The organism is Algibacter miyuki (assembly GCF_030409805.1).
Lineage (GTDB): Bacteria > Bacteroidota > Bacteroidia > Flavobacteriales > Flavobacteriaceae > Algibacter > Algibacter miyuki.
Window position 1 is genome coordinate 403700 of sequence record NZ_JAUFQP010000001.1, and the last position, 57671, is coordinate 461370.

The 57671-nt window shown below is 32.8% G+C and carries 42 protein-coding genes and 1 CRISPR repeat array (2 of these 43 running past the window's edge); of the genes, 40 read left to right on the forward strand and 2 right to left on the reverse strand.

What is annotated here, in order from left to right; translation table 11 throughout:
• The 30 genes from QWY92_RS01165 to QWY92_RS01305 form a co-directional block, all read left to right on the forward strand.
• On the forward strand, nucleotides 1-665 hold the end of the coding sequence (locus tag QWY92_RS01165; RefSeq protein ID WP_290267954.1) for an alpha-L-rhamnosidase. It extends 2092 nt beyond the left edge of the window; only the last 665 of its 2757 coding nucleotides appear in the window; its start codon lies off the left edge, out of view; its stop codon occupies nucleotides 663-665.
• A gap of 117 nt (nucleotides 666-782) precedes the next feature.
• On the forward strand, nucleotides 783-3524 hold the full coding sequence (locus QWY92_RS01170) for an alpha-L-rhamnosidase (protein WP_290267956.1): 2742 nt from the start codon (nucleotides 783-785) through the stop codon (nucleotides 3522-3524).
• A 17-nt stretch (nucleotides 3525-3541) separates the two neighbouring features.
• Nucleotides 3542-5212 carry a ribulokinase gene (locus tag QWY92_RS01175; protein WP_290267958.1) on the forward strand — a complete coding sequence of 557 codons (1671 nt, stop codon included), beginning with the start codon at nucleotides 3542-3544 and terminating at the stop codon, nucleotides 5210-5212.
• Entirely contained in the window at nucleotides 5212-5913 is a 702-nt protein-coding gene (locus QWY92_RS01180) for an L-ribulose-5-phosphate 4-epimerase (RefSeq protein WP_290268226.1), read from the forward strand. Before QWY92_RS01175 ends, QWY92_RS01180 begins: the two co-directional genes overlap by 1 nt.
• A 20-nt stretch (nucleotides 5914-5933) precedes the next feature.
• Complete coding sequence (araA, locus tag QWY92_RS01185) at nucleotides 5934-7433, forward strand: L-arabinose isomerase (RefSeq protein WP_290267960.1); 1500 nt, start codon at nucleotides 5934-5936, stop codon at nucleotides 7431-7433.
• A gap of 12 nt (nucleotides 7434-7445) precedes the next feature.
• On the forward strand, nucleotides 7446-8630 hold the full coding sequence (locus tag QWY92_RS01190; RefSeq protein ID WP_290267962.1) for an aldose epimerase family protein: 1185 nt from the start codon (nucleotides 7446-7448) through the stop codon (nucleotides 8628-8630).
• 42 nt (nucleotides 8631-8672) lie between these two features.
• Nucleotides 8673-8882 carry a hypothetical protein gene (locus QWY92_RS20380; RefSeq protein WP_336622079.1) on the forward strand — a complete coding sequence of 70 codons (210 nt, stop codon included), beginning with the start codon at nucleotides 8673-8675 and terminating at the stop codon, nucleotides 8880-8882.
• Nucleotides 8883-8888: 6 nt separating this feature from the next.
• Nucleotides 8889-9029: a hypothetical protein gene (locus tag QWY92_RS20385; protein WP_336622080.1), complete on the forward strand. Its 141-nt coding sequence runs from the start codon at nucleotides 8889-8891 to the stop codon at nucleotides 9027-9029.
• Nucleotides 9030-9165: 136 nt separating this feature from the next.
• Complete coding sequence (locus tag QWY92_RS01200) at nucleotides 9166-10896, forward strand: glycoside hydrolase family 43 protein (RefSeq protein WP_290267964.1); 1731 nt, start codon at nucleotides 9166-9168, stop codon at nucleotides 10894-10896.
• Between the two features lie 17 nt (nucleotides 10897-10913).
• Nucleotides 10914-12485, forward strand: coding sequence for a sulfatase (locus QWY92_RS01205; protein WP_290267966.1), 1572 nt, complete (start codon nucleotides 10914-10916; stop codon nucleotides 12483-12485).
• Between the two features lie 20 nt (nucleotides 12486-12505).
• Nucleotides 12506-14215 (forward strand): T9SS type A sorting domain-containing protein, encoded by a 1710-nt coding sequence (locus QWY92_RS01210; RefSeq protein WP_290267968.1) that lies wholly within the window; start codon nucleotides 12506-12508, stop codon nucleotides 14213-14215.
• Between the two features lie 449 nt (nucleotides 14216-14664).
• Nucleotides 14665-15051, forward strand: coding sequence for a hypothetical protein (locus tag QWY92_RS01215; RefSeq protein ID WP_290267970.1), 387 nt, complete (start codon nucleotides 14665-14667; stop codon nucleotides 15049-15051).
• A gap of 547 nt (nucleotides 15052-15598) precedes the next feature.
• A complete protein-coding gene (locus QWY92_RS01220) occupies nucleotides 15599-18652 on the forward strand; it encodes a SusC/RagA family TonB-linked outer membrane protein (protein ID WP_290267972.1) in 3054 nt (1017 codons plus the stop codon).
• A gap of 20 nt (nucleotides 18653-18672) precedes the next feature.
• A complete protein-coding gene (locus QWY92_RS01225; RefSeq protein ID WP_290267975.1) occupies nucleotides 18673-20415 on the forward strand; it encodes a RagB/SusD family nutrient uptake outer membrane protein in 1743 nt (580 codons plus the stop codon).
• 1045 nt (nucleotides 20416-21460) lie between these two features.
• Entirely contained in the window at nucleotides 21461-21817 is a 357-nt protein-coding gene (locus tag QWY92_RS01230) for a single-stranded DNA-binding protein (RefSeq protein ID WP_290267977.1), read from the forward strand.
• A 76-nt stretch (nucleotides 21818-21893) separates the two neighbouring features.
• Nucleotides 21894-22274: a DUF6876 family protein gene (locus QWY92_RS01235; protein ID WP_290267979.1), complete on the forward strand. Its 381-nt coding sequence runs from the start codon at nucleotides 21894-21896 to the stop codon at nucleotides 22272-22274.
• A gap of 466 nt (nucleotides 22275-22740) precedes the next feature.
• Nucleotides 22741-23133 (forward strand): BfmA/BtgA family mobilization protein, encoded by a 393-nt coding sequence (locus QWY92_RS01240; RefSeq protein WP_290267981.1) that lies wholly within the window; start codon nucleotides 22741-22743, stop codon nucleotides 23131-23133.
• A gap of 74 nt (nucleotides 23134-23207) precedes the next feature.
• Nucleotides 23208-23915 (forward strand): pyridoxal-phosphate dependent enzyme, encoded by a 708-nt coding sequence (locus QWY92_RS01245; RefSeq protein WP_290267983.1) that lies wholly within the window; start codon nucleotides 23208-23210, stop codon nucleotides 23913-23915.
• Nucleotides 23916-24260: 345 nt separating this feature from the next.
• Entirely contained in the window at nucleotides 24261-25463 is a 1203-nt protein-coding gene (locus tag QWY92_RS01250) for a site-specific integrase (RefSeq protein ID WP_290267985.1), read from the forward strand.
• A gap of 314 nt (nucleotides 25464-25777) precedes the next feature.
• Nucleotides 25778-26452, forward strand: coding sequence for a response regulator transcription factor (locus QWY92_RS01255; RefSeq protein WP_290267987.1), 675 nt, complete (start codon nucleotides 25778-25780; stop codon nucleotides 26450-26452).
• Nucleotides 26453-26455: 3 nt separating this feature from the next.
• The gene (locus QWY92_RS01260) at nucleotides 26456-27706 is read left to right on the forward strand and encodes a sensor histidine kinase (protein WP_290267988.1); all 1251 of its coding nucleotides are present in this window, start codon (nucleotides 26456-26458) and stop codon (nucleotides 27704-27706) included.
• Between the two features lie 104 nt (nucleotides 27707-27810).
• The gene (locus tag QWY92_RS01265) at nucleotides 27811-28224 is read left to right on the forward strand and encodes a Fur family transcriptional regulator (RefSeq protein WP_290267991.1); all 414 of its coding nucleotides are present in this window, start codon (nucleotides 27811-27813) and stop codon (nucleotides 28222-28224) included.
• A 182-nt stretch (nucleotides 28225-28406) separates the two neighbouring features.
• The gene (locus tag QWY92_RS01270) at nucleotides 28407-28778 is read left to right on the forward strand and encodes an ArsR/SmtB family transcription factor (RefSeq protein ID WP_290267993.1); all 372 of its coding nucleotides are present in this window, start codon (nucleotides 28407-28409) and stop codon (nucleotides 28776-28778) included.
• Nucleotides 28779-28877: 99 nt separating this feature from the next.
• On the forward strand, nucleotides 28878-29489 hold the full coding sequence (merTP, locus tag QWY92_RS01275) for a mercuric transport protein MerTP (protein ID WP_290267995.1): 612 nt from the start codon (nucleotides 28878-28880) through the stop codon (nucleotides 29487-29489).
• Complete coding sequence (gene merA / locus QWY92_RS01280; RefSeq protein ID WP_290267997.1) at nucleotides 29482-31161, forward strand: mercury(II) reductase; 1680 nt, start codon at nucleotides 29482-29484, stop codon at nucleotides 31159-31161. The genes merTP and merA overlap by 8 nt, the downstream gene beginning before the upstream one ends.
• Nucleotides 31162-31270: 109 nt before the next feature.
• A complete protein-coding gene (locus QWY92_RS01285; protein ID WP_290267999.1) occupies nucleotides 31271-33217 on the forward strand; it encodes a heavy metal translocating P-type ATPase in 1947 nt (648 codons plus the stop codon).
• A 77-nt stretch (nucleotides 33218-33294) separates the two neighbouring features.
• Nucleotides 33295-35712, forward strand: coding sequence for a TonB-dependent receptor (locus QWY92_RS01290; protein ID WP_290268001.1), 2418 nt, complete (start codon nucleotides 33295-33297; stop codon nucleotides 35710-35712).
• A 135-nt stretch (nucleotides 35713-35847) separates the two neighbouring features.
• On the forward strand, nucleotides 35848-36609 hold the full coding sequence (locus tag QWY92_RS01295; protein ID WP_290268004.1) for a COG4705 family protein: 762 nt from the start codon (nucleotides 35848-35850) through the stop codon (nucleotides 36607-36609).
• 65 nt (nucleotides 36610-36674) lie between these two features.
• Nucleotides 36675-37127 carry a PepSY-like domain-containing protein gene (locus QWY92_RS01300; RefSeq protein ID WP_290268006.1) on the forward strand — a complete coding sequence of 151 codons (453 nt, stop codon included), beginning with the start codon at nucleotides 36675-36677 and terminating at the stop codon, nucleotides 37125-37127.
• Between the two features lie 476 nt (nucleotides 37128-37603).
• Nucleotides 37604-39271: an LTA synthase family protein gene (locus QWY92_RS01305; protein WP_290268008.1), complete on the forward strand. Its 1668-nt coding sequence runs from the start codon at nucleotides 37604-37606 to the stop codon at nucleotides 39269-39271.
• A gap of 261 nt (nucleotides 39272-39532) precedes the next feature.
• On the opposite strand, the gene QWY92_RS01310 is transcribed toward QWY92_RS01305, so the two are convergent.
• Nucleotides 39533-40210, reverse strand: a complete 678-nt coding sequence (locus QWY92_RS01310) for a phosphatase PAP2 family protein (RefSeq protein WP_290268011.1) — start codon at nucleotides 40208-40210, stop codon at nucleotides 39533-39535.
• Between the two features lie 217 nt (nucleotides 40211-40427).
• Here QWY92_RS01310 and QWY92_RS01315 point away from each other — a divergent pair, with 217 nt between their 5' ends.
• The 10 genes from QWY92_RS01315 (at nucleotide 40428) to cas2 (ending at nucleotide 52781) form a co-directional block, all read left to right on the forward strand.
• Complete coding sequence (locus QWY92_RS01315; protein ID WP_290268012.1) at nucleotides 40428-42410, forward strand: LTA synthase family protein; 1983 nt, start codon at nucleotides 40428-40430, stop codon at nucleotides 42408-42410.
• Complete coding sequence (locus QWY92_RS01320; protein ID WP_290268014.1) at nucleotides 42407-43288, forward strand: diacylglycerol/lipid kinase family protein; 882 nt, start codon at nucleotides 42407-42409, stop codon at nucleotides 43286-43288. The genes QWY92_RS01315 and QWY92_RS01320 overlap by 4 nt, the downstream gene beginning before the upstream one ends.
• Before the next feature lie 132 nt (nucleotides 43289-43420).
• Nucleotides 43421-43975: a phosphatase PAP2 family protein gene (locus tag QWY92_RS01325; protein ID WP_290268016.1), complete on the forward strand. Its 555-nt coding sequence runs from the start codon at nucleotides 43421-43423 to the stop codon at nucleotides 43973-43975.
• A gap of 18 nt (nucleotides 43976-43993) precedes the next feature.
• Nucleotides 43994-44569, forward strand: coding sequence for a phosphatase PAP2 family protein (locus QWY92_RS01330; protein ID WP_290268018.1), 576 nt, complete (start codon nucleotides 43994-43996; stop codon nucleotides 44567-44569).
• A gap of 10 nt (nucleotides 44570-44579) precedes the next feature.
• Nucleotides 44580-45182: an HD domain-containing protein gene (locus QWY92_RS01335; RefSeq protein ID WP_290268020.1), complete on the forward strand. Its 603-nt coding sequence runs from the start codon at nucleotides 44580-44582 to the stop codon at nucleotides 45180-45182.
• A gap of 65 nt (nucleotides 45183-45247) precedes the next feature.
• Nucleotides 45248-48067, forward strand: a complete 2820-nt coding sequence (locus QWY92_RS01340) for a metalloprotease (protein WP_290268022.1) — start codon at nucleotides 45248-45250, stop codon at nucleotides 48065-48067.
• Between the two features lie 13 nt (nucleotides 48068-48080).
• Nucleotides 48081-49061: a phosphatase PAP2 family protein gene (locus QWY92_RS01345; RefSeq protein WP_290268024.1), complete on the forward strand. Its 981-nt coding sequence runs from the start codon at nucleotides 48081-48083 to the stop codon at nucleotides 49059-49061.
• 401 nt (nucleotides 49062-49462) lie between these two features.
• On the forward strand, nucleotides 49463-51259 hold the full coding sequence (locus QWY92_RS01350; RefSeq protein WP_290268025.1) for a ParB/RepB/Spo0J family partition protein: 1797 nt from the start codon (nucleotides 49463-49465) through the stop codon (nucleotides 51257-51259).
• Between the two features lie 317 nt (nucleotides 51260-51576).
• Entirely contained in the window at nucleotides 51577-52461 is an 885-nt protein-coding gene (gene cas1, locus QWY92_RS01355; protein ID WP_290268027.1) for a type II CRISPR-associated endonuclease Cas1, read from the forward strand.
• Nucleotides 52452-52781, forward strand: a complete 330-nt coding sequence (gene cas2 / locus QWY92_RS01360) for a CRISPR-associated endonuclease Cas2 (RefSeq protein WP_290268029.1) — start codon at nucleotides 52452-52454, stop codon at nucleotides 52779-52781. Before cas1 ends, cas2 begins: the two co-directional genes overlap by 10 nt.
• A 105-nt stretch (nucleotides 52782-52886) precedes the next feature.
• Nucleotides 52887-56478: a CRISPR direct-repeat array (repeat unit 36 nt; unit sequence AATATCGTGTTTTCTAATCTTTAATCAAACCACAAC).
• A gap of 65 nt (nucleotides 56479-56543) precedes the next feature.
• Here the strand turns inward: cas2 and cas9 are convergent.
• Nucleotides 56544-57671, reverse strand: the final stretch of a protein-coding gene (gene cas9, locus QWY92_RS01365) for a type II CRISPR RNA-guided endonuclease Cas9 (protein WP_290268031.1). 3204 nt of this gene lie beyond the right edge of the window; 1128 of the gene's 4332 nt are visible here — the last part of the coding sequence; its start codon lies beyond the right edge, outside the window; it ends in the stop codon at nucleotides 56544-56546.

A 57671-nucleotide genomic window follows, 5' to 3' on the forward strand; every position in this document is an offset into this window, starting at 1 on the left:
TATTCCCGGAAGAGCTAGCTCAAAAAGGAGCTGATAGACTTGCTGAGAAAATAAAGAAAAATGGATTTAAGTTTTCTACAGGTTTCTTGGGGACAAAACATGTGATGCTTGTTTTGTCACAATATGGTTACGATGATCTGGCTTACAAATTATTTAAACAAACCGAATATCCTAGTTGGGGGTATTCCGTAGAAAATGGCAGTACATCCATATGGGAACGCTGGAATAGTTATACTAAAGACGAAGCTGGGAATTCAGATTTGAATGGAAAAATGAATTCTTTTAGTCATTATGCTTTTGGCTCGGTAGCAGAGTGGATGTTTTTACATGCTGCTGGTATCGATACAGAAGATTCTGGTTATAGAAACATCATTATAAAACCAGCAATAAGCAAAGAGATGGATTTTATAAATGGAAGTTATAAAAGTATAAATGGCCATATATCATCAGCTTGGAACTGGAAAGGAAATAAGTTAATAATGAATATTGAAATTCCTGTAAATACTAGAGCTAAAGTCTACATTTCAACTTCAAATGTGTCCAATATTAAAGAAGGAAATAAAGCAATTTCAAAGTTGTCTGAAATTAAAATATTAAAATCTAATAGTAAAGAAACAGTTCTTGAAATTGGATCTGGGAATTATGTTTTCAGTACTAAAATGTAGTAATAGGTATAACTTGGCAACTACTATATATTAGTTAAGGTTGCCAAGGATAATACAGGATACATGTTTAAAAAATAATAATAACCTTTATCAGATAATATTAAAATTGCTAGAATAATGATGAGACACGCTTTTGTTTTATTTATGTTTTCAATTCTTTTTAGCTGTCAAAAAACGGTTGAATATAGAATTGCTCATAATTCAGAATTAAACACACTTGCTAATAATGCTCTGACTTTTAGTTGGAAAATTGAAACTGAAGAAATCAAGGAGCAAACAGCCTATCAAATTAAGGTTTACGCGGGTAATAAAAATGATAGTACTAATAGTAATATTATTTGGGATTCAGGTAAAGTAGAGAGTAAATTACAATCTTTTAGTCCTTACTTAGGCGAAGCATTAAAAGGAGGACAGGTTTATTATTCTAAGGTTAAGGTATGGGACGAAAACAATAATGAATCAAAATGGAGTACCCCCAAAAAACTAATAGCGCCATTAAAATATCCAGAAGATTGGTCGGGTAAATGGATTACTTATAGTTATAAACCTGAAGACCCTTTGCCTTTATTTAGAAAAAACTTCAGTATTAAGGACACTGAAAAAATCGATTTTGTAAGCTTTTATATCGCGGCACCTAGTTTTTATGAAGCTTATATTAATGGAAAAAGAATAGGTGAAAATGTATTAGATCCCGCTCAAACAAATTTTAACGATTATATGTTTTATACAGCTTACGATATTCCTATGGAACAATTAAAAGCTGAAAACGTATTAGGTGTTATGCTTGGTAATGGTTGGTATAATCAAAATGTGGTTTGGGGCAAATCCATGATTTATGGTCAACCTATTGTTATGGGGCAGTTACAAATAACTTATAAAGATGGACGCAAGAAAACTATAAGTACCGATACGTCTTGGCAATGGACGGCAGGGCCAATTACATATACCAATATTTATACAGGCGAGTATTATGATGCCCGAAAGGAAGTTGCCAATTGGTCATCAAGTCTTGAAAATAATGCCCAATGGCAAAATGCAACGCTAGCAGAAAAACACCCTAATAAAGTATTAGAGCAGTTTGCAGAACCCATACAAGTTATGGATAGTATCATGCCAGTAAAAATAGCGTCAGCTAAGTATGGAAATTATATTTATGATTTTGGACAAAATATTACAGGATGGGTCAAACTGCAAGTTGAAGGTGAAAAAGGACAGGAAATCACAATTCGTTTTTCTGAAGAAATGGGGAAGGATGGCGAATTAGATTTTAGGTCAACGGGGATTAAGGCTACTAAAAATATACAAACCGAAAAGTATATTTGTAAGGGAGAAGGGGTTGAAATCTGGGAGCCACGCTTTACTTATCATGGTTTTAGATATGCAGAAGTGTCAGGATTAACTAGTAAACCATCTAAGGATTTATTAACAGGGATGATCGTGTATTCTGCTATGGAAAAAACAGGAAGTTTTAATTCATCAGAACCTCATATTAATAAATTACATCAATTAACACTTTGGACTCTAAAAGGCAATATGCAGGGCATTCCAACAGATTGTCCGCATCGTGAAAAATGTGGATGGACAGGAGATTCACATGCTGTTGCCAAAACGTTAATTCATAATTTAGACGCGCATCAGTTTTTGACTAAATACGTTTACGATATGCGGTCTTCTGGGAGAAATGAAAAAAAAGAACTTTATTTTGGAAGAAACTTTCACGACCGCAGTATTATTACAAAGCCCAAAGGCATAACAACTATGATTGCTCCAGGAAGACGTACTAGTGGTACAGCTTCTCCAGACTGGGGAACTGCTGTAGTGCAGTTGCCATGGTATATTTATACGTATTACGGCGATAAAAGTATTTTAGAAGCGTTTTATAAGGATATGACTACTTGGGTTGATTATGTAGGTTCTAAAAAAGAAAACGGTGTAATAGTGCATGGTTTAGGAGATTGGTGCCCGCCAGATGGAAACGCTAGTATTGAGTGTCCGGTACCAGTGAGTTCTACGGCTTATCACATTTTAGATGTTTCTATTTTAAGAAAAACAGCAAAAGTACTTGGTTATAAAGACGATGAAAAAAAGTATGAGCTATTAGAAAATCAACTAAAAGCTAGTTTTAATAATGCTTTTTTAGATAAACAAAAAGGAACTTATGGCAGCCAAACCGCTAATAGTATGGCGTTAGAAATAGGAATTACACCCGAAGCGTATAAAACCAAAGTAGCAAAAGCTATAGTGGAAGATAGTAACGCAAATCACAATGGGTTTTTAAGTACAGGAATTTTCGGTGTTTCTAGAGTTTTTCAAGCATTAAGTGAAAATGGTTACGAGGATAAGGCTTACCAACTACTTACTAAAAAAGGGAATCATAGTTTTGAAGCGATGTGGGCGTATTATGATGCTACTACATTATGGGAAATTTTACCCGTTAACACGAATCCTGAAGAATATGATAAATTGATGTTAAGGAGTCATAGTCATCCTATGCAAGGTGGATTTGACTCATGGTTTTATTCGGGTATAGCAGGAATTAATCCAGATGAAAATGAGCCTGGATTTAAAAAGGTGATTTTCAAACCTTATTTAACACAACAAATGGAACACGCTCAAGCATCGTATGAGTCTAGGTACGGTGTTATTAAAAGTGCTTGGAAAAATAAAGCAGGAATCTTTTCATGGGAAATTCAGATTCCGAAGAATTCTACAGGGGATGTATATGTTCCTAACTATGGAAAAGAAGTTTCTATTACTATTAATGGGGAAGCATTAAACAATCTAGATTTGTCCTCTCAATTTACAAATATAGGTTCGTTTAGTTCAGGAAATTATATTATTGAAATGAAGTATTTATAATTAATTAAAAGTAGTTGATGAAATATACTATAGGAATGGATTTTGGTTCTGATTCAGTTCGTGCATTGTTAGTAAATACGAGTACTGGCGAAGATTTAGCAACAGCCGTTCATTATTATGCACGATGGAAAGAAGGTAAATATTGTGATGCGTCTAAGAATAAATTCAGACAGCACCCTTTGGATTATATTGAAGGGATTGAGAATACTATTAATTCGATTGTTTCTCAAGTGGATGAAAATATTATAAAAAACATTGTCGGAATAGGTATTGATACAACAGGTTCTACGCCTGTAGCTGTTGATAAAACGGGGAGACCTTTAGCTTTATTGAATGGATTTGAAGAAAATCCAAATGCCATGTTTGTGCTTTGGAAAGACCATACAGGAATTAAAGAAGCTGATGAAATAAATGAATTGTGCAGTAAATGGGCTATTGACTACTCAAAATATGAAGGTGGTATTTATTCATCAGAATGGTTTTGGTCTAAAATATTACATGTTTCTAGAACAGATAAAAAGGTGTTAGAAGCAGCCTATTCTTGGGTTGAGCATTGCGATTGGATTCCTTTTTTATTAACTGGAGGAACAGATGTTTCTAAAATGAAACGCAGCCGCTGTGCCGCGGGCCACAAAGCTTTATGGCACGAATCCTTTGATGGATTACCTCCAAACGACTTTTTTGTTGAACTAGATCCTATTTTAGATGGCTTAACAAATAGATTATATAAAGAGACTTACACTTCAGATGTTTCAGTAGTAACTATTTCTAAAGCATGGAGCCAAAGATTAGGTTTGCCAATTACGGTTGAGGTTGCCGTCGGAGCCTTTGATTGTCATATGGGAGCTGTAGGCGCTAAAATTGAACCCTATTATTTAACCAAAGTCATGGGGACTTCTACTTGTGATATTTTGGTTACACCAAAAAGAAAAGAGGAGCATTTAGTTAAGGGCATTTGTGGGCAGGTAAACGGTTCTGTAATTCCGGGAATGTTAGGCTTGGAAGCTGGTCAATCCGCTTTTGGGGATATTTATGCTTGGTATAAGAACTTACTAGGATGGCCAATAAATGAATTGATTGGCACTTCTTCTATTTTAGATACAGTAACCAAAGAAAAATTAATAGAAGAAGCTTTAGAAAATTTGATTCCGAAATTAAGCGAAGCGGCATCTAAAGAAGTAATAGGTGCTTCAGGAGAACTAGCTTTAGATTGGATGAATGGTAGAAGAACACCAGATGCTAATCAAAATTTAAAGGGTGTGATTTCTGGAATAAACCTAGGAAGTACATCTCCCAAAGTTTTTAGAGCTTTAGTAGAGGCTTCTTGTTTTGGGGCAAAGAAAATTGCGGACCGGTTTATAAATGAAGGCATTCCCATTAAAGGTGTTATTGCTATAGGCGGAATAGCCCAAAAATCACCATTCATTATGCAAATGATGTCTGATGTTTTAAATATGCCAATAAAAGTGGCTAAGTCTCAACAAGCATGCGCTTTAGGAGCGGCTATTTTTGGAGCTGTAGCGTCAAAAACATATCAAGATACTTTTGAGGCTATGGAGGCCATGGGAAGTACTTACGAAAACGTATATGAGCCAATACCTGCAAATGTTGTTCAATTCCAAGCAGTTTATAAAACCTATAGTGAGTTGGCTATTTCAATAGAGAATCACATTATAAAATCTATATAATTATGAGTATTTATAAAGAATTGAAACAAGAATGTTATGAGGCTAATATGCAATTAAATGCATTAAATTTGGTTGTTTATACGTTCGGAAATGTAAGTGCTGTAGATAGAAAAAATAGTGTTTTTGCTATCAAACCAAGCGGCGTTGCTTATGAGGTTTTAAAACCTCAAGATATCGTTATTGTCGATTTTGATAATAATATTATAGAAGGGAGTATGCGTCCTTCGTCAGACACAAAAACACATGCTTATCTGTATAAAAAATGGAAGGATATAGGTGGTATAGCTCATACACACGCTACTTATTCAGTCGCTTGGGCACAATCTCAATTAGATATCCCCATTTTTGGAACCACGCATGCCGATCATTTAACGGCGGATATTCCGTGTGCACCACCAATGGATGATGCACTTATTGAAGGTAATTATGAGCATAATACGGGTATTCAAATAATAGACTGTTTTAAAGAAAAACAACTTTCTCATAGTGAAGTAGAAATGGTATTAATAGGTAATCACGGTCCTTTTACTTGGGGTAAAGATGGAGCTAAGGCGGTTTATAATAGTAAGGTTTTAGAGGTTGTTGCAAAAATGGCTTATTTGACTAAACAAATAAATCCTGAAGCCAAAAGATTAAAAGATTCATTAATAAAAAAACATTATGATCGTAAGCATGGTTCAAGTGCTTATTACGGTCAATAATTAATTAAGTACAAAGTAAAATGATAGATATTTCTAAAAAGGAAGTTTGGTTTATAACAGGAAGTCAAGATTTATACGGGCCAGAAACTTTAAAACAAGTTGCTCAAAATTCAACTAAAATAGCTCAGGAATTAAATGAATCTAAATTAATTCCGGTTAACGTCATATTCAAGCCAACTGTGAAGTCCTCAGATGAAATTTATGAAACGTTAATGGCCGCTAACCATGAGAAAAACTGTATTGGTGTCATCACATGGATGCATACGTTTTCTCCTGCTAAAATGTGGATAAGAGGGCTATCAGCACTTCAAAAACCATTATTGCATTTGCATACACAGTTTAATAGAGACATTCCTTGGGGTACTATTGATATGGATTTTATGAATCTAAATCAAGCAGCGCATGGGGATCGGGAATTTGGATTCATGGTAAGTCGTCTGCGTAAAAACAGAAAAGTTGTAGTAGGGCATTGGTCAACAGATTCTGTTCAAAAGCAAATTGGAGATTGGACGCGTGTAGCTGCAGGTTGGGATGATTGGCAAGGCGCTAAATTTGCTCGTTTTGGAGATAACATGCGTTTTGTAGCTGTAACAGATGGAGATAAAGTAGAGGCCGAAACTAAGTTTGGTTTTTCGGTAAACACCTATGCAGTGGGAGATTTAGTTGAGGTTATTAATACTATTTCAGATGAAGCTATAAATCATCTTATCAAAGAATATGAGGCATCTTATACCATGACTGAATCTTTACTTGAAAACGGGAAAAATAGACAGTCGTTAATTGAAGCTGCTCGCATAGAATTAGGTCTTGAAAAATTTCTTATAGATGGAAATTTCAAAGGGTTTACGGATACGTTTGAGGACTTACACGGCATAAAACAATTACCAGGAATAGCAGTACAGCGTTTAATGCAAAAAGGTTATGGGTTTGCAGGAGAAGGGGACTGGAAAACAGCGGCTTTAGTGCGTGCTATGAAAGTTATGGGGTCTGGTTTAGAAGGGGGTAATGCTTTTATGGAAGATTATACCTATCATTTAGATCCAGATGCTCCTCGTGTGCTTGGCTCGCATATGTTAGAGATTGACCCTGTTCTTGCCGCTAATAAGCCATCTTGCGAAATACACCCATTAGGGATTGGAGGTAAAGAAGATCCTGTGCGTTTAGTCTTTAATGGGAAAGCGGGAGACTCACTTGTTGCAAGTTTAATGGATTTTGGAAACCGTTTTAGATTGTTAATTAATAAAACAGTAGGAGAAGAGATCGTAGAAGATTTGCCACAATTACCAGTTGCAAGAATCATGTATAAACCCTTACCAGATTTTGAGACCGCTTGTACGGCATGGATTTTAGGAGGAGGTTCACATCATACCTGTTATAGCGAAAATATTACTATGGAGCAATTGGAAGATTTTGCTGAAATGGCGAATATGGAAGCATTGGTAATTGATGAAGATACTACCATCAGAAACTTTAAAACCACTATTAAAACTAATGAAGCATATCACATGCTTAAACACTAAAAAACAATGGATATGAAAATTTTTAAATGTCTTTTTTATGGTGTTATACTTATCGTTTTAGTCGGGTTAAATATTCAGTGTAAAAATAATCAACAAGAGAATTCTACTAGGGCTCAAGAGGTTTTGCCTAAAGAAAACCTAAGGATTATAAAATCAGAATTTGGAAAAATGCCAGACGGAACCACCATAGAAAAGTATCATCTAAAAAACACTAATGGTGTGGAGTTGGATGTGATTACCTATGGCGGAAGAATAACATCATTAAAAGTACCTAACAAACATAGAGATTTTGAAAATGTGGTTTTAGGTTTTGATAATTTAGATGATTATTTAAATGATAATCCCTTTTTTGGTGCGTTAATAGGACGTTTTGGAAACCGCATTGCGAAAGGGAAGTTCTCATTAAATGATAAAACCTTTACGTTAGCAACGAACGATGGTTCTAATCATTTACATGGGGGCATTCATGGTTTTGATCGTGTAGTTTGGACTGCGGAAGCTATTGAAGGCGTAGACGATCCGTCATTAAGGCTAAAGTATTTTAGTAAAGATGGAGAAGAAGGGTATCCGGGTAACTTAAGTGTTACTGTGGTTTATACCTTAACAAAAGAGAATACCTTAGAAGTGTTATACAAAGCCACAACAGATAAAACAACAGTAGTTAACCTAACACAGCACGCGTATTTTAATCTTACTGGAGATTTTACTAAGACTGTTTTAAAACATGACCTTGTAATAAATGCCGATACGTATTTACCAGTTGATGAGACTTTAATTCCAACCGGAGAAATTAGAAAAGTAGCAGGCACACCGTTTGATTTTAGAACCACAAAAGGAATAGGTAAAGACATTGAAGTTGACAACAAGCAGTTGATTTTAGGAAAGGGGTATGACCATTGCTGGATCGTAAATGGTGAAAAAAACACAATGAGACAGGTTGCTTCTCTTTATGAACAGAGCAGTGGGCGTTTTATGGAAGTTTTTTCAGAAGAACCAGGCATACAACTTTATACAGGTAATTTTTTGGATAGCACCTTACCAATGCCAAACGGTGGTGAATATGGACATAGAACAGGTTTGTGTTTAGAAACGCAACACTATCCAGATACGCCTAACCAAAAGGGGTTCCCTTCAGTGGTATTACATCCTAACGATACTTACACAACAAAAACAGTATTTAGATTTTCTGTAAAATGAGAACATCAAGTGTATTTATAAGCTAATTAAACATTTTAAACTATGGGAATAATCTCTTTTGCTGCATTTACTTTTTTAGTAGTTGTCATAGCTTGGTGGTCAACTCGAAAGACTGATAAAAGCTCTTCTGATGGCTGTTTTTTGGCAGGAAGAAGTTTAACAGGTCCTGTTATAGCGGGTTTATTATTGTTTACCAATTTATCAACCGAACAAATTATTGGAATGACTGGGACATCTTTAAGAGATGGTTAGCTTATTATGGCCTATGGGGTTGTGGCTGCAATCGCCATGGTGCTTACAGCGTTCGTACTATTACCAAAATATTTAAAAAGTGGTATTGAAACCATACCACAGTTTGTAGAAAATAGATATGGTAAATCAACTAAAACCAAGTACTAAGCAAGTAGATATTATCATATGGAACTTTTAAAACCAGTTGGTTATGTTGTGGTGGCTATTGGAATTTATATTTATTTGTCATAAACAGAACAAGTTTTAATTTAAAAATAATAGTAATAATGTAAATAGAATAGATATGAAAAAAATAGTAATGACATCTTTTATCTTTATAATAACATTATTTGTTAGCAAAGCCCAACAAATCGGTAGCTGGGGAGATCAAGGTGATGGTACTTATAAAAACCCCATCTTAAATGCAGATTATCCAGATGTCGATGTGGAGAAGGTGGGAGATACCTATTATATGATTTCTTCAAAGCAGCACATGTCACCAGGTATGGTTATTTTAGAATCGAAAGATATGGTTAACTGGACTACCGTTGGTCATGTTTGGGAGAGTCTTTCTTGGGTTAAAAAATACGATTGGAATCAAATGAATGGATATGCTCTTGGGGTTTGGGCCGGAGATTTGGCCTATCATGATGGTACTTGGTATTGTTACGTTATCGATAGAAACTATGGCTTATTTATGAGTAGTGCCAAAGATATACGAGGTCCGTGGACAGAACCACACTTAATGTTACCACCTAATGAGGTGCTTGACGATCCCGCGGTATATTGGGATGAAGAGAACCATCAGGCCTATATGATATGTAATACAGGGAAATTTAAAAAATCAAAAGAAAATACAGCAGAAGGCAACGAGAACCAATTGTACAAAATGAGTTGGGATGGAAAAGAAATTCTTGATTCTGGAGAGGTAATTTATACAGGCCCTGGTGCTGAAGCAGCCAAAATTTATAACATAAATGACACGTGGTATATTTTAATGAGTGAGTGGTATGTTAAAAAACCTAGAAGGAGTAAAAAGATAGATAGTCCAGAAAACGATAGAAAGCAGATAGTATTGAGGTCTACTACAAACAGTATTTATGGCCCCTATGAAAAGAAAATTGTTTTTGAGCGCGGTAATGGTATCGAGAGAAGTTGCAGTCAGGGAGCATTAATGCAAGCGCCAGATAATACTTGGTGGTATACACATCAATTAATACAAAATATAGCTACGCCATTTCAAGGTCGCCCACAATTATTACAACCTGTAAATTGGGTAGATGGTTGGCCAATAATTGGTGAGGATATAGATAACGATGGTATTGGTGAACCTGTACTTCAACATAAAAAGTCCATTCAAGGTTTTCCAATAGATGCGCCTTCTACAGATGATGATTTTTCAAACACAACATTGGGACGTCAATGGGAATGGAATCACAATCCTAGAAATTCACATTGGTCGCTCACTGAGAGACCTGGTTGGTTGCGGTTAAAGGCCAGTATGCCTTTACCAGAAGAAACTACCAATGGCCCCGGAAATAATAATTGGTCAGAAAGTACAGGGACTACTTTTCCTTTCTGGCGGGCATCTAATACAATTAGCCAACGCATTATGGGAAATACAACTGGTGCAGCAGTTGCTAAATTTGATATTTCGCAGATGGCAATCGGTCAACGAGCGGGTTTTGTTAGGTTTGGAGGTGTTTATCATGTATTGGGAATTTATGTGGATAATCTAGGAGGTCGTAATCTATTTTATGTAAACAAAGATGGCGAGGAAACTAAAGGACCTAAAATAAAGTCTAATGATTTGTTTATTAGAACATCCAATACAGGAAATCAAGCTTATTTTGAATATAGCTTAGATGGAAATAAATATGAAAAATTCGGGCCACAATTTACCTTGAAATTTGGGAATTGGACAGGAGATCGGCTTGGGTTTTTCTGTTGGAATGATAAAGAAGAGCAAGGCGTAATAGATATTGATTGGTTTACGTATGACTATGATGGGCCAAAAGGTGTTTATAAAAAATAATTAAAAAATAAAAAAGCATGAAATATATTCATTTTAAACATTCTTATTATTTATTTTTTTTGAGCTTCACCTTGATGATTAACTATTCGGTTTTTGCTCAAAATAGTGAGTCAAAACCTAATATTCTTTTCATAGCAGTCGATGATATGAACGATTGGATTGGGCCACTAGGCGGTATGGAGTTAAGTAAAACCCCGAATTTAGATAAATTAGCATCGCAGTCTATGCTATTTAAAAATGCACATTGTGCTTCTCCAGCATGTTCTCCGTCTCGCCTTTCAATCATGACAGGTGTACAGCCTTCAAAATCTGGTAATATGCAAAATGAGTGGTATGATGGTGCGCAGTGGCGCAATGAACCTATATTTAAAGACATAGAGACTATAGAGCAGTTTTTTAAAAACCGTGGATATAAAGCACTTGCAGGAGGGAAAATCTATCATACATTAGCGCCGCCTTGGGAGGTGTTAAATCAAACTGAACCAGAATCTTGGGATTTTTATTTCCCTAGTGCTCATGCGCCATTACCCTATCAAATACGAGCGGAGGATAGTATTATTAATCCAACTCATTTTAAAGGCAAGAGACTTGAGTATTTTACTTGGGGCCCACTTAATATTCCTGAAGAGAAAATGGCGGATTATCAAGTGGTAGATTGGGCGAGATATCAACTTCAACAAAAGCACGATAAACCCTTTTATTTGGCTTGTGGACTTTTTCGTCCTCACATGCCTTGGGAAGTGCCTCAAAAATATTTTGATTTATATCCTTTAGAGGATATACCAGATTTAGAAATTCAAGAAAATGATTTAAAAGATGCTTTTGATCATGGTCGTCGTAATTGGCATAAATGGGTTTTAATGAATAAACAATGGAAAAAAGTAATTCAAGGTTATTTAGCATCTATAGCCTTTGCAGACGCGCAGTTGGGACGTTTATTAAAAACATTAGAAGAATCGGAGTATCATAAAAATACCATTGTGGTACTATGGTCTGACCACGGTATGCATATGGGCGAAAAAGAAAACTGGGAAAAATTCACCTTATGGGAAGAGGCCACTCGTGTGCCGCTTATAATAAAAGCTCCTGGTGTTACAATTGCTGGAAGTAGCAGCTACCAACCTGTATCATTACTTGATGTTTATCCTTCTTTAGCTCAATTAGCAGGGTTTGAAGTGCCTGAACATTGTGATGGTGTTTCAGTACTTCCTTTAATTAAAAACCCAAAAGAGAAACGAAACCAGAGTGCTTTAACCAGTTTTAACTTTAACAGGTCTACTGCAAATTACCGAAAAAACCCAATAATTGGTCATGCTCTAAGAGGAGAGCGTTTTCGTTATATTTATTACGAAAAATTAGGGCTTGAAGAACTTTACGATCATAACAATGATCCTAGTGAGTTTAATAATTTAGCTTATAGAAAAGATTCAAAACATGTGATAAAAGAGTTTAGAAATGAACTTGTTGGTAGAGTTGATTATCTCACACTTGAGGACTTTAAGAAATTTCCGAAAGAATATATAATAAATAACGAAGTAATTGAGAAAACTAATTTCAAAACCATGAATGAATTGATTTTCATGGAATAATTGATGTTAAAAATAGAATTATGATAAAATTAAAATCGTTTGGTAAGTTGGCATTATCAATAGTCACAAGTGTTAATGTCTACAGTCAAAATCCGCCAGCAAATATTGTGCTTCCTTCAAATCCAAGAGTGACTACCGATATGTTAACCTCGGGTGATAATGGTTTTGCCATCGGTATCACTTCAAATGGAGGTGGTGTAATAAATAAATTAATTATACCAGGAATTACGGCGAAAAGTGATAATCCTGATAAGGATGTTTCAGGCCCCAAAGCAGATCTTTACGGACGCTCGGGACAAATGACGTTTAGAGATGGTGCACATTCTTCAAAATACAACCCTACTCAAGCAGGGTTTCACGAGCGTTTAGGTACAAGAACTACAGTAGAAACCGTTAATAAAAATGGAACTGCTAAAAAGTTAATTGTAGGCCCATTTAGATTGGCACTTTGGAGGGCTGATAATGGTTATGATTTTACTGAAAATGAGATTGGAGATAATGGCAATGGCGGTAAAGTAGCTTTAAAAGATCCTTATAATGATGATGATAAATTATTCCTAGATAGAACGACAGCAGATCCAAAAGATGAAATTTTGATAGCTGGAGATAATAAAGTTTTAGATATTGATGAAATAGAAGAAGGTCCTGAGATTACCCACACCGATGAGGTAGGAACGCCATTTACTTATTACGGAACTTACGAAGACATGATTGGCGAATCTGGTTTTACAGATGCATCTGGATCTATTATCAGACATTATTATGAGGCACGATATTATAATGAAGCCGATCATAGTTTAGAACAATTTAGGTTTGGAACGATAAGAGCGGATAGTAAGCAAGATGCTGGAAAACCTATTTTAAAAAGTGATTTATTCAAGAAGCCTGCAACAAGTTTATTTCCTATACCTCTAGCATACTTAAAAGACAGTGGTTATAAAACAGATTATAAAGATTTGAGTAACATGTCTAATGCCTGGAATCTGCGTATGGATAACGATTATTGGGAGCCTGCATTTCGCTTTGTTTTTAATCAAGACACAGATGCTTGGGTACGTACTGCTAGAGGTGAAAAACCTAAAAAGCCTGTTTTTAGATCGGATACAGGGAATTTTAAGGAAATATTTATGCTGACTAGTGAAGAGGATGTGGATAGCGATGTAGGATTTGCATTAATGCTTTTTAGACCAAAATCAGTAATTAATGATAAGCAAATAGTAGGAAGAAAGAAAGTAAATGGGGTATGGGAGAATATTTATGAATTGAGAAGAACTTTTGAATCATATGCTTCAGAAAGTTTTTTAAGAATTCCAATCTCTGCAACTTCTAGAGGAATGAGTACTTTTGGTTTTAGAAATAGAGTAGATTATTTACTTAATCCTGATGCATTGGTTGATGGAATTCGAGAAGTGTATCGAGCAGAATATTATATTGTTTATGGTACGCCAAAGGAATGTCTTGATAATTTAGCTAAGATTGAAGCTTTTGCTGCAATAGAATCTAGTTTAGACGTTGAAGATTTGTATTTAGATACATTAACCTCTGTTTATCCTAATCCAAGTTCCAATGGTGTATTTCATTTAAGACAATCTGCACCTTGGACCGTATATACACTTCAGGGACAAAAGCTAAAAACGGGAAATAGTAATCTAGTTAAACTATCCCATCCAAAGCCGGGTATTTACATAATTAAGCAAGCAGGTAAAGTGTGTAAAGTTGTAGTGAAATAATAATTAATATCAATAATATTTAAGAAAAAGTGGGATTCAAAGCTAAATACATGCTTTTAGTTAATTGTCATTTTTTACACGAATTCAAGAATAAAAACATTTACAGATTTTTACAAAATCAATGCATCCGTGTTAGTTTTTAAGAGTATGATTTTGTCCTAACAGTTGAATTCTTGATTTTTTTATCTCTTTAATTTATTGTGCTATAATCAAGGTGTTCTATATGCCGGCCGACAGGAGTTCTGTATGACGATGAACTTTATAAATGATTGCGGATATTCTGAAAATAAAATAATTATTAAAAAATGACAAAAAAAATAAGCATCATAATTTTATTTGTAACTATAGCTGTATATAGTTTTTACGCCTATGTTCAATTTGAAAACGAGTCATACATATGTCAAAGCAAAGAAAAACCCTGTGAATGTGAAGGCTCCGAGATATTCAACTTGCATGTACAAGAGTGCTTAGACATAATGGAAGCGACGGCTCTAAAATATTCTGAAACGGGTGTTGCTGTAGTATCATTTGTTCCTGGGGAGGACACAAAATCTTGGAATTCAAGAATGCGAGTAGTAGGAACGTTAAGTACAAAGAACCATAATTTTTTAGGCGTTGCAAGTGCTAAATCTGCGGAAATGGCTGTTACACTTCAGAATTCAGGTACTAACAATAGACCTCCTTTAATTGGTGAATTAGGATATAAAGGAGGAGTGATTAAAAAAGTATCATGCGGTTACTTAATTGCAAGTTTTTCTGGAGCACCTTCAGAAATTGATGCTGAAATTTCAAAAGTAGGGGTCGATTTTCTATCAAAATTATTAGAGTCTCACTAAGTCCTTAGATAAGTGTTTCTTTTTTTCTTATAATCGCAGTAGTCTGAGTTAGTATATTTATTTCGAGATTTCACTGTATTATTTTTATTGTTATTAGAAAATATACTTCTTTTTCTTAAAAAGAATTCTAGTAGTACCTTCTCAATATTATACAAAGTTTTTGTTTCATTTTAACTTAAAGTCTTTACTTAAAAATAATTCCTGTTGTAGGAAACTCTTTCTTTTAAGCTTTGATAATACACGCTACTTTGTTTTAGTCTTATAAAATAATGTTTCACACGATGACTTGTTATTTTTTATAAAAAAATCGATTCTATATCTATAATTTTCTTTTCTATGTACCTGTTTAGTGGTTTATGTTTTGTTTGTTGATAAAGTAGACGAACCTGATACGGCAGGATGAACAAAATAGTCTAAATATATAATTTACACCCCAATTAATAAAAGTAAATCTATTTGGGTATGGCTACAGCATGATGATGACATGTAATGGTTAATGTTTAATAAGATTTATCAACCAACTATTTTAACTAAAACAATAAGACTAATGAGAAAAAAATTAACTAAATTTTATTTAATGTTTTTATTGAGCGCCTTTTGGTGTTGCTCGATATATGCACAGAGCCTCACAGATGTACAGGGGGTGATTCTTGATGCTAAAGGTAATTTGCCGTTGCCAGGAGCAACGGTTATGGTAAAAGGAACTTCGAGGGGAACGGTGACCGATTTTGATGGTAATTATAGTATTAAGGCCACCTCCAATGATGTGCTTCAGATTTCTTTTATTGGGTATAAATCTGTAGAAGAAGTAGTAAATGGGCGAATCAAAATTGATTTCAAACTAGAGGAAGATAGTGAGCAACTTTCCGAAGTAGTAATTGTAGGTTTTGGCGAGCAGAAAAAAGCGACTGTAACAGGGGCGATATCTTCAATTAGTACTAAAGAACTTAAACAAAGTCCAGCAGCAAATCTAGCAGTAACTTTAGCTGGAAGATTGCCTGGTCTTACTTCTATTCAAACTTCAGGAGAACCAGGTCGAGATGTTACCCAACTTTTTATTAGAGGGCAGGGAACTATCAATGCACGATCTCCAATTATTTTAGTTGATGGAGTTGAGCGTGATTTAACTTATATGGATCCTAACGAGGTGGAATCTGTAACTATTTTAAAAGATGCTTCTTCAACGGCTATTTTTGGGGTAAGAGGTGCTAATGGTGTAATTCTGGTAACAACTAAGCGAGGGACTTCTGAGGTGCCTGAAGTGAATGTATCTATGGAATCGGGTGTTCAAACTTTTACAAGATTGCCGCAACCAGTAAATGCATATGAATTCGCAACATTAAGAAATTTGGCTCAGAATAACGATGGGTTAGGGAATGCTTATTCTGCGGAAGCTTTAGAGGCATACAAATCGCATTCAGATCCCGAAAAATATCCAGATACCGATTGGGCTGGACTTTTAGTAGAAGATTTTGCTCCACAGCAAAGAATAAACCTTAATATTTCTGGAGCAAGTAAGGCTGTTAAATATTATATTAATGCAGGATATTTAAATCAAGGTGGGTCATTTAAAACTGAAAAAGATTTGAATTATGATCCCAGTTTTAAACTGGATCGTTACAACTTTAGATCCAATATAGATATGCAGATTAATAATAACCTAAAGGCATTCCTTAATTTAGCTGGTTATGTTGAAAAACAAAATGCACCATTTTCAGTTGGTACAGCCTCAACGGGACAAGGAGGGTCTTCCCCTTCTGTTAACATATTAGCGGGTATTCTTGATATGCCATCCAATGTGCCAGGCCCTGTTTCTCCTAGTGGTGCAGTTGTAACTGTTACTGAGTTAGTTAATCCTGCTTATGGCTTATTGAATAGGACAGGATATAGACAACAAACAAGGAACAACACTACAGCAACTTTTGGAATGGAACAACAGTTGGATTTTATAACAAAAGGCTTATCAGCTAAAGCTGTTATGTCCTTTGATACAAAGGGGACAAATAATTTGAATGCTAGTAAAAGTTATATCCGAGAAATACAGGTGATTGATAAAACAGCATCAGGAAGGGATAGTATTTATTATAAGAATTTTTCTGATGATGTAGAAACTCCTTTAAATATTTCAGGAAGTAGAGCGTTTCAAAGTTTTTCAAATTTTCAAGCGTATTTGAATTATAAGCGATCTTTTAATAAGCATGATGTAAGTGGTTTATTACTTTATCAACAGCAAAAAGAAATTATTAATGAACAACTTCCTTATAACCTTATAGGGGTTTCTTCTAGGGTCACCTATGCCTACGATGATAAATATTTTTTAGAGTTTAATGCAGGTTATAACGGTTCAGAACAATTTGCTCCTGGAAATCGATTTGGCTTTTTTCCAGCAGTTTCAGGAGGCTGGTTGGTTTCTAAAGAAAACTTTTGGAATGTAAAAGGAATTGATAGGTTAAAAGTTAGAGGTTCTTATGGGAAAGTAGGTAACGACAGGATTGGAAATGATAGATTCTTGTATTTAGATGATATATCAGTAAGTGGAGGAGGTTATTCATCTAGTTTGGATCAAGGGAGAAGAATAGCTATTAATCAATTAAGAAATGGAGAGTTACAATGGGAAGTTGCAAATAAAATTAATATTGGTTTAGAAGTCGATTTTTTAAAGTCTTTTGAATTAATTGTAGATGTATTTAGTGAAAAGAGAGACAATATTTTAAGAAATAGGGGAACAATCCCTATTTTAAACGGATTGTCAACTAACGTTTTACCACCTGTTAATATTGGGGTTGTTGAGAATAAAGGTTTTGAAGTGGAATTGAATTATAAAAAAGCGTTTTCACCAGATTTTTTTGTTAGAGGAAGGGCGTTTGTAGGTTACGCAAGAAACGAACAAAAATTTGCTGATGAACCATTATTACCAGAAGACTACGCTTATAGATACAGACAAACAGGTTATAGAATTGGTCAAAATTTCGGATATATTGTTGAGAAATATTTTGATACTCAAGAAGAGATTGATAACTCTCCAGTACAAATTGTTGGTGGGCATGAATCTAGACCAGGAGACTTTAAATACAAAGATCTTAATGAAGATGGTATTGTAGATCAGAAGGATATTGCACCAATTGGGGCTTCAACCATACCTGAAACTTCTTTCGGACTAGGATTGAGTACAACTTATAAAAATTTTGATTTGAGTGCTCTTGTACAAGGGGTTGCCAATGTAGATAAATTTTATAGTGGTAGAGGGACTTTTGCCAGTGGACAAACCAATTATTTTGACCAACATTTAACTAGTTGGACTCAAGAGCGTGCGGATAATGGAGAGCCTATTAATTTTCCTAGATTGAGTACCGAACCATCTCCAAGTGAAAAAGAAAATTCCTTTTTTATTAGGGACGCCAGTTATGTGAGATTGAAGAACTTAGAAATAGGATACAGAATTCAATTAAAGGGAGTTGCAAATATGCGACTTTACATGAATGGGTTAAACTTAATTACTTGGGATAAATTACCTAGCAAAAATTATGATCCAGAAGCAGCTAACGGCCTTTCTTACCCACTACTCAAAGTATATAGTTTAGGTGTTAATTTGAAATTTTAAAACTGAAAAAATATTAAGAAATGAAAAATAAAATTTTATATCTATTCGTAAGTGCTCTAGTCATAATAAGTTGTGATAAAGCATTAGACATAACGCCAGATGGTAGGCTAACATTAGAAGACGTTTTTAAAGATGAGCGTCAAACGGAAGCATATTTGAACACGGTTTATACCAGCATTCCATCTTATTCCTATTATTACCATTTTTTCACTTATATAGCAGGGGTTACTGATGAATGTCAAGATGCTGCTGTGGGAAATACACCAGGTAATATTGCCAACCTTTGGATTACAGGGGCAATGACCCCCAATTTTAATCCTCTTGAAAATGGACCGGCAGGTCATGGAAAAAATCATTATGACACGTTTTGGGCAGGGATAAGAAACGCTAATGTGTTTTTGGAGAATGTGGAAACAGCCAATATTCCTAATGATAAAAATAGAGAGCGATATAAAGCAGAAGCTTTAATGCTAAGAGCTTTTTATTATCTTGAGTTGATAAAACAATACGGGCCAATGCCTATTGTTACCAAACCTTTTGGTCCAGCATTTGATTATACAACTTTAACTAGGCCAACATTTCAAGAATGTACGGATTTTATAGTTAATGATTGTGATGAAGCCATTGCTAATTCATATTTACCTTTACGTATTACCTTAGAGCCAGAACGTGGGCGCTTTAGTAAAGCTGTAGCTTACGCAATAAAATCACAAGCATTACTTTATAATGCAAGTCCGTTATGGAACCCAGAAAATAACACTGCGAAATGGCAAGCAGCTTCAACGGCTTCAGAAGAGGCCTTGTCAAAGCTTACCGATGGAGGGGAGTATGAGTTGTTCCCGGATTATGAACAATACTTTTTCTCTAGTTCCGATATAAATCCTTCTCCTAGAGATAGAGAAACCATATTGGAAATAAAAGCTACTGGTCATCCTAGTTTTAGAAATACCAATGCCTTACCAAGCATGCCAGGTCAAAATAATGCAGGAATTACACCAACGCAAGAGTTGGTTGATAGTTACGATATGCTAGGAACTGGTGAACCAGCTATCTTAGGGTATAACGACGAAGATCATTTGGAACCTATTATAAATACCAATTCAGGATATGATCCTGCAAATCCTTATGATGGCAGAGATCCTAGATTTTATGCAACCGTATGGTATAACGGAGCACTTTTAGATAATATTGCTGGAAAAATCCATGTTGTTGAAACCTTTTTAGGTGGTGCCGATGCACTTAAAAAAACACCGCCAAACAAAAACAATACCCATACGGGGTACTATTTGCGTAAATTTCATGATCCAAAATTACAGAACGGTCAAAATGCGCAATCTAGATGGAAAAAGTATCATTTGGCTGAAATTTATCTAAATTATGCTGAGGCTGAAAATGAAGCAAATGGACCAACTGTAGAGGCTTATAATGCCATTAATAAAATTAGAGAAAGAGTTGGAATGCCTAATTTACCTGCAGGACTTTCAAAAGATGAATTTAGAAAACGCGTTAGAAACGAAAGAAGGGTGGAACTAGTTATTGAGGAGCATAGATTTTGGGATGTAAGAAGATGGAAAATATTAGACCAAACTGATAAATTGGTGACCGGTATGGAAGTTATAAAAAACGGAGACAATTTTGAGTATGAGCGTTTTGTAACAGAACGAAGAAATGCGTGGCAGGATAAGTTTCTTATTTTTCCAATTCCGATTAAAGATACTTCTATTATTCCTGATTTTAACGATAATCAAAATCCAGGTTGGTAGTGGTTTTTTGAATAATTATTTTATAAGATTTATTTAAAGAGTTAGTTTTTGTTAAAAAGCCGTAGACATTTATGTCTGCGGCTTTTTTTATTCTATTTACCTATAAATGGAGGGGGAGATAAGGTATTTTAAAATGGAGTAATAAGTTATTAGTAATAATATTTAGATTAAAAGGTAGTTAGACTTTTTTATATGGTTAATTACTCCTTCAGTTCTAGTTTTTCAATGACTTCAGCACATTCCCTTCCATTCCGTAAAAACTACATTCCAGAAAAAGCGCTTCATTAAAAAATCTTGGACCTAATCCACGTTTTTTACTTTGCATTCCGCTAATCCTTTCCGTTTCTCTGGAAAGGAACGCTACATTCCAATTCAAAAAAGCGAATCAAGTCCGCTTGAAATAGTGTTAAATAACAGCAATTCGTTTTTACAACCCGATCAGCACATGGCCACTCCATGTTATTACGGGCAAAGCGCTTCACTAAAAAATCTTGGACCCAATCCCAAAGTTTCAATATCTGCATTTTAATAGGTATCCCGAATACCAATAAATCTTTGGTTCAAAGTAACATTTCATTTCTTAAAAAACTTTGAAATAGAGTCCGCTAAATCGGATAAATGTATTTGTCATTGTGTTCCACTTCCTATGATTTGGTATTTCACAAAGTATTTAGACTCACATCCTGAGACACAACTGCTATACCTTTTTTTGACAGCAAAATAACAACATTCAGTTTTGAACGACAGCATAACCAGGCTCACTTCGACTGCGCTCAGCGCAGACTACTCTCGCACTTTTTATATGTCTTAACAAAGCTGAATATCGAAAAAACTAAGCAACAAAAAGAAGGTAACAGCGGTGGCTCTATGGGAAGTAAATCTAAAATGAATCTTATGAAATCTTATAAAATCAATAAAAAGGAAGCGGAACAAAAGTTAAATAAACAAAAGAAGGAAAACGCTCTGGATATAATAAGTAAATCAATAACAAAGCCTTTCTGAAGGGTTCAGATAGGTCAATATTAATCTTTAAATTTTTTTAATTATGAGTACTCTAAAAAACAAAGTACAGTTAATTGGCAACGTAGGAAACTCGCCAGAAATCACAAACCTTGAAAGTGGAAAGAAAGTTGCGAAATTTTCAATGGCTACAAATGAATTTTACAAAAATTCAGAAGGAGAGAAACAACAAGACACCCAGTGGCACAATATTGTGGCGTGGGGAAAGATTGCCGAAATCGTAGAAAAATATGTAGGCAAAGGAAAAGAAGTAGCACTAGAGGGAAAATTGACCTCACGTTCTTATGAAACCAAAGAAGGAGAAAAAAGATATGTTACTGAAGTGGTAATTGATGAAATTCTTCTTTTGGGAATTAAAGGCGAGGATAACGCTACTGAATAATTGAGAATTAAAAGAGAGCGTTCCTGTGGAGAGTAGCGCTCTCTTTTTCATTATTAATCTTATTAAATAGAATACAATGAATGATAAAGTTAAAAAAATAAAAGCTGATTTGCAACATTTTTGTGGTACAGAAATGTTCTTTAAAATCCCATTAATTGGAACTTGTTTTACCGATGGGTTAAAATATTTAGCCAAAGAGGCAGAATGCTATTGGTTGATTACAGATGCATCTGTGATAGCAAAAAGTTTATCAAATAGAAGTTCTTTTATTACTATTGATTTTAAAAGACTTTCTGAAAAAGAACGGTTAGAAAAGCATTGTGAAGCCATTATTAATTATAGTGATGGGAATGATAAAATTTTTGAAACGCATAGATATAATGTAACCGATTTTCCTTTGGATGAATTGCGATTATTTTTTGTAGATAATACGCTAATGCTTCCGAGTGAATATTAAAAAAAGGGTTATGGTATATTTTTAGGAAGTAGAAACTCTAAGAGGTAGTATTCTTATAACTATGTTTAACACTTTAAATCTAATTTAAAATCAGGGCCTTTAATTTTTTAAAGGTCTTTTTTTTGTTCTGTTATTTTAGATTCTGTAATGAAAATTGAGATTTTATAAAGATACTTTTAAACTTCAATTGAAACATTCTTAAAAAAAATAATTTCAATTCGTATTCGAGTAAAAGCCATTACATTTTTGGATGTAATGGTATTTTTTTTTGTCCAGCGAAGCTGGACGAAAAGGAATAGCAAGAGGGTAACACGCTAGCGCGATGTTTCAATTTTTCGTTTTCATAATTCACTAGTGAAATCAGTAGTTTAGAGAGATTGAAGGTTTTAGTTAATAAAATTTCAGCATCAGTTTTTCAGAAAAAACCTTCGCAACCCAATAAAAACGACAGTTTTTTTCAGAAAATATGGATAAAGGATATGAAAAAGAGCGATTTGAGAAGCTTGGAATTAAAGCTTCAGTGGCAGAGCGTTTTCGAAGTTTTTGTAAAAAAATGTCTAAATCGCAATCTATGACGCTGCTTTTGATGCTTGATTTTTTTGAGGATAATAGTATTTCTCCAAATGAAACTATGGGGCCTAATATGCAAACATTGGAAAGTAAAATTAAGAAACGAATTAACGCAGTAATAGCTATTATAAAAGACATTGAAAAAAATCACGATAAGCCCACAACGGCCATGTTGCAATCTTTGTTTATGGAGTTTGAACCTAAAGAAAAGAAACTCATTTTGGAAAAAGAAGTCAAAGAAAATAAAGTACAGTTTGTAGAAAAAACAGATACTAATACTCAATTATAGAATTATGTATATCACAATCACAGCTCAAAAATTAAAGATAATGATTATTGACGTGAATTAAAAATGATAAACCGATGTTAACTAATAAATATCCTTTGGGGTTTTTCCCAACAGCGTTGGAAAAAATGAATAATTTATCTGAAAAATATCGAGACTACCAGTTATTTATTAAAAGGGACGATAATTCAGGTTTAGCATCTGGAGGAAATAAAGTGAGAAAGTTGCAATATTTAATTTACGAAGCTCTAAACAAAGGGTTTGATACAATTATAACCTCTGGAGCTCAACAATCGAATCATTGTAGGCAAACAGCAGCTGCTTGTGCTCAGGCTAAATTAGAGTGTAATTTATTGATAGGAGGAGAAAAACCTAAAATATATAATGGAAATTTATTATTGTCTCAGCTTTTAGGAGCCAAGATTCATTTTAATGGAGAGAATAGGAAAGGGGAAGATATTGAGGACCTTAAAATTAGACTAGAAGCAGAGGGGAAGAAAGTTTATGTTGTTCCGTATGGAGGATCAAATTTATTAGGAGCCTACGGTTTTGTTGATGCAGTAAAAGAACTAAAGAATCAATTAACCGAAATGAATTTGAAATTAGCTATTAAAGAATTAGCAGAAAATGAAGGGATTTTATTAGATCCTGTATATTCTGGAAGAGCATTTTATGGAATGTTAGATTATATAAAAAGTCAGAAAATAAAAAAAGGGGCTAATATTTTATTTTGGCATACTGGTGGTTTGCCTGCTAATTTTTATTATTCTGAGGAATTAATGTGAAAATTTTATTAATCTAATAGAATTTGAACTATATTAGTATTGATTGTGTAGTGGAGGAAAAATAGATCAATTGTTTTAGCTATGTTTTAGCAAAAAAAAAGCCAAGAATAAAATTCTTGACTTTCCCTGGTTTTACTTGTAGCGAGAATGGGGCACGATCCCATGACCTCCGAGTTATGAACTTTAAGGAGTGGATGTTAAAAAACTTTAAAACATAACAAAACTCATTGGTTTTTAGTTGTTTAATTATATGTGGTATTGTTTGATATCAAATAAAATTAATAAAAGTTGTACCTATGTTGTACCTAAAATGTTTATCTTTAGAATATTATAAATTTTAAAAAAATGTCCTCAGTAAAAGCAGTTCTCAGAACAAAATCGAACTCTCAGAAATTATTCCCTATTGCAATACGGATTATAAAGGATAGAAAAACCTCTTTTTTGTATACAGGGCAGTACATTCATAAGAATCAATGGGACAAAAATAAGGGACAAGTAAAAAAATCGCATCCTGACTCATTAAATATTAATCAGCTAATATTTAAAAAACTTTCAAAAGTAAATAGAGGCTTATTAGAAGCAGAAGTTAAAGATGAATATCAGTCATCTATTAATATTAAAAATAAAGTAATTCAAACTCATTCTAGTGATTTTTTTAATGTGGCAGAGATGTATTTAAAGAATATTGCTGATAGGGATAAATCTCACCAATTGGCTATTGAGTTTAAGAGGATAGAAGTTTTTAAAGTATTTCTTGATAGGGATAAACTTTTTTTCAATGATTTAAACATAGAATTACTTAAAAAATTTGAAAATCATTTAATTGTTAAGCTAAAATTGTCTAGGCGAACAATGGTGAATTATATGATTACGATTAGGACTATTTTTAATTTAGCAATAAGAAATTCATTTACCGACATTAAGTTTTATCCATTTGGTAAAGGGAAATATTCTATAAAGTTCCCGGAAACAAAGAAAATAGGACTTAATATTGATGAAATAACTCTCCTAGAAAACATTCAAAACATAACGAAAGCGCAACAATATGCTCTTTCTGTATGGCTTTTGAGCTTTTATTTTGCAGGAATTAGAATTAGTGATGTACTTCAATTAAAATGGGAAGATTTTTTAGATAATCGTTTGCATTATAGGATGAATAAGAATAACAAACTAGTTTCATTAAAGGTACCAGAAAAAGTTCAAAATATTCTTAAAAATCTTGAAAGAGATAAAAACTCAACATATTTATTTAAGGAACTAGAAGGTGTTAATCTAAATGACAATAAACAATTAAGAACTAGGATAAAGACTGCAACAAGAAATTTTAATAGAAGATTAGAAATAATAGCCGAGAAGGCAGGAATAAACAAAAAACTTAGCATGCATATTGCTAGACATAGTTTTGGAAATATATCTGGTGATAGAATTCCGATACAAATACTTCAAAAACTATACAGACATTCTTCTGTAACAACTACAATTTTATATCAGTCGAATTTTATGCAAAAAGAAACAGATGAAGCTTTAGATAAAGTTATTGATTTCTGAGGTCTTTCTAAAAAAAACTTATTTGTCTGATAGAATGAGTAACTATCCAAATTTATTTTCTATAAGATTCATAAGGGGAAGTAAAGAGTGTTAGTTTTTTATGCACCACTTCATGTATATTTCTGTAAATAGATAAATTTTGGTTTTATTTAAGTGAATATGGAAAAAAATATTTGTTCCTAATTTGTTAGAATTAGTTTCATTTGACTTTTGTAATATGTAATAAAGGTATCATGATGAGAGAATAATATAATTTTTATCTTTAGAATAAATTTAGAATTATAAACTAATTTTATTGTTTTAAATTTATCACAATGAAATATCTAATAGCCGAAGACGAAATCGATTTGCAACAATCCATTGTCACGTATCTACAACGTGATGGTAATATCTGTGAAGTAGCATCGGATTTTAGAGAAGCCTCAGGAAAAGCTGCTCTCTATGATTATGACGTGATTATTTTAGATATTAATTTGGTCACAGGAAGTGGGTTAGATGTGCTTAAAACTTTAAAGAAGGAAAAGAAAAAAGCTGGAGTTATAATTATATCAGCAAATAATTCATTGACAGATAAATTAGAAGGTTTAGATTTAGGTGCAGATGATTATATCACCAAGCCTTTTCATTTAGCAGAACTTAATTCTCGTATCAATGCTGTACTTCGTCGTGGAAAATATGGAGGCGATGAAATTATGGAGTTCAATGAGATTAAAATTGATACAAAATCTAGAACAGCCTATGTAAATAGTAAAGCAATAGCGTTAACAAGAAAAGAATACGATTTATTAGTGTTCTTTATTTCAAATAAAGGGCGTGTACTTTCAAAAGAAATTATAGCAGAACATCTTTGGGGAGACGATAGTGATTTATTAGATAATTTTGATTTTATTTACGTGCACATCAATAATTTACGAAAAAAGTTAACTGCTGAAGGTGCTAAGTATATCAAAACAGCTTATGGTAGTGGTTATAAATTTATAGAAGATTAATAAGTGAATAAAAAAATAAAACTCATAAAAAAAACATCTAGAACATTTCTGCTTACAGGTTTGTTCTTGGCAATATTGAGTTCTATTGTGTTATATTTTTACACCAAAAATATTTTAGAGAGTGAAGTTGAGGAAGTTCTCTACTCAACAGAGGTAAGAGTTGAGAGTGCATTAAAAAATGGTACAGAACAATTTGGATTGCCTCCAGTTATTGAGGTGAATAGGGTAGAAACTCTAGGCAGAGAGGTGTTAAAAGACACTATAATTTATGATCCTTCAGAAGATGAAATGGAATTGTTTAGGGAGCTTTCAGTCTTCAAAAACATAAACGGAACTAACTATCAAATTACGGTAAGGAATATGGTTGTGGAATCTGAAGATTTTGCTTTTGCAATTGTTATCTCTAACGTAGCCATATTTGTATTAGCTTTTATATTTCTGTTTTATTTCAATACAACTAGAAACCTTAAATTATGGAGCCCGTTTTTTAAAAATTTAGAACAGATGAAAAGGTTCTCACTAACATCAAAAGAACCTTTAAACTTAGTGGATAGTGATGTTTTAGAGTTTTCAGAATTAAAAACAGAAATTGAAACGCTAACAGATAAAGTAAGGTCAGATTACGAGAGTTTAAAGCAGTTTACAGAAGATGTCTCTCACGAAATGCAAACACCATTAGCAATCATTCAAGCAAAGATTGATAACCTAATTAACGAACAAGAAATAAGTGATAAACAGTTTGAACAGGTAACATCTATTCAAAAGGATATTCAACGCTTAAAACAACTTAATAAAAGAATTACAACCTTAACTAAAATTGACAATAATCAATTTATAAATATTGAAAATGTCAACCTATCAGATTTGATAAAGGAAAAGATTGAAAGCTTTAAAGAACTGCAATTTGCAAACCTAGTCTATACTTCAAAAAACGAACTATTTGTTTCTATGGATGCTTACCTAGCAGACATTCTGATTAATAACTTGGTTTCAAATGCTATAAAACACAGTAAAAAAAATGAAGAGATTACTGTTGTTACTAAAGATAATTTACTTATTATTTCAAACTTTGGAGAAAAAGCTTTGGCGCATCCCGAAAATTTATTCTTACGTTTTTACAGAGAATCTAGCGCTAATCAATCCACAGGTTTGGGGCTAGCAATTGTTAAGAAAATCTGTGATTTATATGGTTTTAAAATTTCATACCAATTTGAGGTTGATCATCATGTGTTTTCAATAGATTTTTCTGAATAATAGAGGTATAGTTTGGTTATTGTAAAACCGTAAAATTCACTTATAATAATGCTTGTTATTTAATTGTCGAAATGAAAAGACGAAACAGAACATGAACATTAATTATGGAAACAATAGAACAAGTATTTGAGTCAAAAAATATACGTCTTACAGCAATGCGTATGTTAATATATAAGTTTCTTACAGAAAAAGAAGTCGCTGTTACATTGAGTGATATAGAAAATGCATTTGAGAAAGCAGAAAGGACAACCTTGTATAGAACCATAAAAACTTTTGAAGAAAAAGATATTGTACATCAAATAGATGATGGAACAGGAATCACTAAATACGCATTATGTGAGAAAGGTTGTAGTTGTGAGATTGAGACAGATTTACATTTGCATTTTCACTGCAATAACTGTAATGAAACCATATGCTTAACAGAGCATAAAATTCCACAAATTAAAGTGCCAGAAGGCTTCGTTTCTGAAAACGTAAACTTGGTGGTTAAAGGTATTTGTGATAAGTGTAGTGGTTAAGAAACTTACATTTACTACATTCTATTTTATATTTTTTAGCCGTTCCCAACACATATATCCAACGCTCTAAAAATCAAAATAGTTAAAATTCACAACTATATATTTAAGTATTTGCTTAAATACGTAATTAATTATATGTTTGTTCGACAAAGCAAATATCTTTAATAAAAATATATACACAAATGAAATTAGAAATAACCTGTACAAGGGCGGAAGCCAACCATAAGCAGTTACAAAACTGTATGGAGACATTGGATAATATGGAAGGGAGTTTTCAAAAAATGACAAAACTTTTATCAATTGCCGGAAGCGATGTAAGATTGAAAATTCTTTATTTATTGAATTTAGAAAATGAATTATGCCCTTGTGATTTAGCAGATATTCTAAAAATGAGTGTTCCTGCGATCTCACAACATATACGTAAAATCAAAGATGCAGGAATAATCAATTCAAGACGAGATGGTCAAACGCTTTACTACTCATTGAATAAAGATGAAACAGAGATATTTAGTAGCATTTTTAAATCTATAGAATTAATTAGAAAAACAGCATAATTTATAAAGAAATGAAACGAGCATGTTATGAATTTTCTTACACCGTAAGGGAGTTAATAGCGAACTGCATGTGACCGTTAAAAATCAATAAATATAAACATGAAAACAGAAAAAACATCAAAAAATGCAGCATACACAGGTTTATTTGCTGCTGTAGCAGCATCATCTTGTTGCATACCACCTGTTATAGCATTAATAGCTGGCGTTGGAGGAAGTGCGTCTGCCCTATCTTGGATGGAACCATTTAGACCCTATTTAATTGGTTTAGCTATAGTCGCAATTGGCTATGCCTGGTATAATTATTTAAAACCAAAAAGTGCCGATGATTGTGGTTGTGAAGTTGATGCAAAACCAAAATGGTTTCAAACAAAAGGATTTTTAGTTGGTATTACTTTGTTTGCAACGGTTTCAATTGCTTTCCCTTATTATGCTCATATTTTTTATCCTGATAATAAGAAAGAAGTGGTTATAGTCAATCAATCCAATATTCAAACATTAAATTTTGATGTTAAAGGGATGACTTGTACATCTTGTGAAGAACACGTTAAACACGCAGTTAATGAGTTAGAAGGTATTGTAAATATCAAGGCTTCCTATGAAAAGGCAAACGCAGAAGTGGAGTTTGATAATACAAAAACGACTAAAGAGAATATAGAAAAAGCAATAAACTCAACAGGATATAAAGTAATTAATAAAGAAAAAAATGAGTAATAAAACAATAAATTTAAACATCAACGGAATGACTTGCTCTGGGTGTTCATCACATATTGAAAAAGATTTAAACGTTAAAGACGGAATTGTAAGTAGCTCCGTAAATCATGAAACAGGAGAAGGGAAATTTGTATATGACACCAATAAGATAAGTAATCAAGATGTTATTAATGCAGTAAACAATATAGGAAATTATTCAGTTATTGAAGATATTGAAAAGGAAGATTGCTGTATTACAAATGCCAAAGATTATGATGGGCAGCATAAATTCGATTTAATTGTTATTGGTGGTGGTTCAGCAGCATTTTCAGCAGCCATAAAAGCGGAAAGCATTGGTTTAACTATTTTAATGGTAAATGATGGATTAGATTTTGGAGGAACCTGTGTCAATGTTGGCTGTGTACCTTCTAAAAATTTGATTAGAGCTGCCGAAACAGTATATCATGCAACACATTCTAATTTTAAAGGAATTAAACCAAAAGGTGTTGAAATTGATTTTACGCAAATTATAAAAGACAAAAAAGCATTAGTTGCCACATTACAACAACATAAGTATATGGATGTGGTAAGTGATTTCAAAAACTTAACAATGCTTAAAGGTTGGGCAGAATTTGTAGATAATAAAACAATTCTTGTAGATGGAAAAGATACATACACCGCAACTAACATCATTATAGCAACAGGAGCAACAACAAACATTCCTAACATTGAAGGACTAAATAAAGTAGGCTACTTAACAAATGTATCTTTATTCGATTTAGAAGAAAAACCAAAAAGCTTAACCATAATGGGAGCTGGATATATCGGATTGGAAATTGCAATGGCATATAACCGTTTGGGAGTAAAGGTTCGTATCATTGAATTTACAGATAGACCATTACGTAGTCAAACCAACGATATTACAGATGTTTTAGAAGCACAAATGAAAAGTGAAGGGATTGAAATCCTTCCAAATTTTAGAGCTATTAAATTTGAAAAAGATGGTGATAAAACCATTATTCATTGCAAATGTCCTGATGGTTCTACCACTCAAATTATTGAAGAAGGACATATTGTTGTAGCTACAGGTACAAAACCAAATACGTCTAAATTAGGTCTAAAAAATATTGACTTAAAACTGACTGATAAAGGACATATTTTAGTTAACGAAAAAATGGAAACTAATATTTCCAATATTTATGCAGTAGGTGACGTAACAAACACACCACCTTTTGTTTATACAGCAGCAAAAGAAGGAAGTACAGCAGTAAATAACGCCTTTTCATTATCCAAAAATAGTGTGGATTATACATCGTTACCTTGGGTAGTATTTACAGATCCACAAATTGCAGGAGCAGGTATGGATGAAGTAGAAGCCGAAAAAAAAGGTATCCCTTTTGAAGTATCTAAATTAGATTTAATTCACGTTCCAAGAGCATTAGCAGCTCAAGATACCAGAGGATTTATAAAGCTAATTCGCAATACGGAAACGGATAAATTAATTGGTGCAAGAATAATAGCACCAGAAGGAGGTGAACTCATTCAACAATTAAGTATGGCTATTAAATTTGGAATTACAGTAAAAGATTTGGCTGAAAGTTTTTATCCATACTTGACACTTGGTGAGGGCATCAAATTAGCGGCCATTACTTTTGGAAAAGATGTTTCTAAATTGAGTTGTTGTGCGAGTTAATCCTTATGCTAATAGCTATACATATTTGCAAACATTGCCAACAATGCACTTCCATTGCACTTAATAAAACAGCATCTTTGAGTGTTATTAATTTTATTATGAAAAAAAGATGCTCAATTTAAAATATTTAAAACCCAATTCAGAAGTAGAACATAGTCACGATGATGGTCACGGTCATAGTGGTGGTCAACCAAATAATTTCAAAGCCTATTTACCAGCAATCATAAGTTTTTCAATGTTAATGATTGGTATTGGATTAGATTATTTTGACATAGCTTTTTTCAAAGATTGGTTACGTATTGTTTGGTACGGTATCGCTTATTTTCCAGTTGGACTTCCTGTTGTAAAAGAAGGTTGGGAAAGCATCAAAAAAGGAGATGTGTTTACTGAGTTCTTTTTAATGTCCATAGCAACTATTGGAGCATTTATCATTGGCGAATATCCTGAAGGTGTTGCAGTAATGTTGTTTTACGCAGTTGGGGAATTATTCCAAAATGCAGCAGTAACCAAAGCAAAAGGAAATATAAAAGCTTTGTTAGATGTACGGCCAAATGAAGCTTTGGTTTATCGCAACAATAACTACATTTCTGTAAGTCCTGAAACAGTCGAAATTGGGGAAAAAGTGCAAGTCCGTGTCGGAGAAAAAATCCCTTTAGATGGTATTCTACTTTCCGATAAAGGTTCATTCAATACAGCAGCATTAACAGGCGAAAGTAAACCTGATACGATTGCAAAAGGCGAAAAAGTATTTGCAGGCAGTATTAATATGGATGGCGTTATTGAAATAGAATCCACAAAAGAGTTTAAGGATAGTTCCATTGCACGTATTCTCGATATGGTGCAGAATGCCACAGCTCGCAAATCGAAAACAGAATTATTCATCAGACAATTCGCTCGCATTTACACACCAATAGTTGTTTTTTTAGCAATAGGTGTTACGTTTCTTCCATACTTTTTTGTAGATGATTATGTATTTAGAGGTTGGTTGTACCGTGCCTTGATTTTTCTTGTAATTTCTTGTCCTTGTGCTTTGGTAATATCAGTACCATTAGGTTATTTCGGTGGATTGGGTGCAGCTTCAAAAAATGGAATTTTGTTCAAAGGAGCTTCATTTTTAGATGCCATGACCAAAATAAACACCTTGGTAATGGATAAGACAGGAACGGTTACTAAAGGTGTTTTCAAAATCAAAGAAATTAAAGCTATTGGTTGGGATGAAAAAGAGTTTATGAAATACCTTATGGAGATGGAAGAACAAACTACACATCCCATTGCAAAAGCCATTCTAGAATATAAAGATAAAGGTACAGATTATGAGGCTTCCGAAGTATCTGAAATAGCAGGAAAAGGTTTAAAAGGCATTGTAAATGGTAAAACTGTTTTAGTTGGTAACAAAGCCCTAATGATAGCTAATAATATTGATGTTTTAGAGGAAACAGAAACTATTGTAGAATCGATTGTTTTGGTTGCGATTGATGCCAAATTCGCAGGTTATGTGGTTATAGCAGATGAATTAAAAGACGATGCAAAAGAAACGATTACTGCATTACATAAACTAGGTGTCAAAAACATAATGATGCTCTCTGGAGATAAGGATTCCATAACTCAAAAAGTAGCTTCCGAATTAAATATCGAAATTGCCAAAGGCGGTTTGTTACCAGAAGATAAATTAAATGAAGTTGAAGTTTTAAAACAGAATCCTGAAAATAAGATTGCTTTTATAGGAGATGGAATTAACGATGCACCAGTTTTAGCAGCTAGTGATGTAGGAATTGCTATGGGTGGTTTAGGTAGTGATGTCGCAATTGAAACCGCAGATGTTGTTATTCAAACCGACCAACCTTCAAAAGTAGTAAAAGCCATTAAAATTAGTCGTTCCACAAGAAAAATCGTTTGGCAAAATATCATATTAGCATTTGGTGTCAAAGTAATTGTACTGATTTTAGGAGCAGGCGGTTTAGCTACCATGTGGGAGGCAGTATTTGCAGATGTTGGTGTTGCATTATTGGCGATATTAAATGCTATAAGGTTGCAAAAGATGCAATGGAAAGATTAGAAATATAATTTAAAACACATTCTTTAATATCTCTTTAGATTTGAATAGTACTTTTGCGGGTATAAAAATTGAATCTAATGATAAAACAAACGCTTACAATATTTATACTTTTTATTTCATTCCTTTTAAATGGACAAGAAACAATTACTATTTCTGGTCAAATAATAGAACAAGAAACACAACACACTTTTCCTTTTGTAACAATTTCTATAAACGATGAATCTACAAACAACATTGTTACAGGGACTATTAGTGATGATGATGGTCGGTTTGAGATTAAGGATTTAAAAATAGGTAAGTACATTGTAAATATTAGTTATTTAGGATTTGAAACAGTACAGCGAAAAATTTCTTCGGGTGGATTAAATCCAATTTTCGATCTAGGTAAAATAGAACTTAAACCTTCTACCGAATCTTTAAACGAAGTGACTATTGAAGCAAAACGAGCTACTGTAAACTCTGCTTTAGATAAAAAATCATTTAGCCTAACCGATAATGTAGCACAATCTGGCGGTTCTGTTGTTGATGCTATGAAAACAATGCCAGGAGTCGCTTTCGACCAAGACGGAAAAGTGGTGCTACGGGGTAGTGACAAGGTAGTGGTGTTAATAGATGGCAAACAATCAAGCCTTACAGGTTTTGGAAATCAAAAAGGATTAAATAATATTCCAGCTTCTAATATTGAGCGTATTGAAATTATTAATAACCCTTCAGCAAAATACGATGCTAATGGTTTTGCAGGAATTGTAAATATTATTTATAAGAAAGAAAAACAAACAGGCTTAAACGGTGATGTTGGTTTGTCTTTTGGTTTGGGAGCTTTATCTAAACGCAGAGAAGATACACCTACGGATTATGGAAGCTTTTCGGTAAACCCTAAACTGATTCCAAGTTTAAATCTTAATTACAGAACGGATAAGCTTAATTACTTTTTACAATCAGAATTTATAATTCAAGAAGCTTTACCAAATAATGAGTTTACAACGAGAAACTATGATGATGGCCGTAATATCATTTCACAAGTTCCCGAAAACAGACGACAGTTTCGTTCTATAATTACGGGAGGAGTTGATTGGGAACTTAGCGATAATGATGCTATTACCTTTTCTGGAATGTACGACAGAGAAAAACATATTGATACCTCGCAAGTTGCATTTATTAATTTAGATAATAACGTTCGAAATCGTTTGTACACTTGGAAAGAAGAAGAGATAACAAGCTATATAAATGTAGCAACAAATTATAAGCATAACTTTGCTCAGGCAGGTCATTCGTTCACGGCGAATGCTCAATATACAAGAGGTCTAGAAGATGAAAGTTATTTTCTAAACGATAGTTCTGCCATTAGAATTGGTAGAGATATGACTAATATTAGAGCGATTGAGCACACCACAAGCTTATCAACAGATTACACTCGAGCATTAAGTAGTGGTAAAGTAGAAGCTGGTGCAAAAGTTAGATTTAGAAATTTACCTGTAGATTATACTATAAATAGAGGAAATCAATCTATAATCTATCCTAATTTAGGTAAATTTTCAAAATGGAAAGAAAATCTTTATGCATTCTATGGGAATTACCTTTTAGAAAAAGAAAACTTCGATGTTGAGGCAGGACTTCGAGCTGAACAAACTGAGGTGTCTTATCAATTAGACCCAACAAATACTTATTACGCTTCTAATGATAAATATGATTATTTTGAATTATTTCCAAGTGTACGATTCACATATAAATTGAATGATAAAAGCAAATTCTCATTGTTTTACAACCGTCGTGTAGACAGACCAGGAGAACCAGAATTACGCATTTTTCCAAAATACGATGATCCTGAATTATTAAAAGTCGGTAATCCTTATTTACGTCCACAGTTTACAAACAGCGTAGAAGCAGCGCATCGTTATAATTGGGGTTCAGGCTCATTGTTTACAGCCGTTTACCACAGACAGATTAAAGGCGCTTATCAACGTATATTTAGTGTAGATAACAGCAATGCAGATTACGATATTGTAAATAAAATATACCAAAACACAGGAGAAAGTACTAATACAGGATTTGAGTTATTGTTTAGTCAAGACTTAACCGAAAACTGGAAATTAACAGCAAGTACCAATGTTTACAAAAACAGTATTAATGCTTATGATGGTACATTGCTGTTTCCGTTTGTAAGAACGTTTAGCATTGATAAATCATCAGATACAGCAGGCGATTTTAAAATTTCAAACGCATTTACATTGCCTTATGATATTGAAGCGCAAGTTACGGGACTTTATTATTCTAAACGTAATATTCCACAAGGAGAAGAGTTGGCAAGGTCTTCAGTAGATTTAGGTTTAAAGAAATCTATTTGGGATAAAAAAGGAGAAATTACATTGTCAGCAAGTGATTTGTTCAACAACTTTGGATTAATGCAACGCATATCAGGAGAGGGCTTTACAGCGACTTATGAAAATTATTATGAAACTCAAATTGTAAGATTAGGAATGAAGTATAAGTTTTAATAAGAGATAGCTTAAGTTTTTCTTTAAAATCACATCTTACTTTTATAATACAATATAAGCCCTGTAAGAGAAAGTAGGTTTATGGTTAAGAAAGTCCTCTTTCTTTTATCAGGCACAATTAAACCAATAATAATTATGAAAACTCAAACATTAAATAAGGTTGCAGAAATATCAGCTTTATTTTGGCTAATGAAAATAATAGCGACTACGTTAGGTGAAACATTGGGAGATTTTATAGCGCAAACTTTAGGCTTGGGATATTCTGTTGGTATTTTAATTACGTTAGCGTTTTTTTTAATCGTTCTAAGTGTTCAGTTGTATTCAAAAAAATACGTCCCATTATATTTTTGGCTTGTTATAATTGCAACAACAACATTAGGAACTGAGATTTCCGATTTTATGGATAGAAGTCTTGGGCTAGGTTATACATATGGTAGTTTAGTTTTAGCTGTAGGCTTAATTACAACACTTTCAATTTGGTATAGTAAATACAAGAATTTAGAAGTCTATCCTATTATAAATAAAAACAAAGAGTTGTTTTTTTGGACCGCAGTGTTATTTTCAAATAGTTTGGGTACTGCCTTCGGTGATTATTTAAGTGATGAAATTGGTTTAAGTTATTTAGTTGGAGCATTAGTTACTGCATTGATCATAGCATTCGTAATTTTATTACATTATTTTACAAAAGTGAATCAAATACTATTATTTTGGATTGCCTTTGTATTTACTCGACCATTTGGTGCTACTTTTGGCGATTTTCTTACTAAACCTTTGATTAAGGGTGGTTTAGATTTAGGGACATTACAAGCATCTGCAGTTTCGGTGGTATTAATAGCAATATTTATTTATATTTCTCATTTGCAACATCAAAATAAATTATTAAAAGATAGGCTTTAGATTTACTTGAAATAATCTTTAGAATTGCTGGCTAAATTTATAGTATTAATTTAAAATACGAAAAAATGAAATCATTAAAAGTAATTCTAGGTGTTTTTTTAGCCTGTACCATGTTTGCTTTTATCTCTACAGGAGATAAGGCACCTCAAAAAGTAACAGATGCATTTGTAAAGAAATTCCCAAATGTTAAAAAGGTTAAATGGGAAAAAGAAAACGAGACTGAATGGGAAGCGGAGTTTAAAGTCAATAAAGTTGAGTATTCTGCTAATTTTAAAGAAGACGGCACTTGGAAAGAAACAGAACATGAGATTGATGAAAAAGAAATTCCTCAAACTGTAAAAGTAGCATTAACCAAAGGTTTTCCAGGTTACGAGATAGAAGAGGCGGAAATCTCTGAAACAAAAGAGGGAACAGTTTATGAGTTTGAAATAGAAAAGGGAGAGTCTGAAATGGAAGTTGCTATTGATGTAAATGGTACCATTATAAAACAGGAAGTAAAAAAAGATGATGAAGAGTAATTTTTTATGATTCATCAGTTAATTTTAAGTTTAAAAAGCGTTCAGATCTGCTTAAGGTCTGGACGCTTTGTTTTTTACAAATAGAGTGCTGATTTATTCTCTATTTATGTACTTCTAGAGCAAGGCTTAAGATTTACTTTAGAATTGCTCTATATATTTATAGGTCAATTGATATAATCAAACATTAAATGAAAAAATTAGATTTTTTAAAGCCTATATTTAACTTTTTTTTACTCGGATTATTAATTACTACTTTAAGTAGATTAATACTTTTTATTGGGTTTATGCCTCGTGTTACCGAAACAGAACAGTTTTGGTTAATTTTCCCAATAGGATTACGGATGGATATTATTTTGTTATCCTATATGGCCGTTTTGCCAACCGTATTAATATTGTTAGTTCCCTTTAAGTTTTTATTAAAAATCTCCATTTTTATAAGATATTTTTTTGTTCTATGTCTGTTTTTAATATTGTTTATGGAGTTGGCAACTCCCAACTTTTTAATACAATATGATACTAGGCCAAATCGACTTTTTGTAGAATATTTAATATACCCTAAAGAGGTGTTTAGTATGCTGTTAAAAGGTTTTCTAGGGATAATTATAGTTGCAGTTATGGTATTATCTGCCAGTGTTTATTTTCTACTTAAAAAATCTAAAAAGTGGTTTTCAGTTAGGGAAGCGGTGTCATATGGTTATCAGTTGAAGGCGGTAATTCCTGTTTTATTTTTATTGTTCTTTGGGTTAAGATCGAGCCTTACGTCAGTTAGACCAATAAATGCAAGTGATGCTGTTTTTTCAAAAAATCAGTTTGTAAATAGTTTAGCTTTAAATTCTCTTTATACGGTTGGTTTTGCGGTTTACTCTCTAAAGAATGAGGAAAACGGGATTAAAATGTATGGTCGTATAGCAAAATCAGAAGCTTTAGTTAGAGTAAAGAAATACATGACGGCCAAAGCTGATGATTTTACTAATACCGAAATACCTTTGTTGCATCTTCAAAGAAGTACTCACAAAAGAGATAAACCTTATAATTTAGTCATTTTTTTACAAGAAAGCTTGGGCGCAGAATATGTTGGTGTCTTAGGAGGCTTACCGCTAACTCCTAATTTAGATAAACTATCCACCGAAGGTTTGTTATTCACGAATTTATACGCAACGGGTACAAGAAGTGTTCGTGGTATTGAGGCCGTTACTACAGGGTTTTTGCCTACACCATCTAGAAGTGTTGTGAAATTAGGGAAATCTCAAAATGGATTTTTCTCATTAGCAGATGCTTTAAAGCGAAAAGGGTATCAAACTAGTTTTGTATATGGAGGTTCTGCAAACTTTGATAATATGGCTTCATTTTTTAATGGTAATGGATTTGATGACATTATAGATGAAAGAGATTATTCTAAAGAAGACTATGATTTTAAAGGAACTTGGGGCGTCTCCGATGAGTCTCTTGTAAAAAAAGGAAATGCACTTTATAAATCGTATAAAGGAGAGCCCTTTTTCTCATTAATGTTTTCTAGCTCTAATCATGAGCCATTTGAGTTTCCTGACAACAAAATAGAATTGTACGATAGAGAAAAAGGCACGGTAAATAATGCTATTAAATATGCCGATTATGCTATTGGAGAGTTTTTTAAAATGGCAAAAAAAGAAGACTATTATAATAACACGATATTTATAATAATAGCTGATCATAACACGCGTACTTGGGGGGACGATCTTATTCCTGTAAATAAATTTCATATTCCTGCCTTAATCATAGGTCCAAATATTGAAAAAGGAATTACCTACGACAAATTATTATCTCAAATAGATATTCCACCAAGTTTACTAGATTTAATAGGGTTAGACATGGAAACGCCAATGGTAGGAAGAAATATATATGAACTCAACGATTCGGAAAAAGGAAGGGCTATCATGCAATTTCATACTACAAATGCCTTTAGATATGGTGATGACTTAATTGTTTTACAACCAGATAAAGAAGCATTACAATTTAAAGTTACCGAAAATGATGTACTAATTCCCGAAAGTAACGTGAACACCGATCTTGTTCAAGATGCAATTAGTCATGTAATAACGGCTTCTGAATCTTATAATAATATGGAGTATAGGCTACCAAAAGAAACTGTTAACACTGATTTGTAAAATTATACAAGAAATATAATATTACTTTCCATGCTAATAATTTGATTTATTCTTATGAGATTAATTTCAATATGAATGAGTCTTCTATTATATATAACAGGGGCATTTTGGATTCAATAATACTGTAGGTGTTATAATTATTGTATTAATTCAAGTGAGTAAAAATGCTTCTAGTGGTGTAAATAATAAACTTAAAAACATACTATAAAGAAAAACTTCTAGTCTATTCGTTTTTAAATTAAGTGCCATGATAATTTAACTTTAAAAAGTTTTACTAATATAAAAACCATATTGTTTATTCTCAATTTGTGGTATAAAACTCATTCCTTTTACTTTCTTAAAGGGATTCCATTTAATGATGGGGTCAAAGAGATACACCAATTGTGTAACTAAAATACCTATACCAGCACTCACAATCACATCACTAATCCAATGAGCATTATTCATGACTCTAAACGCTCCTGTTGTAGTTGCAATAGCATAACCACTATAAGCTAGATAAGGAGAACTATCTTTAAATTCTTGAAATAATATCCCCGCCGTGGTAAATGCAAAAGAGGTATGACCTGAAGGAAAAGATTGTAAACCATCACCACCGCTTGGCCTACGTTTATTAGTCCATCTTTTTAATCTATATGTAATAAAATCAGAAACTAAAATAGCTATGGTTAAGTTTTTGGATTGGTCAAACCAATGGTTTTTTGACTTAACGCCCAGAGCATCGGCAGCACACATTTCAACAATTGGAACATAACGAGCATAATCGTCAAATGCAAATGCAAAATCGTTACCAACCACATTTCTTACATCACGTTGAAACTTTTTCTCAAAACCACTTCCGCTTAATAATGTTCCGCCAATAATTAAGGATGCCGGTATAATGCTTTTTTGAAGAAAAGTTTTGTTTTTTTTTAATTGAAATAGAATCCTGTTGAGCATTCATGCTTGGAATTAAGGCAATAATTAAAACTATCAATAGATGTTTAGATTTCATAAGCTAGAAAATATTTAGGTTGTCTTAAACTTACACATCAAATCTTAGTAGATTCTAAAGATAGATTTCAGAAGCTTGAATACGTGCTAATGATTAGCTTTAAAATCTCTTTAGAATTGCATATTACTTTTATCATCAATTAATATTCAACTCATTTAATTAATGTCTAAAGTTTTCCCCACGCGTTTTACCTTACTTAAAGCTTACATAGGTTTGTTTGTTATTTTATCGTTCGTTGTAAGATTAAGTTTCTTAATTTGGAACTTTTCGGAAGTCGATAAAAACGCATTCACTTTAGGAAATACATTCATCATTGGGTTTTTATTTGATGTGGCTACCATTTCATTTTTTGCTATTCCATATATTATTTATTTGCTTTTTTTTCCGAAGCGATTTTATGGTTCTATTGCCGATAGAATAATTACTTATTTTGGGTTTTCTTTAGGAGTATTAATCATTTTCTTTTCATTTTTTGGGGAGTTAACGTTTTGGGACGAATTTCACAGACGATACAATTTTATTGCGGTAGATTATTTGATATATACCTATGAAGTTGTAAAAAACATCAACGAATCCTACCCTTTACCAATATTGATCTCCGTAATGTTAGCCTTGGTGTTAGCGAGTATTTTTATTATTTACAAACTTGGCTATTTTCGTAAAACGTTTACAAGTGAAAGCGCTTTTAAACCCAAATTTATTGCAGCAGTTCCTTGGTTGGTTATTGTTATAATAAGTGTTTTGTTTATTACAAATAAACAAGCTGATTTTTCTGAAAACCGATATAATAATGAATTAGCAAAATCAGGGATTTATTCATTTTTTTCCGCATTCAGAAATAATGAATTGCCTTATAATGAATTCTATAAAACAATTCAAAAAGAAGAGGCTTTTCAAATCGTTAAATCTAGTTATACCGATTCGAAAAATATGTTTGTAAATTCGAATAAGGACGACATTTATAGGTTCATTACCAATTCCGATAGTATTTCTAAACCAACAAAACCAAACGTTATTTTTATTTGTATAGAAAGTTTAAGTGGGGATTTTCTTAAGGCGTTTGGAAATAAAAATAATTTTACGCCAACCTTAGACTCTTTAGCAAATAACAGTTTGTTTTTTGAGAATCTATATGCCACAGGAACACGAACTGTAAGAGGTATGGAGGCTATAACCTTATCCATTCCTCCAACGCCTGGGCGTAGTATAGTAAAACGAAAAAACAACCAGGGGTTATTTACTATTGGTGAAGTTTTTAAACAGCAAGGATACAATCGTAATTTCTTTTATGGAGGCGATGGTTATTTTGATAATATGAACACTTATTTTGGAGGTAATGGTTTTAATATCGTAGATCGAGGCCGTGGATTTTTACTAGATAAAAGCATTACAAGTACACGAACTAATATTGAAGATGATGAAGTGACCTTTGAAAATGCTTGGGGAGTTTGCGATATGGATATTTATAATAAAGTACTGAAAGAAGCAGATAAGGCACACGAGACGGGGATACCCTTCTTTGATTTCGTAATGACCACTTCGAATCATAAACCTTATACATATCCTGAAGGTAAAATTGATATTCCCTCAGGAGCAGGAAGACATGGAGCAGTAAAATACACTGATTATACCATTGGAGAATTCATAAAAAAAGCAAAAACAAAAGCTTGGTACAAAAACACTGTTTTTGTAATCATGAGTGATCATTGCGCTAGTAGTGCAGGACGATGGGAATTAGATGTTAAAAACTATCATATTCCTGCGTTAATATTCAATTTGCCAAATCAACAACCAGAGAAAGTAAACAAGTTGGCTTCGCAAATTGATGTATTTCCAACTTTGTTTTCGATATTGAATTGGGATTATAATTCTAATCTCTTTGGTAGGGACATACTATCCATGGAGTCAAAGGATGAACGCGCTTTTATAGGTAACTACAGAAAGTTAGGCTATTTAAAAGATAATAAGGTTTTGATTTTAGATGAACAAGAAAACGCGAATTTCTACTCATGGAATCCAAAAGACAACAGTTTAAATGATATCCCTTCTGAAGAAGAATTTGATAAAAAAAGCATTTCATTTTATCAAGTTGCTGATGCTTTGTATAGAAACGAAGGTTTGAAAATTAAAAAACAAATAAAATGATAGATATTCATTTCATTGTTAACCCCATTGCTGGTTCTGGAGATCATAGTTTTTCTGAAACTTTTCTTCAAGATTATTTTGAAGAAGAACGTTATAATATAACTATAAAGTCTTCAGGACATAAAGGTCATGCTATTGATTTAACAAAAGAGTCCATACATCAGCAAGCTGATATTATTGTGGCCTGTGGTGGCGATGGTACTATAAATGAAGTGGCTTCGGCTTTGGTTGGTACAACTATTCCATTAGGGATTGTACCTGTAGGATCTGGTAACGGTTTGGCTTGTAATTTGAATATTCCTAAAAACTTAAAAAAAGCACTCTATGTAATAAAGAATAACCAACGCAGGGCAATAGACGTTGGGAGTGTGAATAAACGTTATTTTTTTAGTAATACAGGATTTGGTTTTACTGCAAATGTTATAGGGAACTATGAAGCATCGCAGGAAAGAACATTACTGTGCTATATGAAAGCGACTCTAAAATCCTTTCAATACTATTTTAAAAAAGAAGAAACAGTAATTTCTATAAATGATGATCTAGAGGTAGTTAACCCTTTTTTGGTATTTATTTCAAACTCAAATGTAATGGGGTACAATATGAGTCTTACTCCAAAGGCATCTTTAACAGATGGACTTTTAGATGTGGTTATAGTACCCCAAATAGGCCGATTAAGAATGTTGCTTTTCGGGTTTTGCGTGCTTATCAAAAGACCAGAACTACTTAAAGATGTTAAGTGTTATCAAACAAGTCATATTAAGTTATTTAGAAAAAAAGGTTCGTTTTTTGAATCCCAAATTGATGGGGAATTATCCCAAATTGATACTGTAGAACTTTCTGTATCTATAGAAGAAAAATCTTTAACTGTTTTAGTATAAATTAATTAATGTGCTATTTGAATAGCTTTAAATTTTCTTAAGATTTCCCTTTTACATTTATCATAAATAAACAGCCTATACCAAAAAATACTTTAATTAATACTCTGTTGAATGATATCAAAGCATCAAAAAATGTTATGGCTGTTATGTATAGTTTTGTTTATTGGATCAATTCCCCTTAACGCTCAAAATACAAGTGAGACGATACCGCAAGTTGGAACAATCCAAAAAATAGGAGATGTTATTCTCTTTGCTTTACCAGTAGCTACAGCAGGAACATCATTTATTATAGGTGATAAACAAGGAACGTGGCAATTTACAAAAGGGCTTTTACTAACAACAGGTATTACCTATGGTTTAAAATTTGGTATAAATAAACCTCGTCCAGACATGAGTAATGATAATTCATTTCCTTCTGGGCATACCTCTACTGTATTCCATAGTGCTGGATATATCCATAGACGTTACGGTTTTAAATATAGTATTCCGGCTTATGCACTTGCAGGATTTACAGCTGCTAGTAGAATCGATTCTAAAAAACACGATATACTAGATGTATTGGCAGGAGCCGCTATAGGCTTAGGAAGTAATTTGCTTTTTACTACAGAATATCAACAAGAGCATATGGAATTTACTTTCAATTCGAGTAATGGAGATTATATGCTTGGTTTTACGTATAAATTTTAATCCCAATCTATATTTAAGATGAAAAAAGCAATTTACCTAATAACTGTTTTATTGCCTATTATGGCCTTTTCACAAGTTGACGACTATGATTCTCCTTCCGAGATAAGAAGGGAAACTAATTTAGAAGTTTTTGGAGACTATGCTCAACATGCGCCAGCAATAACCTCCCTAATTATGATTATTGCAAAAAAAGATAAAAAAGGCTTTTGGCAATTTGCGAAATCCTATGGTACAACACTAGGTGTTACTTACGCTTTAAAGTATGCTATAGATAAACCTAGACCAGATGGTAGAACAGATGGGCACGCGTTTCCATCAGGACATACGGCTGTCGCTTTTTCTGGAGCATCCTTTTTACAACGACGTTATGGATGGAAGTATGGAATTCCTGCATACGCATTGTCAGGAATTGTTGCATATAGTAGATTAGAAGGAATTAATGAACGGCATGATGGTTGGGATATTTTAGGAGGTGCCATTGTTGGAATAGGTAGTACTTATCTATTTACGACACCATACCAAAAAGAACATTATGAGTTGTCGTTTAAAAGAGGGAATAGAGAATATTTGTTAGGAATTACTTATAATTTTTAAAGTTGTTATCATGAATAATCAAATGGTAAATAAAATAAAAGATTATTGCCTTAATTTATTAACACACAGTAGGTGTAAAGTATTACCATTTCATAGTGTTAAGCATACGTTAGAGGTTTTTGAGAATGTTGCAATCATTGGTAGTTATGAAGATGTAAGCGAGGAGGAAATTGAGATTTTAAAGATTGCAGGACTATTTCACGATACTGGTATATCTAAAGAATATGATAGTCACGAAAAGATTAGTGCTAATTATGCTCACGCTTATTTAAGTAGTATAAATTATTCTAATAAAGCAAAAGCAGAAGTCATGAATTGTATTAATGCAACTAAAATGCCTCAAAGCCCTGAATCAACTTTAGAGTGTATAATGTGTGATGCCGATTTACTTCATCTTTCTAGCAATAATTATTTATTTAAAAGTGAGCTATTAAGAATGGAATGGAAGGAATATATGGGTTTAGTTTTCACAGACCAAGAATGGTATCAATTGAATTTAGATTTTCTTAAAAACCACAATTACCATACAAACTATGGTAAGAATGTGCTTCAAATAAAGAAAGAGAATAATATTATGTTAATGAAAAGGCTAAAAGCGGAGGCTATGGTTTAAACCATTTCAAGGGTGAATGAAAAGAAGTATGAAAAGTAAAAAATCAAGTATATGACTAATATTTAATGACAGCATTTAAACTTATAATCTATATCGCATTTTTTTTAACCTCAATAATGGGGTTTGCACAGCATAAAATTTACATAAGTGCAGAACTCGATACCATTTCTCATACCATAAAAATTAACCAGGAAGTTGTATATTTTAATACATCTAAAGATACTTTAACTCAAGTTTTACTTCACGATTGGGCAAATAGTTACATAGATAAAGAAACACCATTAGCGCAGCGGTTTGCAGAAGATTACAAAAGAAATTTGCATTTTGCAAGTACGCATGAGCGTGGTTTTACTACCATCTATTCCGTTAAAAATGAATCAGGAAATACATTAATATGGCAGCGCTTTAAAGGCTTTCAAGATATTTTGGAAGTCAATTTAAGAGATCTTCTTAAATCTGGAGATAGTACCACAATTCGTTTTGATTATAATGTAAAACTTCCAGATGATAAATTTACAGGCAACGGCTATACAAATGATAATAATTATAATTTACGCTATTGGTATTTAGTTCCTGCGGTTTATGATACGGAATGGAAAGTTCATAGTAATAAAGATTTAGGCGATTATTATGCACCGTTGGCATCCTATGACATCGAATTTACGATTCCCAATAGTTACACTTTAACATCAGGTCTTATAGAATCTGAACTAGATAAAGATGGCAAAAAAATGATGTCGCTTTCAGGAGCAAATCAAAGAGAAGTTAAATTATATATTCAGAAGATATCTAATTTTTACCATCTTAAAACAGAGGGGTTTGATTTGGTAACGAACATTTCTGGAGACAAAGTTGAAGATTCAAAAAAAATAGAAACTGCTAATAAAATTGTTAGTTTTTTAAAAGATAATTTGGGCGATTTTCCTTTAGAAAAACTCATAGTTTCAAATATCGATAAACGAAAGAATCCCATTTATGGATTTAATCAACTTCCTGAAAAATTCAGACCTTTTTCAAATGAGTTTCAGTTTGAAATATCTTTGTTAAAAAGCACCATTGATGCGATGCTTGAAGGAACTCTGGTCATCAATCCAAGAAAGGAAAAATGGGTAACTGATGGCATTTTAGTGTATTTAATGATGCGTTATATGGATTCATATTATCCTGAAATGAAATTGGGAGGAACACTTTCAGAGGTTATAGGTTTGCGCTGGTTTCATGCAGCAGATTTAAAATTCAACGATCAATATTATTTAGGTTACAAAAATATGGCTAGGCGATTTATAGACCAATCGCTGGGAACACCAAGAGATTCACTACTAAAATTCAACTATAATATTGCTAATACGTATAAAGCGGGTCTTGGTTTTAAATATTTAGAAGATTATTTGGAAGATGAATCAATAAGCAAAAGTATAAAGAAATTTTATTCAATTTATAAGCTGAAACCAACATCTGCAAAACAATTTCAAACGGTAATTCAATCTTCAGCGAAGAAGAATATTGATTGGTTTTTTGATGAGTTTATACCTGGAAATGACAAGCTAGATTTCAAATTTAAAAGCGTTGAAGAAAAAGGAGACTCGCTAATTATTGTATTAAAGAACGAGCGGAAAAATACGATGCCAGTTTCTATTTCATCCATTATCGATGATAAGGAAATTGATAAGATTTGGATTGATGGTTTTATTGATGAAAAGCAAATCATTATTAAAAAAAATAATGCTGATAAGCTGGTTATTGATTACGATAGAAATATACCGGAAGTAAAACGTTCAAATAATTATAAGAATCTGAACGGAGTATTAAACAAACCTCTACAAGTCAGGTTACTTAAAGATGTTGAAGATCCAAGTAGAAATCAAACCTTTTTTATGCCAGTCATTGAGTTCGACAATATTTATGACGGTTTAACACTTGGCGGAAAACTCTATAATAAAACTATAATTACTAAACCATTTATCTATAAAATTACGCCTACTTATGGCTTTAAATCCCAGGCCTTAATTGGTTCTGTTTCCTTGGTGCTTAATGAACAATTTAACGAATGGGGCTGGTATGCATATAAAATAGGATTATCAGGGAACAGGACCAGTTATGCACCAAAATTATTTGCCAATAGCTTTACACCTTATATGAATTTGCAATATAGAAGTAAAGATTTACGAAGTAATTTACAACAATCAATTACATTAAGAAGTGTAAACATCTCTAGAGATATTGATGTAGAAGTACCTTTAGAAACACCCAATTATAGTGTTTTTAATGCGAGATATATCTATTCCAATTCTAATTTTTCAAATAGTATAGCTTTTAAAGGAGATTATGAACTTTCAAAAAAATTCAGCAAACTATCGCTAACTGCATTTTACAGAAAGTTGTTTTTAGATAACAGGCAGATTAGTTTACGATTATATGCAGGTGCATTTTTAAAAAATAATACTCAAGGAGATAATGGGTATTTCGATTTTGCATTAGACAGGCCATCCGATTATTTGTTTGATTATGGTTATCTTGGAAGATCGGAAGATGAAGGCTTATATTCACAGGAATACATCACCGCTGAAGGTGGTTTTAAATCGTTTTTAGATACCAGATTTGCAAACCAATGGATAACGACATTAAATGGCGAAGTAAGTATTTGGAATTGGATTCATGCTTATGGAGACGTTGGGTTTTTGAAGAATAAGGGAGTTAATCCATATTTTGCTTATGATTCTGGAGTAAAGTTAAGTCTAGTAGCCGATTATTTTGAACTCTATTTTCCTGTAGCTTCAAATAATGGTTTCGAATTAGAACAAGATAAATACGGAGAAAAGGTTAGGTTTAAAGTCACGTTAAGTGTTTCTACACTTATAAAGTTATTTACAAGACGATGGTATTAATGCAATTTTGAATATGAATTACAATAACTTAATTAAATTTACTTTAATAATTGGAAGTTTCTTAATATCAACAACAAATAACGCGCAACAGATTGAAGATTTCCAAACCTTCGAAATGAAGAACGGAACAAGCTATACTTACACAGAACCTAAATTTTTCGATATGTTTCGACATGTCCCTAAGGATATTTACGAATTCGGTAAATACACCGTTCAAAAAGAAAATCTGTTATGGACAGGAATGGCAGTTGGTGGAACATTGGTTTTGTTGCCCTTTGACCAGAAATTATTGGATAACGCACAAGAGTTAGGCGAACCACTTGGTTTAGCAGAAGATGTTAGTTACACCAGGCTTTTAGGTATCGAAGTACTTCCAAAAGACATTAATGGTGCAATTTATTACATGGGAAATGGATTAACACCAATACTGCTAAGTGGGGTTTTTTACATTGCAGGAAAAATTAATAATGATTATCGTGCGTTAAATACATCAAGCGAATTAATGGAAGTACTTATTTCCTCTGGTGTAAGTACACAAATAATTAAGCGAATCACAGGCAGACAAAGCCCAAGTGCAGCGATTGAAAGCGGAACCCCAGGAGGACATTGGACACCCTTTCCAAGTTTCAAAGCTTACCAAACCAACACACCAAATTATGATGCCATGCCATCTGGCCACATGACAACCTACATAGCAACACTTACCGTTATAGCAACTAACTATCCAGACGTGAAATGGCTTAAACCAGTAGGTTATTCTGTAGCAGGTATTATGGCTTTTCAAATGATGAGTTCTAGAGTACATTGGGCATCAGATTATCCATTTGCTATTTTAATGGGCTATGTTATTGGTGAAAATGCAGCAAACCGTAGAATCAAAAAAGAAGTAAAACGTGATGTTACTGGCGAAATAATCGAACCAAGATTTAAGACCGATTTTACTTTTACTTCTCACTCAGGTTATAATATGGTGGGTGTTGTGATTACGTTTTGATTAAATTTCAATGCTATAATTCTCATTCATATATTGAGCATATTTACTTCATTTAGTTGTTCTGCATTTCGATAAAAAAAGCTTTATTAAATGAATTTTTGGATATAATTCCAAAGCTTTAGATTTCCACTTCGCTTGATACTGCCTAATCCCGAAACGTCGGGAGCAGGAACACTACATTCCCAATATAAAACTTTAAAATAGCGTCCGCTTAAAAAAGGGGAGAGATATCTATATCAATATTGGTACAAAGATAAACTCGCAAAATATTATCATCAAAAGACTACGGCATAAAGCCAACGCTTCGCCCACAACTCATTTATTCCGTTTCCTTTTGAGCAGAAATTTTGTCTTCCGTTTGGGTTCTGCAAAAATATTGTTTAATCTAAAATTTAAGTATTATGACAACAAAAGCAAGTACTGCAAGCAAAAACGGAGAGGTATCAGCCACCGTGAAAAATGAAGCCAAGAAGAAATTGACTCAAAGCGCCATTGGACTTCAAGTTCAAGAACTACCTATCGGAAGGATTATTCCTGACCCAATGCAACCAAGAAAAACCTTTAACGAGGATACTCTTAAGCAGCTGTCTGAAAGCATCGAAGAACACGGTGTCCTTCAGCCTATTACAGTTCGAAAATCTGGAAAGGATTACATCATCGTAATGGGAGAGCGTAGGTATCGCGCAAGTAAATTGGCGAGGAAGAACACAATTCCGAGTATCGTAAGAGCATACGGTAATAATGATGTTCTCGAAATTCAAATTATCGAAAATCTGCAAAGACAGGATGTTGAGCCTACCGAAGAAGCCGAAGCGGTAGCGTTCCTAATCGAAAAATATTCACCAACGGAGATTTCAAAACGGTTGGGAAGAACAGAAAACTTTGTAAGGCAACGTTTAAAATTAGCAGGTCTAATTGAAGGTTTTAAAGTCTTTGTTCGTAATGGCGAAATGACGATTTCGTTAGGCGTAGGTGTTGCACTTTTCGAGCCAGAGGCACAGCAAATGATGCTAGAGACAATGGGCGAAGAATTTAATGCCCATCAAATTAATCAGATGATTAAAAACCAGACTTATGATTTAGAAAATGCACCTTTCGATGTGGTTGATGAAAAATTGATTACTAAAGTTGGTGCTTGTACAACATGTCCGTTCAATGCAGCAAATCAAGGTAATTTGTTCGGCGATGATAAAATGGTGTGTACAAAATCAGCCTGTTATGAAATGAAGAAAAGCAAATCGTTTTTGAACTTGATTGAAAAATCAAAGAATGATAATGTGTTGTTGATTCCTGAAATTCACAAATACTGGGCGGATGACGACAATAACCAGCTCGTTATATCGCAATTGGAAAAAACTGGATTGAAAGTTTACCTTCTGGATGATGTTGAAATAATCGAAGAGCCAATTGAGCCAACAATAGAAATAATTAAGAAAGAATACCAACATTACGACTATTCTGAAGATGAACTGAAAGCTGAACTTGAAGAAGCGATTGATAATTATAAGGAAGAATTGGAAACACACAATTCCGCAAAAGAAAATGGATTTGTAAATGGGATTATGTTTCATCCAAAAACGTATTTACATAAAGCAGTTTTTGTGAAGATAGTAGAAGATTCAAAAAACGAAAATTCTATATATTCGGAACCGTTGGCAAATAGAAAGATGGCAGAATGTTCGCAAGAAGAGCAAATCGTTAAAATCAACGAAAGAGAGATACGAAAGCGACACATTGAGCACAATAAGGAGTTTGAGGACATAGTTCAGATGATTCATCAAACCGATTATATTGAAAAGAAGAAATCGCTTTCAGTAGATGAAATGGTGGCTTTCTCATTAACCTTATATGAGAACAATGTAGACTATGTAGGTCGACAAAAGCACTTTTCAAAATTATTAGGCAACACATCCAAGAAGACTGATGTGGAAACTGTCGAGAGCTTCAAAAAGAATTTCAAAAGGGAGACCTTTTATAAGTTGATTCGGTACATCCTTACCAAGCAAGTCCATTTTGGCGAAAGCAATCACGTTAATGACTTAACGAACATTTCATTCTACAATGCGATGCAAGGGTATTATAAAACTCAAATTGCCAATATTGAAAAGCAATATGCCGAAGAGAGAAACAAGCGTGAAGCACGTTTGAAAGAGCGAATAGGAAATCTTGAAAAGAAAATTCAGGAATTAAACGATTAGCTTTTGTTGTTGGAAGTAAGGGGGCAGCATTCGTGCTGGCTCTTATTTTTTATACAAAAACCATCTTTAGAGAAGATGGATGAGTAAAATCTGCTTAATCTGACACGTGTTAATAGGTTTTGTTTTAACTTAAGATGGATACAAGACCAATGAACTCATTTTATAATAAAAGTATCTCTATTGCTATAAAAAGGAGGTGAATTATTTATTGAAGCTTTCAATAAATCAGTATAAAATATTCGTTTTTTTAAACTATTTTGTTATTTTTAGTACCTCCCTATGTTTTTTTGATTAGTCTTTATTATTAATAATTAACTATGCTGAAAAAAACATTATTATTCTCGAATAAGTGCTCGATCACAACAAAAAACTGCCAATTAGTAATTAAATCTGAAACAAGAGATGGTACAATCCCAATCGAAGACATTGGATTTGTTGTTATAGATAACCCTGAAATTTATATAAGTATCACGGCATTAAATTCATTAATTGAAAATAACGCTTCGGTAATTACATGTAATAAAACCCATTTACCACATGGGATGTTTCTAAACCTTAATAGTCACCATATTCAACAAGCTGTTTTTAAACATCAAATAGCGGCTAGTGCTCCTTTGAAAAAACAACTTTGGCAACAAACAATTGTTGAAAAAATTAAAAATCAGGGCGTATTATTACAGCAAATTACAAAAAGGAAAAATAAATTTGATTTTTTAGCTAGTAAAGTTCTTAGTGGAGATACTACTAATATGGAAGCTGTAGCAGCGAAGTTTTACTGGAAATCTTTTTTTGACATAGAATTTAAACGCGAGCGTTTTGGAAATTACCCAAACAACTTATTAAATTATGGCTACGCTATTTTAAGAGCGGCAACTGCCAGAGCGTTGTCCGGTAGTGGCTTGTTAAACACTTTAGGTATACATCATAAAAGTAAATACAACGCTTTTGCTCTTGCTGATGATATAATGGAGCCTTTTCGCCCAATTATAGATGAAGCGGTATATACTATTATGGAACACTATGATGAACAGGAACTTAATACCGAAATTAAATCTGTTTTATTAGAAACGTTAACACGAACGGTTTATTTTAAAAATGAAAAAAGTACATTAATGGTTGCTTTGCAAAAAACAGCAAGTTCTTTGCAGCAATGCTATAGTGGTAAAAGAAAAAAAATCAATTACCCTAAATTATGGAACTAAACGGTTATAGAATTATGTGGCTATTTGTCTTTTTTGATTTACCAACAGATACAGCTAAAGATCGAAAGAATGCTTCGGGATTTAGAAAAAACTTACTAAAAGATGGTTTTACCATGATGCAATACTCCGTATATATGCGGCATTGTGCAAGTAGTGAAAGTGCAGATGCCCATGAAAAAAGGATAAAAAAACTATTACCTCCTTTTGGAAAAGTGAGTATTTTGAGGATTACCGATAAGCAATTTGGTAATATTATGAATTTTTGGGGTAGGGCAGCTCAACCTAAAGAACCCCAACCAACTCAGTTAGAACTCTTTTAAATTAAAAAAACGACTCAATTTCACCTTATCACTGTGAAAAAGAATCGTTTTTTGTAACAATATTTAATTATAAGCCCTTAGTTATTAGAAGGTAACAAGTCAATTAATATCGTGTTTTCTAATCTTTAATCAAACCACAACTTCAGAGTGTTCTTACATCTGTAATATAATAATATCGTGTTTTCTAATCTTTAATCAAACCACAACTTGTCAATGCTCCTTTTTGAAAAGGCTTTTAATATCGTGTTTTCTAATCTTTAATCAAACCACAACTGCATAAGCAAGACATTAAAATCAATGTTAAATATCGTGTTTTCTAATCTTTAATCAAACCACAACAGGATTTAATAAATACCCAGCATCATCATAATATCGTGTTTTCTAATCTTTAATCAAACCACAACAATACAGAAGCAATGCTTAACAATCCTGAAAATATCGTGTTTTCTAATCTTTAATCAAACCACAACCTACCGATAAGTTGGTGGTAAATTTCCGCAAATATCGTGTTTTCTAATCTTTAATCAAACCACAACGGGCGTGTAATTGTCCTTTTTCGTCCTTGCAATATCGTGTTTTCTAATCTTTAATCAAACCACAACCAAATATTAAGTATCTTACCTATAAAATCAAATATCGTGTTTTCTAATCTTTAATCAAACCACAACTTAGAGGTTCGTGGAGCTATGGACGATGAAATATCGTGTTTTCTAATCTTTAATCAAACCACAACCGATGAGTAGTAAAGAATCAATAGAGTTTTAATATCGTGTTTTCTAATCTTTAATCAAACCACAACCGTTTTTAAACACTACAATAGATGCAGGATAATATCGTGTTTTCTAATCTTTAATCAAACCACAACTAAGCCTCTGTAACTTCATCGGGTAACGTAATATCGTGTTTTCTAATCTTTAATCAAACCACAACTTATTAATATAAATTATATTGTTTGTTCCAAATATCGTGTTTTCTAATCTTTAATCAAACCACAACCGGCAAGCATTAAAATACCTACTATATTTAAATATCGTGTTTTCTAATCTTTAATCAAACCACAACAACTAACGGCTCAATTATCGATTTCGGAACAATATCGTGTTTTCTAATCTTTAATCAAACCACAACGTATGTATTGTCTAATTTTTCACACTTAATAATATCGTGTTTTCTAATCTTTAATCAAACCACAACCGCACCGTCGCCCGTAAACTCGTTAGCTTCAATATCGTGTTTTCTAATCTTTAATCAAACCACAACCATACTTGACCGTCTAAAGGACTTAAACCAATATCGTGTTTTCTAATCTTTAATCAAACCACAACTTTAAGTCCTCAACAAAACCGTAATTATTAAATATCGTGTTTTCTAATCTTTAATCAAACCACAACCATTAACAATATTTACAGCACGTTGATTCTAATATCGTGTTTTCTAATCTTTAATCAAACCACAACGTAACGATTAAAGGTAATCAAAACTTATTAAATATCGTGTTTTCTAATCTTTAATCAAACCACAACAAAAAACATTGAAGATGGCACCAGTGTGCGAATATCGTGTTTTCTAATCTTTAATCAAACCACAACTTAGAATTTAGTGGTAAATACGTAGATCAAAATATCGTGTTTTCTAATCTTTAATCAAACCACAACACCTATTTACAACGGTAACAGTTTAAAAAAATATCGTGTTTTCTAATCTTTAATCAAACCACAACATTTCCCTCATTCTTTTATCATAAACATAAAATATCGTGTTTTCTAATCTTTAATCAAACCACAACCTATCAATCCCGTAACTATACATAACAGGCAATATCGTGTTTTCTAATCTTTAATCAAACCACAACTATAAGCATACAATATTAGGAGGTTTTAGAATATCGTGTTTTCTAATCTTTAATCAAACCACAACACTGTACTGGTTACGGAATGATATATTAGAAATATCGTGTTTTCTAATCTTTAATCAAACCACAACCTATGTACTTAACTAAATGAATAAACTGTTAATATCGTGTTTTCTAATCTTTAATCAAACCACAACCTCTCTAGCCTATCTTGTACAAGTTCAGATAATATCGTGTTTTCTAATCTTTAATCAAACCACAACTGAAACACATAATGATACTCCTGTGATACGAATATCGTGTTTTCTAATCTTTAATCAAACCACAACTACACTCGTAAACGTTCTTTGTACCTTTCAAATATCGTGTTTTCTAATCTTTAATCAAACCACAACCGCAGGCGGTAATTGCGCATACACCTGAAAAATATCGTGTTTTCTAATCTTTAATCAAACCACAACGACAAAGATACTGACATATACTGACATATAAATATCGTGTTTTCTAATCTTTAATCAAACCACAACTTAATTAATAGCCCATCCTTATATATTTCTAATATCGTGTTTTCTAATCTTTAATCAAACCACAACCTAAAATAACATTTGCAGATAAGGTTGATTAATATCGTGTTTTCTAATCTTTAATCAAACCACAACCACGACCTTGTACAAGATATGTATTTAAAGAATATCGTGTTTTCTAATCTTTAATCAAACCACAACAACGCATCCTTTGTTTTGTTTAAAATCATCAATATCGTGTTTTCTAATCTTTAATCAAACCACAACATACTAGCACCCCATTCATCATATTTATTAAATATCGTGTTTTCTAATCTTTAATCAAACCACAACCTTTACGCTTTCAGTAACGCCTGCATCGGTAATATCGTGTTTTCTAATCTTTAATCAAACCACAACCTTTAGGCACAGTGTATTTAAGCGTATCGAATATCGTGTTTTCTAATCTTTAATCAAACCACAACCTATTACTTCAATGCTTGGTTCGTCAAATAATATCGTGTTTTCTAATCTTTAATCAAACCACAACTACGCAACGAGACACTTGTCAAGTAAGAATAATATCGTGTTTTCTAATCTTTAATCAAACCACAACAAACAATGGCTGGTACTTTGGCGGTAGATAAATATCGTGTTTTCTAATCTTTAATCAAACCACAACTCCGTAATAGAATTATCAGTACTCGACATGAATATCGTGTTTTCTAATCTTTAATCAAACCACAACTATTGCTTTAACGATGTCGTGGCAGAAATGAATATCGTGTTTTCTAATCTTTAATCAAACCACAACAGCCACACAGCCTACCGTAACAGGTGCAACAATATCGTGTTTTCTAATCTTTAATCAAACCACAACTAGAAGATGAAGACGGTGCAATATTAGATGAATATCGTGTTTTCTAATCTTTAATCAAACCACAACTTAATACCTTGCGTTATTTGAGCCATACTAAATATCGTGTTTTCTAATCTTTAATCAAACCACAACCTATACTCACCTCCTGTTATCTTATCAAAGAATATCGTGTTTTCTAATCTTTAATCAAACCACAACTCGGCATGTGCAAACTCGTCTATAGTTAGGAATATCGTGTTTTCTAATCTTTAATCAAACCACAACGATAGTTACACAATACAAGAATTAGTAAATAATATCGTGTTTTCTAATCTTTAATCAAACCACAACAGTGAATTAGTGGCACGATAAAGCGCTATTAATATCGTGTTTTCTAATCTTTAATCAAACCACAACCTTAAGACATTTCTTTTAGTTTAGAAAATTAATATCGTGTTTTTTGACTTTTAATCAAACCAAATATGTCAAGGAACTTATTATTTGTTTCGAGGAATGGGTTGATGTTTTTCTCTCGAAGAATCAAATTGTTATATTATTTCTAGTTTTCCAATTGAATTTATCTTAAAATCATAACCTTCTACAAGGCAATCAAAACTATTAACTCCCACCTTTATCCATGGATATTTTTTGTGCTCGCCAATATTTTTCCCTCCTTTCATACCACTTTTTAGTCCCATAATAGATGTTAGAGTTTTCTTTTCTCTAGCTTCAGTATGATGTAATAACTTTATTTCTGCATATTTTTCAACATCCATTTGGGTAATTTGAAACAAACGTTCTAACAATTGTAGTTCATCCATTTCAAATAATTCTTCAGGATTCTTGTCATAAACAAGAACCATTTTTCCCTTTGTTAAAACATATTTTAATGGATTGTTATTTTTATCTTTTTCTGGAGCAATTGGATAGAGTTGATTATTAGTATTACTCTTTTTAAAATAACTACCTGCGTCCAAATTATTAATTAATAAATTAGATCTTGTCACTTTACCTTTTCCATCAACCCCCTCATAAATAGCCATGCAATAATTACTGTCATTCTTTGCAAAATAATGTTGTTTGTGTTCATGCCTTGATACATCTCGGTGCTTTTTTATTTCTAAAGGTACTTTTACATCTGTTGCAAAATATCGAATCTTTTTTATCGGTATAGGGTTTCCTTTTTTATTAGGCAAAACATAAAGCTCATGGTCCATTTTGTACATTAATGTTTCAATTTTAGCTTTTAAAATTACTTCTTCTGCATCACTAACTTTATTAAGTTGCTTTTTAAAAGTATCAATTTCTTTCTTTATTATCTTTTCTTCTTTACGTGCATTAGTTACAATTTCTTTAATTCTATCATCAACAATGTTTTTTAAATCTGAGTCAGAAAAACTATCTATCGGTTTTCTTAATACATACTTTACTACCTCTTCAATCTCTCCTTTTTTATTGGTTTCTTCTCTTTTTATAGCACCATAAAAGCTTTCTTTATGCAAAGTATCTCTCACGGTATCTCCTTGTTTATACTTAATATTACCATTACTATTTCTTTGTATAATACCTCGTTTTCTAATCGCTTTTTTACTTTGTATAGGTAAGACATCAGGTGTATGATGACTAATTAGTGTATTGTTATCAAAATTATTAACATCGGTATTAAAGCCTTTCCA

Bases quoted from the DNA above. Each gene is read 5' to 3' on its own strand.
- QWY92_RS01315 (WP_290268012.1), top strand. From the start codon at position 40,428: ATGTCTAAAGTTTTCCCCACGCGTTTTACCTTACTTAAAGCTTACATA.
- QWY92_RS01285 (WP_290267999.1), top strand. From the start codon at position 31,271: ATGCTCAATTTAAAATATTTAAAACCCAATTCAGAAGTAGAACATAGT.
- QWY92_RS01340 (WP_290268022.1), top strand. From the start codon at position 45,248: ATGACAGCATTTAAACTTATAATCTATATCGCATTTTTTTTAACCTCA.
- QWY92_RS01230 (WP_290267977.1), top strand. From the start codon at position 21,461: ATGAGTACTCTAAAAAACAAAGTACAGTTAATTGGCAACGTAGGAAAC.
- QWY92_RS01240 (WP_290267981.1), top strand. From the start codon at position 22,741: ATGGATAAAGGATATGAAAAAGAGCGATTTGAGAAGCTTGGAATTAAA.
- QWY92_RS01270 (WP_290267993.1), top strand. From the start codon at position 28,407: ATGAAATTAGAAATAACCTGTACAAGGGCGGAAGCCAACCATAAGCAG.
- QWY92_RS01255 (WP_290267987.1), top strand. From the start codon at position 25,778: ATGAAATATCTAATAGCCGAAGACGAAATCGATTTGCAACAATCCATT.
- QWY92_RS01335 (WP_290268020.1), top strand. From the start codon at position 44,580: ATGAATAATCAAATGGTAAATAAAATAAAAGATTATTGCCTTAATTTA.
- QWY92_RS01205 (WP_290267966.1), top strand. From the start codon at position 10,914: ATGAAATATATTCATTTTAAACATTCTTATTATTTATTTTTTTTGAGC.
- QWY92_RS20380 (WP_336622079.1), top strand. From the start codon at position 8,673: ATGGGAATAATCTCTTTTGCTGCATTTACTTTTTTAGTAGTTGTCATA.
- merA (WP_290267997.1), top strand. From the start codon at position 29,482: ATGAGTAATAAAACAATAAATTTAAACATCAACGGAATGACTTGCTCT.
- merTP (WP_290267995.1), top strand. From the start codon at position 28,878: ATGAAAACAGAAAAAACATCAAAAAATGCAGCATACACAGGTTTATTT.
- QWY92_RS01175 (WP_290267958.1), top strand. From the start codon at position 3,542: ATGAAATATACTATAGGAATGGATTTTGGTTCTGATTCAGTTCGTGCA.
- QWY92_RS01200 (WP_290267964.1), top strand. From the start codon at position 9,166: ATGAAAAAAATAGTAATGACATCTTTTATCTTTATAATAACATTATTT.
- QWY92_RS01325 (WP_290268016.1), top strand. From the start codon at position 43,421: ATGTTATGGCTGTTATGTATAGTTTTGTTTATTGGATCAATTCCCCTT.
- cas1 (WP_290268027.1), top strand. From the start codon at position 51,577: ATGCTGAAAAAAACATTATTATTCTCGAATAAGTGCTCGATCACAACA.
- QWY92_RS01190 (WP_290267962.1), top strand. From the start codon at position 7,446: ATGAAAATTTTTAAATGTCTTTTTTATGGTGTTATACTTATCGTTTTA.
- QWY92_RS01265 (WP_290267991.1), top strand. From the start codon at position 27,811: ATGGAAACAATAGAACAAGTATTTGAGTCAAAAAATATACGTCTTACA.
- QWY92_RS01250 (WP_290267985.1), top strand. From the start codon at position 24,261: ATGTCCTCAGTAAAAGCAGTTCTCAGAACAAAATCGAACTCTCAGAAA.
- araA (WP_290267960.1), top strand. From the start codon at position 5,934: ATGATAGATATTTCTAAAAAGGAAGTTTGGTTTATAACAGGAAGTCAA.
- QWY92_RS01345 (WP_290268024.1), top strand. From the start codon at position 48,081: ATGAATTACAATAACTTAATTAAATTTACTTTAATAATTGGAAGTTTC.
- cas2 (WP_290268029.1), top strand. From the start codon at position 52,452: ATGGAACTAAACGGTTATAGAATTATGTGGCTATTTGTCTTTTTTGAT.
- QWY92_RS01305 (WP_290268008.1), top strand. From the start codon at position 37,604: ATGGAGTTGGCAACTCCCAACTTTTTAATACAATATGATACTAGGCCA.
- QWY92_RS01235 (WP_290267979.1), top strand. From the start codon at position 21,894: ATGAATGATAAAGTTAAAAAAATAAAAGCTGATTTGCAACATTTTTGT.
- QWY92_RS01220 (WP_290267972.1), top strand. From the start codon at position 15,599: ATGAGAAAAAAATTAACTAAATTTTATTTAATGTTTTTATTGAGCGCC.
- QWY92_RS01225 (WP_290267975.1), top strand. From the start codon at position 18,673: ATGAAAAATAAAATTTTATATCTATTCGTAAGTGCTCTAGTCATAATA.
- QWY92_RS01310 (WP_290268011.1), bottom strand. From the start codon at position 40,210: ATGCTCAACAGGATTCTATTTCAATTAAAAAAAAACAAAACTTTTCTT.
- QWY92_RS01350 (WP_290268025.1), top strand. From the start codon at position 49,463: ATGACAACAAAAGCAAGTACTGCAAGCAAAAACGGAGAGGTATCAGCC.
- QWY92_RS01300 (WP_290268006.1), top strand. From the start codon at position 36,675: ATGAAATCATTAAAAGTAATTCTAGGTGTTTTTTTAGCCTGTACCATG.
- QWY92_RS01320 (WP_290268014.1), top strand. From the start codon at position 42,407: ATGATAGATATTCATTTCATTGTTAACCCCATTGCTGGTTCTGGAGAT.
- QWY92_RS01245 (WP_290267983.1), top strand. From the start codon at position 23,208: ATGTTAACTAATAAATATCCTTTGGGGTTTTTCCCAACAGCGTTGGAA.
- QWY92_RS01295 (WP_290268004.1), top strand. From the start codon at position 35,848: ATGAAAACTCAAACATTAAATAAGGTTGCAGAAATATCAGCTTTATTT.
- QWY92_RS01290 (WP_290268001.1), top strand. From the start codon at position 33,295: ATGATAAAACAAACGCTTACAATATTTATACTTTTTATTTCATTCCTT.
- QWY92_RS01170 (WP_290267956.1), top strand. From the start codon at position 783: ATGATGAGACACGCTTTTGTTTTATTTATGTTTTCAATTCTTTTTAGC.
- QWY92_RS01210 (WP_290267968.1), top strand. From the start codon at position 12,506: ATGATAAAATTAAAATCGTTTGGTAAGTTGGCATTATCAATAGTCACA.
- QWY92_RS01330 (WP_290268018.1), top strand. From the start codon at position 43,994: ATGAAAAAAGCAATTTACCTAATAACTGTTTTATTGCCTATTATGGCC.
- QWY92_RS20385 (WP_336622080.1), top strand. From the start codon at position 8,889: ATGGCCTATGGGGTTGTGGCTGCAATCGCCATGGTGCTTACAGCGTTC.